The 47,071-nt window shown below is 45.7% G+C and carries 34 protein-coding genes and 2 tRNA genes; 18 read left to right on the forward strand and 18 right to left on the reverse strand.

What is annotated here, in order from left to right; genetic code table 11:
- Positions 1-274: 274 nt before the first annotated feature.
- Positions 275-1,102, forward strand: coding sequence for a DUF1638 domain-containing protein (locus QHH00_06040; protein ID MDH7508943.1), 828 nt, complete (start codon positions 275-277; stop codon positions 1,100-1,102).
- A 557-nt stretch (positions 1,103-1,659) separates the two neighbouring features.
- Here the strand turns inward: QHH00_06040 and QHH00_06045 are convergent.
- Entirely contained in the window at positions 1,660-2,280 is a 621-nt protein-coding gene (locus QHH00_06045) for a LysE family transporter (protein ID MDH7508944.1), read from the reverse strand.
- A gap of 509 nt (positions 2,281-2,789) precedes the next feature.
- Here QHH00_06045 and QHH00_06050 point away from each other — a divergent pair.
- From QHH00_06050 to QHH00_06065, 4 genes are all read left to right on the forward strand, one after another.
- The gene (locus QHH00_06050) at positions 2,790-3,056 is read left to right on the forward strand and encodes a SemiSWEET transporter (protein MDH7508945.1); all 267 of its coding nucleotides are present in this window, start codon (positions 2,790-2,792) and stop codon (positions 3,054-3,056) included.
- Positions 3,057-3,291: 235 nt separating this feature from the next.
- The gene (locus tag QHH00_06055) at positions 3,292-4,038 is read left to right on the forward strand and encodes a DUF72 domain-containing protein (protein MDH7508946.1); all 747 of its coding nucleotides are present in this window, start codon (positions 3,292-3,294) and stop codon (positions 4,036-4,038) included.
- 32 nt (positions 4,039-4,070) lie between these two features.
- Positions 4,071-4,829 carry an ABC transporter ATP-binding protein gene (locus QHH00_06060; GenBank protein MDH7508947.1) on the forward strand — a complete coding sequence of 253 codons (759 nt, stop codon included), beginning with the start codon at positions 4,071-4,073 and terminating at the stop codon, positions 4,827-4,829.
- Positions 4,826-6,127 (forward strand): ABC transporter permease, encoded by a 1,302-nt coding sequence (locus QHH00_06065; GenBank protein MDH7508948.1) that lies wholly within the window; start codon positions 4,826-4,828, stop codon positions 6,125-6,127. Before QHH00_06060 ends, QHH00_06065 begins: the two co-directional genes overlap by 4 nt.
- Positions 6,128-6,144: 17 nt before the next feature.
- On the opposite strand, the gene xth is transcribed toward QHH00_06065, so the two are convergent.
- On the reverse strand, positions 6,145-6,909 hold the full coding sequence (xth, locus tag QHH00_06070; GenBank protein ID MDH7508949.1) for an exodeoxyribonuclease III: 765 nt from the start codon (positions 6,907-6,909) through the stop codon (positions 6,145-6,147).
- A gap of 97 nt (positions 6,910-7,006) precedes the next feature.
- Between xth and QHH00_06075 the strand changes: the two genes are divergently transcribed.
- Both QHH00_06075 and QHH00_06080 read left to right on the forward strand, forming a co-directional pair.
- A complete protein-coding gene (locus QHH00_06075) occupies positions 7,007-7,282 on the forward strand; it encodes a DUF3795 domain-containing protein (GenBank protein MDH7508950.1) in 276 nt (91 codons plus the stop codon).
- 29 nt (positions 7,283-7,311) lie between these two features.
- Positions 7,312-7,800, forward strand: a complete 489-nt coding sequence (locus tag QHH00_06080) for a pyridoxamine 5'-phosphate oxidase family protein (GenBank protein MDH7508951.1) — start codon at positions 7,312-7,314, stop codon at positions 7,798-7,800.
- 103 nt (positions 7,801-7,903) lie between these two features.
- Here QHH00_06080 and QHH00_06085 read toward each other — a convergent pair whose 3' ends face one another.
- Positions 7,904-9,796, reverse strand: coding sequence for an aldehyde ferredoxin oxidoreductase family protein (locus tag QHH00_06085; protein MDH7508952.1), 1,893 nt, complete (start codon positions 9,794-9,796; stop codon positions 7,904-7,906).
- 380 nt (positions 9,797-10,176) lie between these two features.
- Between QHH00_06085 and QHH00_06090 the strand changes: the two genes are divergently transcribed.
- Positions 10,177-10,689, forward strand: coding sequence for a ferritin family protein (locus QHH00_06090; GenBank protein ID MDH7508953.1), 513 nt, complete (start codon positions 10,177-10,179; stop codon positions 10,687-10,689).
- 227 nt (positions 10,690-10,916) lie between these two features.
- Complete coding sequence (locus tag QHH00_06095; GenBank protein MDH7508954.1) at positions 10,917-12,089, forward strand: (Fe-S)-binding protein; 1,173 nt, start codon at positions 10,917-10,919, stop codon at positions 12,087-12,089.
- Between the two features lie 122 nt (positions 12,090-12,211).
- Here the strand turns inward: QHH00_06095 and QHH00_06100 are convergent, their stop codons facing one another.
- Entirely contained in the window at positions 12,212-12,874 is a 663-nt protein-coding gene (locus QHH00_06100) for a hypothetical protein (GenBank protein MDH7508955.1), read from the reverse strand.
- A 151-nt stretch (positions 12,875-13,025) separates the two neighbouring features.
- Between QHH00_06100 and QHH00_06105 the strand changes: the two genes are divergently transcribed.
- Positions 13,026-15,767 carry a DEAD/DEAH box helicase gene (locus tag QHH00_06105; GenBank protein MDH7508956.1) on the forward strand — a complete coding sequence of 914 codons (2,742 nt, stop codon included), beginning with the start codon at positions 13,026-13,028 and terminating at the stop codon, positions 15,765-15,767.
- On the opposite strand, the gene QHH00_06110 is transcribed toward QHH00_06105, so the two are convergent.
- Genes QHH00_06110 through QHH00_06120 form a run of 3 tightly spaced genes read right to left on the reverse strand, consistent with a single transcriptional unit; the run spans position 15,764 to position 17,363 of the window.
- The gene (locus QHH00_06110) at positions 15,764-16,435 is read right to left on the reverse strand and encodes a fumarylacetoacetate hydrolase family protein (GenBank protein ID MDH7508957.1); all 672 of its coding nucleotides are present in this window, start codon (positions 16,433-16,435) and stop codon (positions 15,764-15,766) included. The genes QHH00_06105 and QHH00_06110 overlap by 4 nt on opposite strands.
- The gene (locus QHH00_06115; protein ID MDH7508958.1) at positions 16,425-16,658 is read right to left on the reverse strand and encodes a hypothetical protein; all 234 of its coding nucleotides are present in this window, start codon (positions 16,656-16,658) and stop codon (positions 16,425-16,427) included. Before QHH00_06115 ends, QHH00_06110 begins: the two co-directional genes overlap by 11 nt.
- Before the next feature lie 60 nt (positions 16,659-16,718).
- On the reverse strand, positions 16,719-17,363 hold the full coding sequence (locus QHH00_06120; GenBank protein MDH7508959.1) for an RlmE family RNA methyltransferase: 645 nt from the start codon (positions 17,361-17,363) through the stop codon (positions 16,719-16,721).
- Positions 17,364-17,469: 106 nt separating this feature from the next.
- Here QHH00_06120 and purM point away from each other — a divergent pair, with 106 nt between their 5' ends.
- Positions 17,470-18,507 carry a phosphoribosylformylglycinamidine cyclo-ligase gene (purM, locus tag QHH00_06125; protein ID MDH7508960.1) on the forward strand — a complete coding sequence of 346 codons (1,038 nt, stop codon included), beginning with the start codon at positions 17,470-17,472 and terminating at the stop codon, positions 18,505-18,507.
- Between the two features lie 64 nt (positions 18,508-18,571).
- Here purM and QHH00_06130 read toward each other — a convergent pair whose 3' ends face one another.
- The 3 genes from QHH00_06130 to QHH00_06140 form a co-directional block, all read right to left on the reverse strand.
- Positions 18,572-19,138 carry a DUF531 family protein gene (locus QHH00_06130; GenBank protein ID MDH7508961.1) on the reverse strand — a complete coding sequence of 189 codons (567 nt, stop codon included), beginning with the start codon at positions 19,136-19,138 and terminating at the stop codon, positions 18,572-18,574.
- Positions 19,139-19,206: 68 nt separating this feature from the next.
- A complete protein-coding gene (locus tag QHH00_06135) occupies positions 19,207-20,268 on the reverse strand; it encodes a deoxyhypusine synthase family protein (protein MDH7508962.1) in 1,062 nt (353 codons plus the stop codon).
- A gap of 49 nt (positions 20,269-20,317) precedes the next feature.
- Positions 20,318-20,488: a hypothetical protein gene (locus QHH00_06140; GenBank protein ID MDH7508963.1), complete on the reverse strand. Its 171-nt coding sequence runs from the start codon at positions 20,486-20,488 to the stop codon at positions 20,318-20,320.
- A gap of 419 nt (positions 20,489-20,907) precedes the next feature.
- Between QHH00_06140 and QHH00_06145 the strand changes: the two genes are divergently transcribed.
- Positions 20,908-22,848, forward strand: coding sequence for an ATPase domain-containing protein (locus QHH00_06145; protein ID MDH7508964.1), 1,941 nt, complete (start codon positions 20,908-20,910; stop codon positions 22,846-22,848).
- Positions 22,849-22,880: 32 nt separating this feature from the next.
- On the opposite strand, the gene QHH00_06150 is transcribed toward QHH00_06145, so the two are convergent.
- Together QHH00_06150 and QHH00_06155 are read right to left on the reverse strand one after the other, a co-directional pair.
- A complete protein-coding gene (locus QHH00_06150; GenBank protein ID MDH7508965.1) occupies positions 22,881-23,312 on the reverse strand; it encodes a hypothetical protein in 432 nt (143 codons plus the stop codon).
- A 98-nt stretch (positions 23,313-23,410) separates the two neighbouring features.
- Positions 23,411-23,504: transfer RNA gene (locus QHH00_06155), tRNA-Phe, on the reverse strand.
- Positions 23,505-23,917: 413 nt separating this feature from the next.
- On the opposite strand from QHH00_06155, the gene QHH00_06160 reads away from it, so the two are divergent.
- From QHH00_06160 to QHH00_06180, 5 genes are read left to right on the forward strand one after another with little or no spacing between them, the layout of a single operon-like run.
- Complete coding sequence (locus tag QHH00_06160; GenBank protein MDH7508966.1) at positions 23,918-24,796, forward strand: hypothetical protein; 879 nt, start codon at positions 23,918-23,920, stop codon at positions 24,794-24,796.
- A 14-nt stretch (positions 24,797-24,810) separates the two neighbouring features.
- Positions 24,811-26,598, forward strand: a complete 1,788-nt coding sequence (locus QHH00_06165) for a type II/IV secretion system ATPase subunit (GenBank protein ID MDH7508967.1) — start codon at positions 24,811-24,813, stop codon at positions 26,596-26,598.
- Positions 26,570-27,619 (forward strand): type II secretion system F family protein, encoded by a 1,050-nt coding sequence (locus QHH00_06170; protein ID MDH7508968.1) that lies wholly within the window; start codon positions 26,570-26,572, stop codon positions 27,617-27,619. Before QHH00_06165 ends, QHH00_06170 begins: the two co-directional genes overlap by 29 nt.
- 11 nt (positions 27,620-27,630) lie before the next feature.
- A complete protein-coding gene (locus QHH00_06175; GenBank protein ID MDH7508969.1) occupies positions 27,631-28,545 on the forward strand; it encodes a type II secretion system F family protein in 915 nt (304 codons plus the stop codon).
- An 11-nt stretch (positions 28,546-28,556) separates the two neighbouring features.
- Positions 28,557-30,260, forward strand: coding sequence for a type II/IV secretion system ATPase subunit (locus QHH00_06180; protein MDH7508970.1), 1,704 nt, complete (start codon positions 28,557-28,559; stop codon positions 30,258-30,260).
- A gap of 103 nt (positions 30,261-30,363) precedes the next feature.
- Here QHH00_06180 and QHH00_06185 read toward each other — a convergent pair whose 3' ends face one another.
- The 5 genes from QHH00_06185 to gyrB all read right to left on the reverse strand — a co-directional run bounded on the left by QHH00_06185 (position 30,364) and on the right by gyrB (position 45,127).
- The gene (locus QHH00_06185; GenBank protein ID MDH7508971.1) at positions 30,364-36,618 is read right to left on the reverse strand and encodes a CARDB domain-containing protein; all 6,255 of its coding nucleotides are present in this window, start codon (positions 36,616-36,618) and stop codon (positions 30,364-30,366) included.
- 398 nt (positions 36,619-37,016) lie between these two features.
- Complete coding sequence (locus QHH00_06190) at positions 37,017-38,246, reverse strand: hypothetical protein (protein ID MDH7508972.1); 1,230 nt, start codon at positions 38,244-38,246, stop codon at positions 37,017-37,019.
- Positions 38,247-38,332: 86 nt separating this feature from the next.
- Entirely contained in the window at positions 38,333-39,034 is a 702-nt protein-coding gene (locus QHH00_06195) for an ATPase domain-containing protein (GenBank protein MDH7508973.1), read from the reverse strand.
- A 346-nt stretch (positions 39,035-39,380) separates the two neighbouring features.
- Positions 39,381-43,223 carry a DNA gyrase subunit A gene (gyrA, locus tag QHH00_06200; protein ID MDH7508974.1) on the reverse strand — a complete coding sequence of 1,281 codons (3,843 nt, stop codon included), beginning with the start codon at positions 43,221-43,223 and terminating at the stop codon, positions 39,381-39,383.
- An 8-nt stretch (positions 43,224-43,231) separates the two neighbouring features.
- On the reverse strand, positions 43,232-45,127 hold the full coding sequence (gene gyrB, locus QHH00_06205) for a DNA topoisomerase (ATP-hydrolyzing) subunit B (GenBank protein ID MDH7508975.1): 1,896 nt from the start codon (positions 45,125-45,127) through the stop codon (positions 43,232-43,234).
- Between the two features lie 387 nt (positions 45,128-45,514).
- Between gyrB and thiC the strand changes: the two genes are divergently transcribed.
- On the forward strand, positions 45,515-46,795 hold the full coding sequence (gene thiC, locus QHH00_06210) for a phosphomethylpyrimidine synthase ThiC (protein MDH7508976.1): 1,281 nt from the start codon (positions 45,515-45,517) through the stop codon (positions 46,793-46,795).
- Positions 46,796-46,865: 70 nt separating this feature from the next.
- On the opposite strand, the gene QHH00_06215 is transcribed toward thiC, so the two are convergent.
- Positions 46,866-46,956: transfer RNA gene (locus QHH00_06215), tRNA-Thr, on the reverse strand.
- Between the last annotated feature and the right edge of the window lie 115 nt (positions 46,957-47,071).

The following is a 47,071-nucleotide window of genomic DNA, read 5'->3' on the forward strand; positions in this document are numbered from 1 at the left end:
CTACGGACGAGGGTACTGCGAATTCATGTCTAATTGAGAATTTTACTTATTATCTGAGACTATCTATTATTTGAAGAGAGAGAAGCCCCTACCCTAACGAGCAAACTTCTTATCTGTGCAGGATTTACGGAACCCTCAAACCCAGTTTCATCTATAACATGAACATCGGCTTGCGGAACGGGAGCCTTCCTGATGCTTTGAAACTACAATTTTCGAGTTCGAATCGAATTTCAAACAAAATCATTTTAATACAGGCGCTGTGATTCATATCCCCGTGAATTCCGTATCCGGCTCTCTTGGCATTATCGGTTGCCCCATTCTTGAGGACGAAATCGTTCACGCCATCAAACGCGATAAGGATATCGCACGAGTCTTCGTCATCGAAAACGAGGATTCAAAGAACCTGTTGAGGAAATTGAGAAGAGCGCAAGTCGAGGCAAAGATTTGTTCGATCAAACAAGACGCACTTGATCACTTCCCAGAAGATGGCTTTAACGTTCTGATCCTCATGAAATCCATGGGACTACATGAAGACCCTCAGAGATTACGGAAGGAGGTTTTGGAATCTGTGAATCTCATTGCGCCGAAGTGCAGATCCATCCTTCTCTTTTATGGCCTCTGCGGCAATGCGTTCAAAGATATCTCTGAGATTGAGAAGGAGTGCGGACGAGACCTATTCATGCTCACGGATGATCAGGGTCGACCAGTGGATGATTGCATTGCAGCAGTACTTGGCGGTACGGATGGTTATTATCGTTTGTTAAAACGCTATCCTGGAGTCTTTTATCTCACGCCTGCATGGGCAGAACACTGGCGTGAGCTTATTTATAAAATGGAATTGACAAGAGGAATCGACAAGAACGATCTGAGTATGCTTAAATGGCTTTTCGAAATAGCTGGCTATAAGATGGCGCTGAAGCTGGACACGGGTCTCGGTGATCAAGAGGCTTTTGAGCGGCACGTCGATGATTTCGTGCGCGAGTTCAATTTTCAGAAGGCTTCGCTTGAAAAGGAATTCATAACTCTGGACGCGATCGAGCACTCGTACGATAGGGCGAAGAACAATATAATTAAACGTAATGATCAGACCGGAGATCCCTAAGTAATTGCTAAAAGAGAACTGGCATTAAAAATCCCGGTTTCCACCAATATACCTCAACATTCTATTTGATTCGATTTCCATAGAGTAGACTTTTACTTGTTGATAAGGTGTTATTCACGAATTTGCTAGCTCTATAGCCATTAGTGAGATTCTTATACATCGAAGTTAGAATCTCTATGACACATTGAGGTCTCATTAATTATGATAAGAGTGACGCGAAGATGCATTCTATTGTGAAAAAGTGAACGTACAAATCTGTCTTTTTGATCGAAAAAAAGGACTGTGCTCCGGAATATAAAAGAAATCGAGATACGAAGAATCGGTCTACGAGTATCTATTTGCCTAGACGTAGAAGTGATTAGACGTAGAAGTGATAAGTGATCTCATGATCCCTATCAAATTTGCAGAAACCCCATTGCGAAAAAAATCACTAGAATTTGCTATTAACCATTGATGAGCATCTGTATTCCTTTTTGGAGACTTTTTGTCTTTATGATAACATCTCTCTTTCGATTATTTTGGAATGAATTTGCCAATTGTCAATCAATATTGAAAATTCAACCCAAACCATCAAAACTCACGATTAGAAAATAGATGCCCAGAATTAGGAGAAAGGCACCGAGGATCAATGTCAGCTGTCTCTGACGGGGATTGATGAATTCTTCATGCCGATGAATGATGAAAGAGACGAGTAAGTAATAAGCAAAATCTGATAGCCAGTGTCCGAATGTGACGAGAATGACGCCGGCAATACCCAATACCTCCAATCCTGTTATCAATAAGGCAAGGCCAGCGGTTGCCCACCAGGCTGGTTGTGATGGGTTGAATGCTGTGTAGAAAATCCCGCCGACAAAAGAAGAGTCGACGCGGGAGCTCTTCATCCTGATTTCTCCTCCCTTTCCAAGTATCATTATTGTTCCCATGATCGCAAGAACAACTCCACCAATAAGAAAAACAATCCACTTGTTGTTGATCAGAAGGTAGCCGAAACCGACGAGAATGAGAAGGATGATTCCTAATTCCCAGACAACATGGCCGAAGATGATTATATGCGCCGTTATTTTCTGTTTCTTACTCGTGTCAAGTACAGTAAATGCAAGAAGTGGACCCGGGATTATGGCCCCACTGAGCCCGACAAGAAAACCGAGCGAGAGGAGACCGAGAACCTCAATCAACACGTTTCTTCACCATTCCAGCGATATGGCTCACAGTGCAAATTCTCACGAGATTCGTCATGTAAATAATGATTCGCCCGTTAATAAATTCGGGTTATTGAGTGGACGGTAAAGGAGTTTATTCAATTAATTAGAACTGGTACATGCGATATTGAGACAGTATTGCATTTTCTATGCAAAGGTAACCGAGGAGCGGAATGATGAGAATGGCATTAATTTTTGATTTCAACATCTTTCCTACATATTGAACAATTTTATTCTTAAGCATCTTTTCACGGCGTCGCTTTCTGAAAGTCTTCACGTTGCAAACTCATGAATCTAATTTCAATCAATTGCACAAAGCCTGAATACCGGTTTCTGGCAGAATTATACCTTTTCTGTCTGCAATTGATTGAGCTGACAACGAATTCATCACATCTCCTAGATCATGAGAAAGAGTCTAAAAGGGGTTTTTTTTATCACAAAAGAATTGGGGAGAGAAAGCATAATCTGTGGAATAGATATTCCCGATCATGGATAGTTGGACACTTCTGGGCTTATTAGCTGGTTTCCTCACGACTATGGGATTCGTTCCTCAGATTGTTAAGGGATTTAGAACAAAAAAGATGGAGGATGTCTCGTCAGGCATGCTTTTGCTCCTTGGCATTGGCATGTTTCTTTGGATGGTTTACGGCATCCTGATAGACAGTTTGCCTGTCATTTTCTGGAATGCCATCGCGTTAAGTCTGAACGTCGTGCTGATAGCACTAAAGATGAAATATCAGCGCACTCAATTTTGAACATATTAATTAAGCTGTGAATGGGAATCTCTTCGACGATTTGAATATTCTCGCTCATGAGGAATTCACTTGGATAGCGCTGATGTGATGATTCCGTGTTATCTTGGACATGCACCTCTAACCTTGGGAGCTGAAAGCTTGGGAGCTGAAAGACTGTATTCTTTTCAAAACGATTTTGAATTCTGGCCAATCACAACATTCGAATTTATAAGAACCATAGCGAATGATAATAGCGATGTCCACTAAGAAGTACTACCTCGGCTGTAGCGGTTGGAGCTACAGAGACTGGATCGGCAAGCTCTATTCGCAGAACTGCCCGCCAGAAAAAATGCTTGAGGAATATGCAAAATATTTCGACTCGGTCGAGATCAACATGTCATTTTATAGGCTTCCGTACGAGGGCATGGTCAAGGGCTGGAAGGCTAGAACGCCCGAGCATTTTATTTTTTGTCCTAAGATGAGTCGTAAGATCACCCATATCAAGCGTCTCGAAGGTGTCGAAGAGGACCTATCGGTTTTTATCGAGAGACTGGACTTGTTGGGCGAAAAACTCGGTCCCATTCTAATACAGCTACCACCTGCGATGAAACAGGACTTTGATAAGTTTGAGAGCTTCCTTGCCACACTTCCTAGTAATCATAAATACGCGATCGAGTTCAGAAATCAGAGCTGGATCACTTCGGAAACAAGATCTTTGATGGACAAATATAAGGTCGCAACGTGTCTCGTGGATTCCCCTAAAATGATCATTCAGGATGTGATCACTGCTGGCTTCGCATACGTGAGATGGCATGGTCGCAAGTCATGGTACCGTTATGAATACAGCGAGAACGAGATCAAGGAATGGGCTAAGATTCTGGAATCACTTGATGTTGAAGAGGTTTATGGATACTGGAACAACGATTACAATGCGTACGCCCCCAGAAATTGTCTCACACTGATGAGGAAGCTGGGATTAAGAAGTGATATGATCGATTTTTAGGCAGTCAATTTAATATCTAGATTAATTCGATCATGGAGTCGATCAAGGGATTCGAGGAGGTATACCTATTGAAGGCAATCGAGGTGAGCGACCTCGTCAAGATGTACGGAAAATTCACTGCAGTTAAGGGAATATCATTTTCCGTCGACGTGGGCGAGATCTTCGGCCTGATTGGCCCGAACGGTGCGGGTAAAACAACGACGCTCAGGATCCTCGCAACACTGTTGCAGATTTCTTCGGGCCGTGTGAGGATATTCGATAAGGATCTCGAGCGAGATCAGGATGAAATAAGGAAGATCATCAGCTACCTTCCTGAGGATGCTGGCGCTTACAAGAATCTGACGGGAAGGGAGTATCTGAAATTCATTGCAGCTTTCTTCGATCCGTCGCTCGGAAAACGATATGAATCGATGGTGGAAAGAGGTATTAATATCGCAAATCTCGGTAAAAGAATTGACGATAAAGTGGAGACTTACAGCAAAGGGATGACACGTCGCCTTCTCGTCGGCCGCGCCCTCATGGTTGAGCCGAAAATTGCAATTCTCGATGAGCCTACCTCTGGTCTCGATGTGATCAATGCCAAGGAAATCAGAAACATCGTGAGGAAGGCTTCAGCCGAGGGGATGACAGTTCTCCTCTCATCGCACAACATGCTTGAAGTTGAATTCCTATGCGACCGCATCGCGCTCATCAACGATGGCAAGATCGTCGAAACTGGTTCTCCCAAGGAGCTGAAAGAGAGATACAGCGCTGAGAATATTGAAGATGTATTTGTCAAGGTGGTCTCATGAGAGGATTTCTGAACATCACAAAGAAGGAGATTAGAGAACTTCTAACACCAGCGACGATTGTGCCGATCATCGTTATGGCCGTTATTTTCGGATCGCTAGGAAACATGATAGGCAGCGTTGGTGAAGAAGCTTCAAAACCCCCAATCATCGGCGTCATCGATCTCGACAAGACGCCAGTTTCGGAGATCGCGGTATCATCGCTCACAAAGCTCGCTGAGGTTGTCTATAACGACTCCAATATAAATGAAGGGATTAGGACAGTTGAGGAAAAAGGTGGCACGGCGCTTATCATTTTCCCAGATAATTTCTCAGAGAACATTTTGAATAATAGGTCAGGCGAGATCCAAATCATTTGGATCATGAGGGGAAGTGGCGTTCTCGACAGTATTCCATCAGGCGTCGTTGAAGCGCTCATCCAGCAGATGAATTTTGCGATTGCAGAGCATCTCATTGGTAACGAATCGAAAGTGAACCCGAAAACCATCCTTAACCCCACGGTCAAAAACGAGACGACGATGTTCAAGAACAGGCAATTGACGGGTGTATCCCCAACGACGATCATGGGCATTCTTTCACAACAGAGTTTCGTGATTCCTCTCGTAGTCGTTCTTGTCATTGTCATTTCTGGTGGAACGGTCATTTCTTCTATGGGAAGTGAAAAGGAAAACAAGACGCTTGAAACGCTCCTCACATTGCCTGTGAAAAGGAGTTCGATCGTCTTCGGAAAACTTGTCGGTGCTGCGATTGTTGGACTGATTATGGCGGTCATCTACATGATCGGCTTCGGATATTACATCTCTTCGATCCAGCAACAATCACCGGTAGATTTGGCGACTTATGGCTTCGAATTGGGTCTCTTCGATTACCTGTTAACAGGGATTACGCTCTTTCTCAGTCTTTTTGCGGCACTCGCACTTTGCATGCTGCTGGGCATTTTCGCAAAGAATATGAAATCCGCACAGACACTTACCATGCCCATCACATTCCTGGCAATCATTCCGATGTTCATTCTCATTTTTGGCGACTTCGATACGCTACCTTTTGTTGTTCAGATCATACTGTTTGCAATTCCTTTTTCACATCCCATGTTGGCTATGCAGAATCTGATGCTAGACAACTATACCTTTGTCGCCGCAGGCATCGTTTACCAGGCGTTATTCGGACTGCTCACAGTCTACATTGCTGTCTGGTTGTTTAAAAAAGATATCCTGATCACTGGAAAATCGAAAGGAGAGGGTGAAAAACTGAGTATCAACCTAATATGGCGTTTGGTCCAGTTAAAGCGTTCAAAGGAATAGCAATAGATCGCTTATGATCAGATAAGCTCGATGCCGACAGGGCAGTGATCACTGCCCTGCACTTCTTTCAAGATGAAAGCTGTCTTCAAGCGATCTAACATGTTCCTGCTGATGAAGAAATAATCGATGCGCCATCCAACGTTTCTTTCTCTCGCCTTTGTCTTCATATCCCACCAGGAGTACTGGCCAGGTGATTGGTTAAAGACTCGAAAAGTATCGAGGAAACCACTTTCAATTAAACGGTCGATCCATGCCCTCTCTTCCGGAAGAAATCCTGAAACCTTCTCGTTTTCTTTCGGTCTTGCCAGATCGATTTCCTTGTGCGCGGTGTTAACATCCCCGCAGATGATAATCTTCTCATCTTTTTCCAAAAACTTTTTCACATAATGCAAGAAATGATCATAGAATTCGAGTTTGTACCTTAGACGTTCCATCGATGCCTTCCCATTTGGAAAATAGACATTAAAAAGAAGGAAGTCTTCATATCGAGCAATCTGGATTCTTCCCTCCTTATCAAATTTCTCGATGCCGATGCCATTCTCAATTGAAATTGGTTCCCTCTTAGAAAAAAGTCCTACCCCGCTGTATCCCTTCTTCTCCTGCGATGACGAGAGGTAAATGTGATATCCCCTTACCCTACTCAGTGCCCGCGGCATTTGCCGATCCGAAATCTTCGTCTCCTGAATGCAAATTATATCTGGATTATCAGATCTAAGCCACTCAATGAATCCTTTTTGGAGGACTGCTCTGAGACCGTTGACATTCCAGGATAAAATCCTCAAATCCCTCACCTTCTCGATTTATTTTCGGAGTCTCAGCAGAAATCAAGGAGTCTCATCGGATAAGAATATTCATCTATTATGCAAGAAATCATGAGCCATGGAAGAAAAAATAAAGGGTACGAGAATCGGTGTCTGCGGTATTGCTTGCGAAATTTGCCCATTGATGAAAATGGAAAAATGTCCGAACGGTAAGAAGGGTTGCATACCAAAGGAAAATCGCTTCTGCGGTATAGCAACATGTGCAAATCGAAAAAAAGTAGATTACTGCTTTGTGTGCCAAGAATTTCCGTGTGAGACGACGAAAAGTGGTCCGATTCACTACGATTACTGCATCTTCATTTCTGGAAAGGCAGGATTATTAAATCAACATTGAAACTCCCGTCACTAAAGGTGTGAAATATCATGGTTATGAGAAGGAGCGCTCAAGAGATCAATGATCTTGGATTGATCGAGTCGGTTATCAACGAGGCGAAGGTCTGCAGAATTGCGTTGTGCAATGATGGTGAGCCGTACGTCGTCCCCTTGAGTTTTGGCTATAGCAATGGCCATATTTATCTCCATTCGGCTGAAGGGGGGAAGAAGGTTGAAATGATGCGCAAGAACAACAGGGTCTGTTTTGAAATCGATGTCGATATTGAACTCATTGAAAGCAATAGACCCTGTGGATTTGAGATGAGTTACCTCAGCGTCATCGGTTTTGGGACAGCGTCATTTATTACAGATGTTGAAAAAAAGAAAGAGGCTCTCCAGATCATCATGGAACACTACACAGGTCAAAAGGAATACGAGTTTGATCAGAAAGTTCTCGAAAAGACTCTCATTATTGCCATTAGTATCGAAAGGATGACTGGTAAAAGGTCAGAAAAAGTGACAATGAGACAGGGTTTATGATATCTGGCCGTATCCTCTTACTACAATAACTGCAACCTCAACTTTGTAATTGCATGCATAATCGATATTTTATGAATAAAATTTAAAAAAAAAAGGAAAGGGCTTATGCCCAGATCCACTTCTTGCCATCTGGAACTTTCTTGAGGTCCGGGATTGCGAAGTCCAATCCAAATTTCCTGAGCGTCTCTTCCGTCGGGATTCCGTTAACCCAGCCCCTCACCTCGTAATACTCTTTCAGCATCTTTTCGAGCGGGGGCACTTTGCCAGCGGCGCCGCCTTCTTTGAGAGGTTCGAACATCCTCGGCGGCAGCGTGTCGTTCCTCTTCGGGTCATATCCATGCTTCAAGGCAAACATCCTGCAGAGCTGGTTAATTCTCCCGCCGACCTCCTGGAAGAGTTGCTTTGTCGTGTAGTTCCAGCCAGTAATCGCGTTGAGTATGTCCGCCTTCATCTGATGCGTATAACCAGCGAAGTCATAGAAGAGACAGTAGCTCAATGCATTATCGACCTGGCAGATGTCCTGCCACGCAACAGCAGCTTTCCCTTTCAACTTGTCATCGAACCTGTCCATCGGTGGAAGATCGTACTCAGGCACAGGAATACCAAGCTCTGACCCCTCGGGGAATCCAGTTACATGGCACGGACCTCTCGGCCCCGTCGCGTAGTTAACAGCCATCGAGAAGAACGCTCTCGGGTCGTGCGCTGGGATTACTGCGTTGTCCTTTTCAACGGCGATTTGTGGACAGCCGAGTTTCTTCGCAGCTACCTTCAAACCTTCGCCAAGAAGTTTCGCCATCGGGTTCGACCTCATCGCGATCATCTTGGCAAGCTTGCACATCGCGACTCCGTCACCCCATTTGAGTTCGAATCCCAGATCCTCTTTCTTGATGTACCCCTTCTCGTAGGCTTCCATCGCAAAGCCCACGACACCACCGAATTCAATCGTGTCCATGCTGTACATGTTGCAGAGGTGACCAGCGTAGTTAATCGCCTTCAGGTTGTCCACGAGGCAATTGCTACCCATCATCCCCAGCGTCTCATACTCTGGACCGTAGCCGTCCATATCACAAGGTGTCCCTTCTTTGATCGTGACACGTCTGTGGCAACCCATGACGCAGTTTGAGCATGCATCTGGCCTTGGCTTGAGCACCTGGTTGAATTCACCACCAGCGGATCCAATCTTCCTCGCACCCTCGGGCCACGATCCGAGTGAGAAGTTCTTCATCGGGAGAAGGCTGAGCTGTTCCCTCGGGATAACCGCCATTGCCTGCCCTTCTTCTCGGTTCTGCTTTGCAAATGGGTTGTCTTTGACGGCGGCTGCGACTTCCTTCTTCAGCGCCTTTAATTTCTCGGGATCCTTTGCGGTGTTTTTCTTGCTTCCCTTGAGCACAATCGCTTTCACTTTCTTAGATCCCAAAACAGCGCCTCCACCCATCCGCCCAGCATTTCCATGACCATCGTATGTGACGAGTGCAGCATATCTGACGAGGTTCTCCGCTGCAGGACCGATCGGGATTACGACAGCATTCTTGTCACCGACTTCCTTCCACAGCGCCTCCTGCGTGTCGTGCACATCCTTGCCCCATAGCTTCGAGGCATCGTGAATTTCGACTTTGTCGTCCATTACTGAGATCCACACTGGTTTCTTTGCCGCGCCCTTAATTACCAATGCATCATATCCGCATTTCTTGAGCTCTTCGGCCACATATCCGCCTCCCGTCGACTGACCCCAGAAGCCAGTCAAAGGAGACTTGAACGAGATCGTGAATCTCCCAGAGCCGAGGATCCCGTGACCCTGGATAGGACCTACCGCAAGGACGAAGACATTATCGGGGCCCAAAGGATCGGCGCCGGCTGGAATCTCATCATAACAGATCTTGATTCCGAAGCCAACTCCTCCGAGCCACTTTTTCGCAAATTCCTCGTCGAACTCCTGCGTGGAGACTTTATTGGTGTTCAGGTCTATTCTTAAAATTTTTCCCCAATAGCCATACATAGACTCGTTTCCTCCTCATCTTTGATTTTTTCAGGACGATCACGCAAACCGTCCCATTCTCCTCCTGCCTCCTCATTTCCAGCAAGTCTGGTGAGGAAAGATACACCTTGCTAGGGAGGCTTTCATGCTGCCCATAAAACCCCTTCAAGCGCTATAAGAATTTCGTTATGTCGGAATTTGCATTTCGAATCGCGAAATCCGATTTTGCACTTTCAATGAATCATCTTTTTTGAGATCTCTAAAAAGTTATAAATAATAATGAGCAACGATTGTTTCCTCGTAAGGAAAATTATGACGATTTGTGAGAACCCGGTAAAGATTGGAAAAACCGCAATTACTTTGGTAAATTCTGATTAATCGATACGGAGGGAGAAAAAGGGGTGGACGAAGCAAGAGACAAGATTTCAATACTAGCAGCGGCAATTGAGATCGAGAGATTTGGATATGAGTATTACATGCAATTATCGAGATGTGTTAAAGATGAAAAGGGGTCTGCACTCTTTAGAGGTTTGGCAAGAGATGAAGAGATGCATAGATCGATGATCGAAAGTGAAATCTTTCGCATTCAACCAAGCGCGAAACTCTCAGAATTAAAACCTTCGAAGAGATATGCCAGCCTCATTCCTCGAAAGATTTTCACAGAAAACTTGGAAGAAGATTGCCGTTCAATTGAGGGCGAGATCAAAATCATCGAAGTTGGTGTTTCTATCGAGGATAATTCGATCAGAGTATATACCGATGCGGCCAATATTGCATCTGATTCAAATGTCAAAGCACTCCTCGAACGGCTGGCCAAATGGGAGGAAGGTCACAAAAAACTTCTTGAAGAGAATATCCACATGTTAAAACTCGAAGGCACCTGGTACGGATACGTCCCTATTCTTGAGGGTTGAACACCCTGATGTAAGAAAGATTCTCAAAATCCCCTTCGCATTTTCTGAGCAAAAAGATGCTGACTTTTAAATGAAAATTAATTGAGTAACCGCCACTATTAATCAATTGTTTCGAATCGGTGCGCTGCATTTGGAGAAAAAATAAATATTCAGTAATCATCCATAGCCCGGATTCGCCTTCAACTAAAGGCAGCTCCAGGATCTGACAAATTGATTGAGGTGCGCAAATGGTTAAACTACCAGATATTAAGAGAGATTTGCTTGCTTGCCTGCAATGCGGCTACTGCATCCGCGTTTGTGAAACCTGGAAGCAGACACCGTGGGAATCGATCACGCCTCGAGGTAAGATTTTTTACCTCAATCAATTGATGAAAAGATCACCAGTTGACAAACTTCTCGGCAGAAAAGTCGACATTGACGATGAATTTGTCCAGGCATTATACATGTGTACAGGATGTGCTGCATGCTGGACCGTCTGCCACGTTCAGATCGAATTTGCGGAATTTTGGGAAAAAGTAAGAGAATGGGTTGTGGAGCAGGGCGCTGGCCCGCTACCCGCACACAAGAAATTCCACGAAAGGATAGAGAAAGTGAGAAATCCGTATGGAGAGCCTGTAGAGAAAAGAGACGCCTGGTTTCCAGCAGAAGTGCCGCGAGAGAGAACTCCAGAGGTCATCTTTTTCGCTGGATGCACCGCATCCTATCGAGTTCAGAATATCGCGAGGGCTGGCGTCATCGTCCTCCATCGTGCCGGCGTCAAGCTCGACGTTTTGGGAGCGGATGAATGGTGCTGCACATCACCTGCGCTGAGAACTGGTATGACCGACCTGACGCCGAGATTCGCAGAACATACAATCACGACGACTGAGAGGAGAGGCGCAAAAGCGATGGTAACGACATGCGCCGGTTGTTATAAGACAACGCTGAAGGACTATGGACGATTTTATTCGAATCCGACTTTCGAGGTCTATCATTTCTCGCAATACGTTCAAAAACTCATCAAGGAAAAGAAACTCAAATTCACCAAGGAGATCAAAGCGAAAGTGACGTATCACGATCCCTGTCACCTAGGTAGACATTCTGGTGTTTTCGAACCTCCTCGGGAAGTGCTCAAGGCGATTCCAGGCATCGAACTCGTTGAGATGGCGCACAACAGGATGAGTTCGATGTGTTGCGGGGCCGGTGGCGGATATAAATCGGCGTTCAACGATTATGCAGTCAATATCGCTGCCGAGAGGGTTAAAGAGGCCCTGGATGTTGGAGCTGAGATGATCATTTCCTCATGCCCCTTCTGTGTCTTAAACCTCGAACAGGGCGCGAAGAAAATCAATGCCAATATTCCAGTGAAAGACATATCTGAACTCCTACTTGAAGCAACAGAGCCGACTAAGGCATCGTAGGATTGCGGTGAATTAAAAAATAAGTGCAGACCATCTCGTTGTAGAATAGCCCGAATCAATTAATTCGATAACAGCTAGTAGATTTGAGTAAGCTATAAAACTCGGTTTGATGCGAACTATCATCAACTGTATTTCCCACAACTGTAACAAAACCAGGCATCATATTCCGGCATGTATGTGAGGACGTAACCGCAATTGGGACATCGTTTTACGATATCGATCTTCGATGGGAGATTTCTTGATTCAATTGGACGAGGCTTTTTTGAGGAGATATCGATCCACTGAACGATCACACCAGAGATCGTAGTGATGAAGAAAATGATCGCGACGATGATCCATTGGAATCCAAGAATATCGAGTCCCCAGGCAACCAACGTGGCACCGACGAGCGCCGTAAAGAGAGCGACGAGCCGATCATAGGTTAAGAAAACGATCACGAAAACCGCTGTGGCGATGATGAGGGAGATGATAAGACTAACTCCCAAAGCGTGAGCGAGCAGAAATACTGCAGCACCAGCAATGAGCGACATCGCAGTGGCAACGAGATAATAAAAAACGAGAGCGAGGAAAATTGCTCCAAGCGTTCCGAGTATATACGCGACAATGATCCCACTAAACATCGAGCCAAGAGTGAACCCAATGACAAAGCCGAGGACCACACCGACAACCGCAAGAATGCTTTTGTAAATCCTGTGACCTACAAATGCGAGTACAACACCGAAAACCAAAAGCAGTGCGACAATAACTAATTCGAATTCTCTCGGACTTACGAGCAATGGATTCATCGCGTTCCTTCCTCAAAATCTATTTGCCTTTTGCCAATGAGTGCTATGGGTTAATCTGACTTTTCAATGTTTCTGTAAGCCTCCTCGATTAAAAAATAACGAATCGATATATTGAAATATTACAATCTATTCGTTGCTGGCGCTTTCGGTTATGGTATTCGAACTTCTTGATGAAAGAATTCAAAAGATTCTCGAGAAAAAAAGTATCCGAGAACCGACGGACCCCCAGAAAGATGCAATACCCCATATTCTGGAGGGGAAGCACGTGCTCCTCGTCGCCCCGACTGGAATTGGGAAGACGGAGGCAGCGATGCTTCCGATTTTCCACAAAATCCTTCGAGCGGAGGGCGAGGGGATCATGTGCCTCTACATCACGCCGTTGAGAGCTCTCAACAGAGATATGCTACGCCGCTTTAGCGAGTTCGGAACAGATCTTGGCATCAGCGTTGCTGTAAGACATGGAGACACGGCGCAATCGGAAAGAGAGACGCAGGCAAGAATCGCACCAAAAGTGCTGATCACAACTCCAGAAACTCTCCAAATTCTCTTCACTGGGAAGAAGCTGAGAAGGCATCTTGAGAATGTTCAATGGGTCATCATTGATGAGATCCACGAGCTCGCTTCTGATGAGAGAGGCGCGCAATTAGCAGTCGCGCTTGAACGACTGGTTGATCTTGCTGGCGAATTCCAGAGAATCGGACTTTCTGCGACTGTAGGCACCGCATCAGAGGTTGCGAAGTTTCTCGGAGGCGTAGGTCGGGAGGTTACCATCATCCAAACCGATGTGATCAAGACGCTCGACATTCGCGTACAGGGGCCTGAGATTACCGAAGAGGACAAAGAACTGGCAGGCATCCTGCAAAGTGATCCTCAGCTTGTTGCATGCATGAGGAGGGGACGGGAGCTGATCGAATCCCATCGTTCGACGCTCTTCTTTGTGAATACAAGAGATACAGCCGAAGCGCTTGCGGCAAGATATCACATTTGGGACGAAAACTTTCCGATCGGTGTTCATCATGGATCTCTCTCCAAAGAGATCAGGGAGGAGATGGAAGAGGCGTTCAGAAATGAAAAGATCAAAGCGCTGATCTGCACCTCTTCACTCGAGCTGGGCATCGACATCGGAAGCGCGGACTTTGCAATTCAGTACAATTCGCCGAGACAGGTCACGCGACTCGTCCAAAGAATCGGGAGGTCAGGGCACGGAGTTGGAAAGGTATCAAAGGGTATCATCATCGCCTCGACACCAGATGAAATCGCGGAAAGCCTTGTCATCGCAAGAAGGGCGCTAAACGGCGAATTAGAAGCGTCGATTGTACGGGAAAAGCCTCTGACAGTCCTTGCGAACCAAATCATTTCGATGGCAATGAGCGGAGACATCAAAATCGATGATGCGTACAGGATATTCACAAAAACATATCCCTTCAGAAATTTGACAAGAGACGAATTTATGAATGTGCTCAACCAGCTCGGCCAAATCGGGTTACTTAGGATCAGCATTGATTCTTTTAAACGATCAGGTAGAGGAATGCGGTATTTCTACGAAAACGTCTCCATGATTCCTGACGAAAAGACATATCGTGTGAGGGATATCGGCAGCAGAAAGGTTGTTGGTTCGCTTGATGAGAGTTTCGTCGTTTCATTCGCCGAACCTTACGCCACATTCATCACCCGAGGGAGGACCTGGCGTATCATCGAAATGAGGGAGGATGAGCTGCTTGTGGAACAGGTCAGAGAGATCGGATCAATTCCATCCTGGGTGGGAGAGGAGATACCAGTTCCCTTCGAAGTCGCCCAAGAAGTCGGAGCCCTGAGATCAAAACAGGATTTCGAAAGATACCCAGGTGATGAAGAGGCTTTCAGAAAATTGAAAGAGTATCTCGATAAACAAAATGAGCGATATCCGATGCCTACGGACAATTTTCTGACGCTCGATGTCGGCAAGAGAACCGTTGTTCTCAATGCCTGTTTTGGCTCGAGAGTCAACGAGACAATCGCAATTCTGGTATCACTCCTTCTCAGCGCGCGGCTTGGAGAGAGCGTTTCTGTACGAACCGATCCGTATAGAATCCTCATCGAATTACCGCGAGATATTGCTCCCTCGATGATCTTGGAAACAATCAAATCGATTAAGTCTGAGAATGCACAGGAGCTCATCAAGAAAGCGATCAGGAATTCATCGTTCATGCGCTGGCGATTCATCTACGTTGCAAAGAAATTCGGTGTCATTGAGAAAGGTGCAGATTATAGATCAATCAATCTTTCTCGACTGATAGAGATTTTTGAAAATACCCCGCTGTATCAAGAGGCGATTAACAAGATCCTATGGGAGGATCTTGATCTTGAAAGGACTATTGAGGTCCTCAGAAAAATTGAAAGAGGAGAGATCAGAATCGAGATATGTGGGATTTCCCCAATCGGGATGAGTGGACTTGAACATTCTAGAGATCTCATCATGCCGCAACGCGCCGATCATTCGATTCTTGTAGCGCTTAAGAATAGGCTCGAAGATGAAGTATCTTATCTCACTTGTCTTAACTGTCACAACCAGTGGCGCTCAACCCCTCGCAACCTGCCAAAGCATATCGCTTGCCCAAAATGCCATGGGGTCATGGTTGCAGCTTTACATTCATACAATAAAGATCAGGCAAAATTACTGAAAAAGAAGCATCTGACGGAAGAAGAAAAAAAGGAAATCCATAAGATTTACAAGAATGCAAATCTCGTTAAAGAATACGGAAAAAAAGCAGTTCTTGTGCTTTCTGCACGAGGAGTTGGACCTGATACCGCAGCAAGGATTCTTTCAGGTTTCTATGAAAACGAAGATGAATTTCTGAGAGGGATCCTCAGCGCCGAGATTCAATATGCGAGAACAAAACGATTCTGGGATTAGATTCCGACGACTGGATTGCGAAGGTAAAGACAATTTCCTATTGTGATTTCGACAACATCACCAGGGCTCATCGGTCCCACGCCTCCGGGTGTACCAGTAGCAATGATGTCTCCGGGCTCGAGGGTCATAAACTTCGAAATGAAAGAAATGAGATAATCGATTTTGTGGATCATCATTGATGTATTGCTGCTTTGGCGAATCTGGCCGTTCAGTTTGAGAGTGATCTCCATTTGATCGATGTTACCAGCATCCTTCAACAAAACTGGTTTGGAAATTGGGGCAAATGTATCAAAGCTCTTACTGATCGCCCATGGCAAACCCTTCCTCTTCGCTTCCATCTGTATGTCCCTTGCTGTTACATCGTTGAACGCGGCCACAGCGAGAATATAATTCCTTGACTCATCGAGTGGTATATTCTTCCCCTTTTTCCCGATAATAACAGCGAGTTCTGCTTCGTAATCAACCCGACCGATTGAATCAGGAATGAGAATAGGGCAACCATTTTCAGTAAGTGCGCTCGGTGCTTTCAAGAAGATCACTGGTTCCTCGGGTTCTTCAGCCCTCATTTCCTTGACATGCCCTAGATAATTGCGGGCAACACAGATGATCTTCTGACACCTTACTCGTTCCACTTTTCCTTCAACCTCGAGCGAAAAATCAGAGCTCATCGCTGACCGTCTCTAACTTGAAAAGAACACCCATTCCCTTGAGAGTGGCGTGAACCTTGTCAGCAAGGTAAATCGCATCTTCCACCGTCGCTTTGCTGTCCCATCGATAGACGCAGTCGTAGGCGCCAGTCGTTGTCTCAAATCCAAGATTGTGCAGCGCATTCAGTACTTCGGACGGTCTCGAACCGTTGGAGCTGAAAATTATGGTCATATATGTGATCATTCGATCTACTCTCCGTTCTTTAATGGAACTCGATCATAAAAACTTTGCAGTCAAAACGACCTACTGGTTGATCGAATTGTCCACATCTTCTTCTTTCTTATCATTGCGAACAAAACCACGCGCTATGATATAGATTTCCGAGCTTGTGGGACGCGAGGCTTTCGGACTATGCAACCTTACATCCAAAAAGTTCTCCCTCATCTGCCTCAGATAATCTTTCAACAGATCCCCCTGGAAGATCTTGACAACCATACTTCCGCCATCTTTCAGACTCTTTTTCGCAAACTCGAGGGCATGCTCACAGAGCTCGACAGACCTTGCATGGTCGGTTGAATAGTTTCCACTGATATTCGGCGACATGTCAGAAAGCACAACATCCGCGCGACCTCCGATCACCGAAAGCACCTTCTCCACAGTCTTTTCCGACCTGATATCCCCGCGAATGGTCATGACGCCTTCGATCGGCAAGATTGGTTGCAGATCAACACCGACGACGAGACCCTTAGATCCTACCGATTCCTTTGCAACCTGAAGCCATCCGCCAGGTGCGGCGCCCAAATCAACAACGGTTGCCCCGCGTCTCAAAATTCCAAATCGCTGGTCGATCTGTTTCAGCTTGAAAGCGGCCCTGCTCCTGTAGTTCATTTCCTTCGCTTTCCGGTAATAAAAATCCCTGCGGCGCTCCACGACCCAGCGTCTCGACATCTCGATTCAATTATTTTCGCCGCCCAAATAAATGTTTGGTTTTTACGCATGAGGATGGCACATGAGAAGAATAAAAAAGGTTAATTCAATCGATGGGGATTACTAGATGGCGTGCGCGATGAATCCAGAAGGATGGACTTACAAAATGGCAGGCGTCGACATACATAAAAAATCGATGGCGATCGGTTCGCTTGTTGAAGAACTCAAGTATAAACGAAGGGGATTTGGTATGGCGCTGCCGATCAAAGGTCAATTCACCGGTTTAATCGATTTTGGTGACGTTGCCCTCACTCTTTGCACCGATGGCGTGGGGACAAAACTCCTCGTCGCCAAAAGAATGAACAAATGGGATACTGTCGGGATCGATTGCATCGCGATGAATGTGAACGACACCATCTGCGTTGGCGCGGAGCCGCTCGCGATCGTCGATTACATTGCCATGGATCGACCTGATGAGAAAATCACCAAGGAAATTGGAAAAGGTCTCGAGAGCGGTGCCAAATTGGCTAATGTTGATATTGTGGGAGGAGAGATAGCGATAATGCCTGAAATCGTTAAGGAAATTGATCTCTCAGCGAGCTGCCTTGGATTTGTTGATAAGCGGAAAATCATCAATGGAAGCGAAGTAACGCCGGGCGACTTGATCATCGGATTGCCGAGTTCGGGAATTCATTCAAACGGACTGACATTGGCAAGAAAGGTGTTTGAGGAGAATAGAATTGACTACGACGAGGTCATATCACCGCTCGATAAAACTGTCGGCGAAGAACTTCTCACACCAACTGAGATTTATGTGAAAAAGGTCATGAGATTGATCAAATCATGCAAAGTACACGGCATGGTCAACATTACCGGCGGAGGTCTCCGTAATTTTGTCAGAATTAAAGGTGATGTGAAATTCGAAATTGATGATCCTCTTCCTCCGAACCCAATTTTCGAGATCATCGCTGATCTGGGAAGAATCGATAATCATGAGATGTACCAGACGTTCAACATGGGAATGGGATTCGCCGTGATCTGCCCAGAGGAGGAGGAAAAAAATGCATTGAAAACACTTGGAAAAGGTGCAAAGGTTGTCGGCAGAGTCACGAAAGGAAAAGGCGTCGCCATTCCGTCACTGAAGATTTCTTATAAAAAATACTAAAAAAAATAGTGACGCAGTTGATTAAAGAGTAAAAAGTGCAAGAACAAAGGAGGGTATTATTGGATCAAAGTGACTCTTGCGACTGCTCAGATTTCCTTTTCAATGTATGAGCGATGACCGCGACAACAGCACCAAGTGCCGTACACGTTTCAAGGGAGTGGCCTCCAAAAGTCACATCAAAATGATGATTTGTCGAATCAATGAGCTCCTTTGGTGTTCCTTTTGGCCCTGCCCCGAAAAGTAAACAAACGCTCCTGCCGCTCATAAGCATCGCGCAGATATCGTCAGCAGTTCTCTTTCGCTCTATGTCGGGACTGCTCGTCGTCAATATGATTTCGCCAAGCTGTGGCGGAAATCCTTTTCGAACGTATGGAAACATTTGAAAGCGTCCTCTCGATGCCAGTTCCTTGAGATAACGGCCTTCCTCACCAATCGTTGTCGTTGTCGCAACCCACTCCGCGACTTCAGACGGCTTCGAGAGCTCCGAAGGAAAAGGAAATCCAAAGGTCGCGAGGTTCATATCGAACGCAAATGCCAATGGACCCACGCGGGCGAGGAGGCGACGATGGGCTTCCCTGAAATGATGGGGATCGTAAGAATTCCAAAGACCGATTGTAGGACGTCCAATCATGCTCGCATCTTCGTCGTCTAAATCATAAAAGAATTCAATTAAAAGAGTCAAAAAGGATTCATCGGAAATCATTCGATTGCCAACGGAACCTTTTTGATCTCTTTCAGTGTGTCATTTTCCCAGATAAACTGCAAGCGCTTTCTTCCCTTCCATACGCCTTTTTGCAGGATATAACCGACCATGAGACTCATGCCGATAGACGCCTCGACGTATGCAACGGCCTTTGTCGCATGTTTGCTGATCTTTCCCCAAGACTGAGCTTCTTCGAAAGTGCAACCAGAGAGGCCACCCCAGTATGGGACATCGGTCGTGATTTGTATCGCATAATAATGACCGCCTTTATCATGGCCCAACGCATACGCGATAACCTCTGTTTGTTGTATGAAATTTTTCGGTACTCCGCCCCCAATATAAATGACGCCTGTCCTATCAGAATGAATCATGATCTGCGTCAGTTCATAATCGTCCCGGATCGGATCGATTTTCATGAAGGGTTTGTTCTCCTGTCTTCTTTTCGCATACATTTCAGTCAAACCGATACCGATAGACGAGTCGTTGAGCGCTGGAACGAAAATGGGCACACCGTACTTTCGTGCATTATAAAGAATCGAGTTCTCATCTTTCGAATAATCTCCGAGAATATCGAGGAATTCTCTGCTGGAATACGACCTCGGTTCGAGTCCGCTGGCAATTTCACCGATATATGCATCAGTTTCTTCGAATTTCTTTTCGTCGACAAGGGTATCGTATATCCTGTCAAGGAAAAGTTCTCTCAACTTAACATCATCGATATAAGGGGAACACTTGTAGTGCGCGTACCCTCTTGATTGATAGAAATCCTGATAAGGTATAGCCCCTGTTGATACGATCACGTCGACAATACCATACTTGATCATGTCAGCGATGACTTTTCTTAATCCGGCTGCAATGAGTGGCCCAGCCAGACCTAGTACAATTGTCGGTCTGCTCGGATCTTTCAACGCATTCTCGTACACAGCAGCGCAGTTGGCCAGCGCTCTGCTTTGCACCGAGCTGTCCTTATAAGCTTCTACGAGATCCTTTACCGTTTTGATCTTGTCGAAGTCTATCGCCTTGACTTTCTCCTTCAAGAGGTCTTTGCGGCTCACCATATCCGTTTCCTCCATTCTCGTAATGCTGCCCGATTAGAACTCAGGCAATTTATTGGTCTTTTTCAGCTTTCTTCGGGCGGCTGCAGATGGCGTACTCGTCGCCATCAAAAAAAACATCCAACTCTGGATGTTCAGCCTGGATTTCCTCGATTTTTTTTAGAACTTCACGCAATGTCAAGTTGCTGTTCTTATCGATCCTGACGTGAATCCGCTTTTCCATTTCAAAGCTCCTGGTCGAGGCCCGAATTTATCAAGATATTTCTGTCAGTATATATTTTTTTGTTCAGAAGCAATCAGATTTGGAATATGGATGGAGACCAGAAGTGATTAGCAAAAAAAAATCACCGAGTTTCAATTAAAACATAAGAAACCAGAACTGAATGAAAAATCTTCTAGACACTGAGCTGTTGTGTACAACAGCGCGTCATGAAATCTCAAAGATTTCAATACCATCTGATTTCTACAGACTATCGTTTGTAAACGCAATTCATATTTGCACACTTTTATGTTAAGACAAGATAATAATACAATGATACCTGTTGCCAAATTCATTTTTTGATGATGATGCCAAAATATTAAAATAATAATTAAGCGAGTAAAGTGAAATCAGTTAAGTTCCGAAAGAAAGCAGGTGTATAATTGCAGGAAAAGAAGATGAAAGAAGATCAAAAGCGCGATTATGCACAACTCGAGTTTACCGGTTTTAATGGTATTAACAATAGTACCGATGGTAATGCTTCTATAGAGAAAATTGAGGAAATTAAGAAGTGGCTCACAGATGAATTTGATTTGATTTCTTGGCTCGATGAATCGCCGCAAACATCTGCCGAGACCACTCCCATCTCAGAAAAGGCGGAAGATCGGGGGGAATCGGTTGAAGAGATTATTGCTTCTTATGAAGCCGAGATCGCGAGATTGAAAGACGAGATCTGCGAAGTAAAAGAGGGGCGAGTAACGATAGTTGGCGGGGATAGTGAAGAAATCAAGCGGAAAGTTGAGAAGTTAACCGAAGAGAATGCGAAGCTGACAAAAGAATTGAAAGAAGCTGGGGAACAGCTGACATTCCTCAAAAAGCGACTTGAGGAAACCTTGGCAGGTCTGCCTATCGATCACGCTGAAATTATCAGGAAAGAACTCGAATTGAAAGAGAGGGAAAAGGCGCTCGATGAAAGAGAGAGACACTTAACAGAAAAAGAGGCGATGCTAAAAAGTCAGGAGACCGGGACAGCGGAGGAGGAAGCAAGACTTGAAGATCGTTTTCACGCGGAACTTCAGGAGAAGGAAAATGATTATCGACGAAGAGAGCAGGAATTAAAGACAAGAATAGAACAACTCGAAGAAGAGCTCAAACAAAAATCCATCGAGATCAAGCTGCTGAAAGATGAACTCGAAATTGCGAAGATGAGTACTCCTGAGGCGAAAAAGGAAATCGAAAAAAGCATCAAGGAAATACAGCAAAGAGAGAAGACGCTTTTGTTAAAGGATGATGAAATCAAAAGGTTAAGGGAAGAGCTGCAAGAGAAAGATGAAGAGCTCCAAAAAATCAAGTCAATGATCTCCTATAAGGAAGAAGAGCTGATTAGAAGGGAGGAAGACATCCTCTACAGAGAAAAATTATTAGCGGAAGAAAGGAGAAGATTCGAAGAGGCGAAGAAGAGTGCGACTAGCATCGAAGAACATGAAATGGTTAAACGATTAGAAGATCTGAAAGCAGAAATTCAGAGAAAGGAGGAGGAGCTCAGAGCCAAAGAAAAATACCTCAATGCGAAGATGGAAGAGTTGCGGTTAAGAGAACAAGGCATCATAGAGGATGAAATTGCGGCGAGGGAGGAGCAACGTGCACTTGAGATGCAACAGGCCAAAGTCAAGACCGGAAATCCGCGCCTTGATGATCTTCTCCTCGGTGGCATTCCATTCGGATCGAATGTACTGATTCACGGACCGCCGTTCATTGGAAAAGAAGTGATGGTCAATCAGTTTATCGCGGAGGGATTGAAAAAAGGCATACCGGCGATATGGGTTATCACAGACAAGACGCCAAGCGATATCAGGGAAGAGATGAAGTTTGTTTTGTCTGGCTACGAAGAATACGAACGCCTCGGACTCGTAAAGTATGTTGATTCGTATTCAAGAAGCATGGGTGATACGACCGTAGATCCGTATACGGTCTACATCGAAGAGCCAACGGATCATGATAAGATCATGGATGCAGTCGAAAAGATCACAAAGGAGTATAAGGAAAAACATGAATACTACCGCCTTGCCTTCAGAACAATATCAACCCTCATTGCGTACTCAGACATTAACTCGGCGTTTCGATTTCTCAGCCCCTTCTGCGGTCGCAGGAAGAGAGACAAGGCCGTATCACTCTATGTCGTCGAGAAGGGCATGCACAGTGAGCAGGAAATTCAAATGCTTGGATCGATCATGGACGGGATGATCGACTTCAAAGTCGATCAGCTGAGGACGTATTTCGCCGTTATTGGCATCTGCGAAGTGCAGTCGAGGGCCTATATTCGTTACACAGCGAGCAAGCACGGCCTCACAATTGGTTCATTCGCACTCGAACACATCCGCTAAAGAATGTGCATTGGATGTAAGTTTCCAAGAGATCACGCAACTTCGACACTCTCACCAGGACCGCGAGATCCTTTTCTTTGAATGTTGATCTTTGGGAGTGGAATTGGAGGGGGCAAACGAACATCTCTTGCCACGAGAAGCGCGATGGGGATGCAGTTCGAAACGATGACGTTATGAACAATATTAGCAATCTCATCCGGCATCGAACCAGTTCTCGTCCATTCATCAACAAGATTGCCCGCGTCCCCTGAGAGAAAGACCTGCCCTTCGATCCTGATGTAACCAATACCAGCGTAATTTGTCGTGAAACGGAATTCGACCGATGCAGTATCATCATCGGAAGCCTTCGATATTCGTGTAACGCTGCTGTTTTGATCGATCCTTATATTTACAAATCGTTCCCCCACCTTGGAAAACCTCTTTGCCTCGATACCATTCGCCTCAAAGCCTTTGACTTGCATCATTTTAGTCCTTCCCAAATCTCTTCTAGTCGATTGTCAAACTCGATTAATAGATGTTTCGTCGCTTTATTATTTTAGATTTGCAAATAAAAGCAAAAAAGTGCCGCGGGCCGGATTTGAACCAGCGACTTCAAGATTTCTGATCTCCAGATGGGCAACTTCAGTCTTGCACTCTCCCAGCTGAGTTACCGCGGCGTTGTTTTATCACCAAAAGGAGAAGGCTGTAATAAATTTTGCCCAACCTTTGATTTGATCTATCGATCGGGGATGGACAATAAAATAGACGCAATTTTCAGGCGAGAGCAAAAGTTCCGACAGATAGCTCATCGGCCCGTTCGAATAGTTAATTACTGCGAGAAGGTATTCTTCTAGCCAATCCACGCACGAGACCAAAGAGGATTACATCAGATTCTCTCATACAGCAATTTTAATTTCAGACTCTCGGATCCCACTCGGGTTCGAGGAGCTCATTCTCAAAACAAGCCAGCATTCACGACATGTTTAAATAGTAATATGCAGCTTTTTTCAAATCGAATCTGGCGCTTGGTGAGGATATGTGTAAGTCCCGCAAGGGAGCTGATTGTCTCAAACTTAGGAGATCACGATTTTTGAAGCGCGACAGGGAAGCTGTGGCATCAACTGTCGGCACGATCATGGCGCTGCTCGTTTTCCTAACATTTCTTTCACTTTTCACGAATTCCTACATCCCAGTTTGGATGCAGGCGAATGAAAGGTCTCATATGAACGAGGTTCTGAATCAATTTGGTTACTTGAAAGGACAAATTGACATCATGATAAAAAGTGCGAAAATCACGGGGGAATCAGATATCGTAATGTATTCGCCAATTACTTTAGGAGCTGACGGCATCCCCATATTTGCTTCCCCAACCGCGGGGCAACTCGTTTTCGTTCCGATGGGAAGTTCAAGCAGCAGTTTTTCTTTGAGATTCAATTACACTCTTTCTAACTCCAGGGTTGAAGTCTCGGAAAGCGGAGGCGGAATCATCCAGCTTTGGGCGCCGAATCGATACTACGTGCAACAATGGGTCGCATATGAAAATGGGGCCATTATTGTTAAGCAGCCTGACGGACAGGTTATTAGAGCCGTTCCAGAAATTAGCCTCAAGAAAATCAATGATAAAGTGAACATTGTGATTACTCAGATTAATTTGGTTGGTTCAAATGCGACGATCGGTGGAACCGGTTCAATCGGCCTTAACTTGAACTTAATCGGATCAGATTCTGACAGTTTTAGTGTAGGCTATGGGAACGATTATAATGTCACAATCAAAATAATAACCCGATTCGGAAATGCATGGGAACAATACCTCAGGGATCTTTGCTCAAAATCAAATCTCCTGCCTACAGATTATTCTATAAATAGTAGGGAATCCGGAGATGGGTTGTCTGACATAGTATTTCAAATAAAAAACGCAGGAACGGTAAGATATGATCGATGCTATGTGGAGATTTCGATCCAGACATGATCCTTGGTGGTGAAATGACACAAGATGTCGAAATAGTAAAACCAACCCTGTCGGATTCAACGGTTGAAGAGAAGATCACTAATGATGAGTTCGTTACCGAAATTCAGGGAGAAAGGAAAATAAAAGAGAAAATCAGAGATTCTTATTTGAAGTTTCTCCGAACCATTACTCCAGGTATAGCATCACGAGTAAGACTTCCTGTAACTGAGGTGAAGCAACGGATCGAATGGTCGAAGTCGAGGGGGTCGATTATAACTGAAATCCCTCCCATTGATGATCCAAATATAGAGACTGTAGAGATATATCCCGTCGTTGAACCTTACACTTATGTCCGGGTCACTTTTGACAAGCGAACAAATGAATACTTGCTCGAAGCGATTGAACCAAAACTAAATGAAAAAGAATCGAGATTGCTTGACCTTATAAAAGATACACTTGGACGAACACTCAGTTACGAATGGGACAAATTCACGGAACTTGACAAGGAAGAATACCTCGCAGAGAGCGTTGAATCATACATAAAAACGAGAGGCATCAAAATTGATTCAATTGCAAAAAGGAAGATAAGATATTATATTTCAAGGGACTTTGTTGGCTACGGACCCATTGATCCTTTTATCAGAGATGAAAACGTCGAAGATATCTCTTGTGATGGCGTCGGTATCCCGATCTTCTTATTCCATAGAAAATACGAAAGTATTAAAACGACACTTAAATTTGATAACGAAGAATTCCTAAACTCATATGTCGTTGGGCTGGGCCAGAGATGCGGAAAACAAATATCGGTTTCTACTCCTATACTCGATGGTACGACGCCCGAAGGACACCGTGTCCAGGCAACTTATTCAAATGAAGTTACGACAAGAGGTTCGACCTTTACAATTCGCAGATTTAAGGAAAAGCCCTTCACGCCTGTTGAACTTATCAAATATGGGACTGCGAGTCCTGAAATGGTAGCATATTTCTGGCTTGGCGTTGAAAATGGAGAATCTGCGATTATCGCTGGCGGTACCGCTAGTGGTAAGACATCGACACTCAATGCAATCGCACTTTTCATTCCTCCAGGCGCAAAGATCGTCACGATGGAAGATACGAGAGAGATCAATTTGCCTCATGAAAACTGGGTTCCCGGAACGACAAGAAGTGGTGTTGGGGAGCGGGGACCAGATGGCAAAGCACCTGGCGAGATCGATATGTACGATCTTGTGAGAGCTTCACTCAGACAGCGACCCAATTACATTATTGTTGGTGAGGTGAGAGGCAAGGAGACATACATCATGTTCCAGGCCATGGCAACTGGACACACTACATACTCGACAATGCATGCCGATTCTGTGAAATCAATGGTCAACAGACTTGAAAATCCCCCGATCAACTGCCCAAGAATCCTACTAACAGCGCTCAGGAATGTCATCATTCAAACGCATGCCAGGGTGGGAACGGACCTCGTGAGAAGAATCAAACAGGTCATCGAGATCGTTGGATTCGAGCCAGAAACAAACGAGCTCATCACCAATACCGTCTATGAATGGGATCAGGCAACAGACAAATTCGTTTTCAAAGGACATAGCTTTCTCTTTGATAAAATCATGGAAATGAAGAACCTCACGCATGAAGAGATGGTCGAGGAGTTCAATCGCAGGGTCGATATCATCAAATACATGGTCATGAAAGATATCACAGATCACCGAAAAATCTGGTCGCTGATCAATGCATATTATAAAGATCCAGAAGCAACTATCAAAAGGGTGAGAAGGGAATTGGTCGAGGGAGGTGCGGACGCTGGCGCCCGAAGTCTCTGATATCTTCGCACGACTCGAATCGATAAGGAAGTTCTACTTCAAAACCAAAAGAGCGGAGGAGGAGGAGGAAATTAAAGGGCCCCATATGGTGAAACTACCTAAGGGCGCTATTCCTGAGTACGTCAAGCTTACTAAATACCAGCAATTTTGCTGGCGTACCTTGGGTGCATTTGTCAGGTTGAAAGCAAAACCGAATCCGAAACTCGAGCAGGCTCTTCTCCAGGCGCATATGAAGATGCGACCAGAGGAATACACAGCGTATGTCTGGATGACAACGATCCTTGTAGGCATCGCATCTGCCGTGATATCAATTCTATTTGGTGGATTAATACTCAGTTTCCTACACGTTGATGCTGCGCTTGTTCTCCTCGTGTCCGTCTTAATGATCGTGATTCCTCCACTTCTGACTTATGTGATGCTCATCTCTCAGCCAGCGTCCGTTGCAAAAAGGAGAGCAAGGGACATCGATAAAAGAATCGGGCCAGCTATGAGTTTCATATCTGCAATGGCGTCGGCCGATGTCAATGTCGATGTAATTTTCAAAGAATTATCGAGACAGCCGATATACGGCGAGATCAGGAATGAGGCAGAATGGATCACGAGGGACACCGAACTGCTCGGAATGGATATACTTACAGCAATCAGCAATGCAGCGCAGCGGACACCATCGAGAAAGTTTCAGGAATTTTTGCAGGGCGTTGTCACGACTTCGACTTCTGGTGGTCAGCTGAAGCCATACTTCCTGCAGAAAGCCGAGCAGTTCGAAAAGGAAGCAAAGCTTGAAATGAGATCAATGCTGGAAAATCTCGGCCTAATGGCGGAGTCGTTCGTAACGGTTGTCGTTGCCTTTCCGCTTTTCCTTGTCGTTATCATGGCGATCATGGCAATTGTCCCAGGCGGAGGTGGTGGATCCGAATCAACGCTTATGCTGCTTTACATAGTCGTCGGTCTCATGATTCCGCTTTCCCAGTTTGGATTCATTTTTTACATATGGAATATGACGAAGGAGGCAAGTATTTGAGGAGGGGCCCAATGATTGATAAGAAGAAGGCGAAAGACGTCATCGATATTAAGCAGCTGACCGTGAAAAAGAGGGACCTCTCCAGGACAATCCTCGTCATCGGTGCTGTTTTCATGGTGATTTTCTTCTTCATCGGTTTCCTTGATGCAATCGGTGGACTCAAGACTGGATTAGAATGGATTGATTTCGTAGCAATCGGATTGATGGCGATCACTGGTCCATACGGATTCTATACAACCTACAAACACAAACAGATCAAGGACATCGAATCAAGACTTCCAGACTTTCTCAGAGATGTTGCAGAAGCTGGCCGCTTCGGAATGACACTCGCAGAAGCTGTAAAGGCAGCGTCTGGTGGTCGATATGGAAAGCTCACGCCCGAGATCAAAAGAATGGCAGCACAGATCGAATGGGGAGTGCCTGCAGCAGATGCGATGAGATTGTTTGCTGAAAGGGTCAATACACCACTGGTTAACAGAATGATGTCTATCATCATCAAAGCAAATGACGCCGGTGGGAGCGTTGCTGATGTCCTCACAATGGTTGCTCACGATGCCAGAGAGACTATGTTAAACGAAAACGAACGGAAAATCGCGATGTCGACATACATGGTTGTAACATATATCGCCTTTGCAGTCTTCATCGCAACGATCTTTATCCTCAATTCAACATTTCTTCCGAAAATGGCGGAAGCCGGCCGACAGGTTGCTGAGGGAGCTGAGCAAGCGGGCATTACCAACATGCCAGCAACGATCAAGGCAGATGTGATACCGCAGATCCAGCTCATTTTTGTCATCGCAGTTGTCATCCATGCCTTCGGCGATGGAATTCTCGCGGGAGTGCTACAAGACGGTAGAATTACGAATGGAATGAGGCACAGCTTCATTATGCTGCTGATAGGTCTGATTGGAACAAGGTTGATTTAGGAGGGTAGAAAATGACTGATGTGGCCGATGTGGAGACGCTACCGCCCGAGATGATGACCGCAGAAATTGAGGAGGGTAAAGAAAGAAAGCGAATTGGACGAATTTCGAGTAAATATCTTTCATTTCTTCTCAGGATTAAGGACAGACCTCTCAAGGTTCGAATTCCAGTTAGTGTTTCAAAAGGACCTCTTGACGTCATCACTGAAATTCCGAAGATTACGGACATCAATGTTGACGAAGTTGAATTAACGAAAATCCTCGACCCATATTCTTTTGTGAGAATAAAATATGACAACGCTGCTGGTGAATATCTCTATGAAGTCATCGAACCAAGTCTTTCTGAAGATGAGAAGAATCTCCTTGACGTTCTCAAGAATTCGCTCATATTGACACTCAATCTTACAGATGTGGAGACAGCTAAAGAGAAGGAAGAAATCTTGAGACTTGCAACAGATTCCCTCTTAAAGAATTTCGGAATCTCCCTTCACCCAGTTTCTCGCGAAAGGATCCATTATTATTTGAGAAGGGACTTCATCGGATACGGCGTCATCGATGTCATAATGACAGACCCTAATGTTGAAGACTGTTCGTGCGATGGCGTCGGCATTCCATTGTACATTTTCCACAGGAAATATGGATCAATCAAGTCGAATATCAGATTCGATAATGAGGTGGAACTTGACTCGTTCGTTGTCTGGCTCGCTCAGAAATGTGGAAAGCATATTTCTGTCGCCGATCCTATTCTTGACGCGACAATTCCAGACGGTTCAAGACTCAATGCTACACTGGGAAAACATGTGACGAAACGAGGTTCGTCATTTACGATCAGACGATTCAAGGAAAATCCGTTCACGCCCATCGATCTTCTCAAATTCAAGACGATGAGCACAGACATGATGGCATATCTCTGGATTGCGACAGAATATGGTAGCTCAATGCTCGTCTGCGGCGGTACTGCAAGTGGTAAAACGACAACACTGAACGCGATCCTTCTCTTCATTCCTCCACAGATGAAAATCGTGAGCATCGAGGATACAAGGGAACTCAATTTGCCGCATGAGAACTGGATTCCCGCGCTTACGAGAGAAGGATTCGGGGGGAAGGGAAGCACCAACAAAGCTGGGACAATTGACATGTTTGAGTTACTGACTGCGGCGCTGAGACAGAGACCGCAGTATCTCATGGTGGGCGAAGTGAGAGGAAAGGAAGCTTATGTGGTTTTCCAGGCAATGGCAACTGGTAAGACTGCTTACTCAACTTTCCACGCTGAGGACGTCCAGGCGATGGTTCACAGGATGGAAAATGATCCGATCAATCTACCGCGCGCGCTGCTGACCGCACTCGATATTGTGTTGCTCCAGGCACAGGTGAAAGTCGGTACGAAAATGACAAGGCGTGTTAAATCGCTCACGGAGATCGTCGGTATGGATCCTGAAACGGGCGAACTCATCACCAACACGGTTCACAGTTGGAACCCCGCCGATGATACTTTCAGTTTCAGCGGTCACTCTTACGTGTTCGAAAAAGTGCGAACAATTCGAAACTGGTCTCCACGTGAAATGGAACGAGAGGTCAAGCGCAGAGTTGACATTCTCGAATACATGAAGAAGACGAATGTTGATAACTATAAGACCGTCGCGAAAATCGTCTCAGCGTATTATAGAGATCCTGAACGAGTCATTAAAGAGGTCAGAGAGAAACTTGCAGAAGGATAAAATCAATTTATTCATTGTAAATTTATTCATTGTAGATAGAAATGAATGGTTTACTGAAAATGAACAGCCGAAAATAAAATAGAGAGAGTGGAAAGAACCTAGATCACTGAGATTCTTTCGGCTCTTCCTTTTCTTCAGGTGATTGTGTCTGCTCGCCAGCTGATTCTTCTGGTTTCGCTTCCTCTGGTTTTTCTGCTCCCTCCTTGGGCACTGCTTTCTTCTCGACAGGTCGCCTGACAATCCGACGGAGTGTTCTCGGTTTTTCTTCAGGAGTCGCGGGCGCTTCCTCTTTCACTTCTTTCTTCGCTTCAAAAACTGTACCGCACTTATGGCAAACGGTCGAACCTCTAGCGTTAAGGGTGCCGCAAACGGGACAAGCGAACGCTCCGAGCTTCCGGCGCTCCTCTTCCTGAGAGAGCCACTTCTCGAACGAGATGTAGGTTGGCTGCTTCTTCCACCATTGTTTGAACTTCTCTTCAGAATATTTCTTACCGAGTACACTTCTCGCCTGCTCTCTGTAGATTTCAATTGACTTTTCATACTGTTCCCGCATCTTCTTGATGTATTCGTCCTCTTCCTCGGGAATAGGCTCCGTGACGAACTTTGCGCCGCACTCAGGACATTCAGCCGAATTTGCTGGTATCCATGCTCCGCATTCGCTGCATTTGACCGTCCCAGGTTCAAACTCGACACCGCACTTGGGGCAACGACGTGATGATTCTGGGATTAATGCTCCGCACTCACCGCACTCAACCATCTTTCCGAGTCCATACTTGTACAGATAAGCGGAGAATGCGATGATAATCGCAGCAACGATCGCAACGATCAATGCATAAATCCACCAGTCAACACCAGTCTCAGTAAAGCCTTTTTCAATCGAAACAGCTGTATAATCACTTGTTTGATCACCTGAAATAATCGTTGTTGCTTTTACATTGCAAGAACCGATAACACCGAGTGGGATATAAACAACGGCATCGAAATAGCCCTCAGAATTTGTAGTAACCTCGTATGGACCGCTAACGACAACACCGCCTGCATCAATAAGACTAACCGTAACCGCAACGCCTGCAAGAGCGTTCCCAGTGATTTCATTCGTGACACGTCCACTGACAGGAATGTTGTCTCCCGTCTTATACTTGTAAACATTACCAAGGTCAATTGAGATGATTGGCGATGGTCTGATTATTTCAAGAGACGTGTTCACATCATTATTATTGCGATTGCTTTCATCAATGAGTCCGTCTGGATCGATCTGAACAAAGATCGAATATGTTCCAACCGTCAAGTTGACCGGCCAGGTCAGATTTGCAACAACTGTAGCTCCCGGGGAAACATCTTTCGTGATAGATCCAAGGTATGTTAAGTTCGAGTGTTCGTCGATAGCATAAAAAGCAATCCTTGCCCCGAATGCTGACGTATACCCAATATTACGAATCTTAGCACCTATGACGACGGTCTCACCGACGTATGTCTGATTTACGATATGCCCTTTCAACGTGATCTCGGGGGCTCCCAAGAAACTCAGATCCGATCTGGTGTCGAAGACAACTAGCTGCTCACTTGCAAGATTATTGTCGTAACGGATCTCGGGGAGGATTTCATCCGGGTTCACAATTACGAAAATTGTCCTCGTCTGAATGCTCAACCCTGGATCGATCTCGACATCCCACTCAGCCGAGACGGTACCAGTTTGACCAGGCCCGATGGTGCCTGTCAATTCCTCAGCTATGATTTTTCCCGTTCCAACGGCTCCAAGCCAGAATCGAACAACCGCACCAGAAATGCTACTTTCCCCAGCGTTCATGATGCTCAGATCCATCCGAATGTGTGTTCCAGCGCTAACTGGGCTCGCAGGGGTAAAGACGATCGACGTGGGCGTCAAATCAGCGTAATTCTTCACCGTAACACTCATAGAGGCGGTATTGTCCGTTTTCTTATCTTCCTCAATCTCTCCATTCTCATCGATGATAACAGTGATTGTCCAAGAACCGGGATGATTCGGAATCCAGGAAATCGTCGCAATCCCAGTTCCACCAGGAAGAATCCTCGACACAACGCTATATCCTATCAGTGCCTGACCCGATCCAGATCTTGTCTGATAGAAACTCACATTAACGTCTTCAGCCTCGACGTCCCCTGTGTTAAGAACTCGAACGCTGACAGTCGCTGAACTGTTTGTAACAGGCGAATCGGGAGAGACTAAGAATCCTCCAGCAGCGACTGAAAGTTGCGCAATGCCTCGAACAAAAACAATCGTGTAATTCAAATTGTTCGACTTGTTCATCTCAGGGATCAGACCGTCAGGATCCACGACAACAGAAAGATTATGTTCACCCAGTGGCAAGGTGGCGGTCCAAGTAGCGCCCACACTCACTGTTTCGAAAGGATTTATGATTGGAATGATCGCATTCTTGATAACCGTACGCTTGAGGCGCGACTCGTTATCATAAAAATTATCGTAGAATCTGACTTCAACATTTCTTGCTGGAACGACGCCTATGTTTGTGATGTTGGCAATGAGCGTAACAGCCTGTCCACGGGCAGGCGAAGTATTAGAGACCCAGAAAGGTGGATCAAGATCGGGTAACGCACCTGGGATTTTTACGATAACAGATAGATCATCTCTGGAAAGTGGTGCAGGTGGTGAATATGGCTTTAATGAAGCTCCAATTGACCCGGGTGTGTTGTACGGTACGCCATTAAACCAATATGTCGCATTAATCTTGTAGTTCCCTATGAACCAAATTGAAGTGGAATTAATCTTATCACAAGGAGCTCGGACAACTGTTTTTCCAGATTCTCCTGTCAAAGCGCCCGTGTACAATGTACCATTGAGGTAATAAGCAATGTTAACGAAAGCACCACGGAGAGGTTGATCAACCCCATCCAACACTGTTACAGACAGCCATCGATAATGCCAGGCTTCTGCGTTTTCAATCGGGGAAATCGAAGGTATCGAAATGCTCGTCAAATGCGCTTTCGCATTGCCCCCAAACGAAGACCAACTTCTGTAAAACGTCGTATTGTCAGCAACGATTGTAGCAGACGATGTAGTGGGAGTTATGATATCACAAGCTAGTGTTGAAGATGAAATCAATAATCTACTCTCGTCATCGGCTACGATGGTTATAACTGGTGGAACAGAAGATGCGCTGATGCTGAGAGTTCCGCTATCAAATAGGTAAACCTTCATGTTAAAGTCCGATGTCAATGTTGCCGAAGTAAGTATGATTGAGGCATTGTCACTAACGACGATAACAAATTCATCGGACCTTTGTTGCAGAATTGTTAGGGTACACTGGTCAAGAATCAAAGTACCATTATCCTTGACGATTATGTTTCCTCCTTGATAATATGAGCCAGATAAGAACTCAACGATTCTATTATCGTCGATAACGAGATCTTTTATGTTCGGAGATAATTGAACGCTGACATTCTTGAATGCAAGATTATTGGCATAAGAATACTCGTTAATTCTTCGTTCAGGATTGATGTAAACATAGACTGGATAATTTCCTATTTGAGACGGAATCCAGTTGAAAGTGGTGTCATTCGATCCCCCCGCAGGTACGTTGATTATTGTTGACCCAAGAAGACTTCCGCCACTTAGGGGATTTCCTGCGTAAAACTCAACGGTGGCATTAATTGCATCTGATCTTCCCAGCATATTGTGGATAGTCACGTTAATGTACGATAAAGCACCGGTTGAAATCGGTTCTGGCCCTATTCTGATATCTGCTGATGTAATTGAAAGATCTGGTAGAAGAGGCGCCACATAGACTTGGGTTGAGAGATGGTTATTGTTTTCGTTTGATTCTGGGACGAGGTTAAGCTTGTCTACTTCAACGGTGATAATATGAACACCTGAGGTTGTTCCATTCCAGAGAATCGTTACATCAGTTGCTGATCCTGCAGAAAGGTATGCAATTGTCAGATTGCCAATTGGCCTAGACGACCCGTTGTAAAAATCTGAGAAGTCAATCTTAATATTCGAAGCTGCAGTCAGGCCATCGTTTGAAACCCTCACTGTGAACACGACGAGATCCATTACATAGATTGTCACAGGCATGTAGGTGAAAGAAAGAATCGCCAGATCTGGTTTGTCTACAACTAAATTCGAGAGTACAATTGTTTTCGAAACAACTTGATCCCCTTCCCCAATTGCTGGATATGTCGGAAAGTCGACACCGCACGACCCGTAGAACATGCTCCCCGTCGTGTTTCTATATGTTATATTTACAGAGTATCCGCCTACGATCTGTTGTGCATTCGGCATTGTTGTTTCGTTGATAACCTCCCACAGCAGCGGTATCTTAACTTCTCCAAATTGTCCTGTCTGCTTGAAACTTGTTGCATCCTTTCCGAGATACTCAAGAACTACACTTGGCGGAATTGTATCGACACCGTCAGGAGAGACATAATATGCTGGAATGCCCGACCCTGATACAGTGACGTTTACGATGGCATTGGCGACCGGTAGAGATTGAGAATCTAACAGCGTAAGATTGAGCCATTTATAAATGTAGATATTTGGTCTTAGAGTGATTTCGAGCCAGACTCTTTCGAAATAAACGATCCTCCCGCCACTATTATTGAAAATGATATTAAGTCTTTCCAATTTTTCAAAGGAATCTACACCTGATGAAAATAGGTCATAAATTCCAAGTGTTTCATCGGCGCTATTTACTGGCCGAATTGATGAGTTTCTCGGAGTTTCTCCTGCCAAATACCACGTGATATAATTACTAGTCGTATATCCAGGTTCGGTAAAGTAGATAACTTTCATAACGATTTCTGAGATATTCCCAGACAAGTCACTTACATTAAACCTAAATATGTGCAATTTTTCTCCGTCACCCACCACGTAATATTGGTTATCGTCTGCTGTAAGGTTCGCGAACTGTTCCCCAGTATCATCATCTGCACCTCTAGAAAGGGGTAGCGCGGTTACGACTTTGTCAGCTGGAACGTAAGCCATCGAGCGATCTGGCAATCTGGCGATTCCTTGCTCAGTATCAACATAGACTCCATAGAGGTAAGCTCTCGAGCAGTCGAGAACAACCAATTGGTTATGCTCAGAAGCTTCGCTCGAAAAATCTACGCCGAGATACGAATTGACAGCGGTCAGTTGAGTCGATCCAGCTAAAGTGATGTTCCTGTACGTGCTAAGAGACATTTCGACCGTGACCCAGATCCTGTTAAAGTACACTTTTTTGCCATTAGGATCATTGTTTTCGAAAGTGATGTTCAACTTGCTGAGGTCGGCGGAAGACATATCGGGAAGTATTGAGGCGGCAGTGACTTCATTGTTGATCGAAGGGTCATAAGGAGCTGCCGTGTCGCTAGGTACGATCGTTGACGACGATACACCACCGTTTCGGAAGGACCAGTTCAAAGCATTTGTCCCGGTGTATCCTGCATCGGTCTTGTACTTAGCGTATAGTGTAACCCTAACGCCCTCTCCTTTTTCAAAAACTAATCCCGCAATATCGATGCCCTCGATCGCGAGTTTCTCATGTGGGTCAACGGCGAAAAGCTTTCTATCGTCGATCGTCAAGTTAGAAAATTCTTCACCAGCTGCCGTGTTATCATCACCAGCTGCAAGAACATTCCGTGTGAGATTATAAATGACAGTTACCTTCGATCCGTCGTCAGCGGCGAAACTGTAGCTGTGATCATACGCAGGGGAAGTCGAGTTTCTTTCGAGTAAACCAGTGATGCTCGAATCATAAAGATAAATATTTGATGAGACAAAGGCTAGCACTGCAAAGTCGTCGAAAAAGTCAGCTGGGAATTGCGTCTGATTGCAATACTTTGCGATGTCGGCCGAGGAATGTCCTTTCATCGTCGAATTTCGCATAATAAGTGTTGAGTCGTCAACAACCATGTGCCCCGGGAACTTCAGGACGGAATTGATCGCTTCGAGCACGCCGCCATTCCTAACGATGACGCCGAGGCTCGGATAATCATTAATTTGATTAAGATTAGTCGTGAGGATCGAATTGTTGAGGATGAGCTTCCCGCCGTCCTCAACAATTAAGGTATAAACATGATCGTCATCAGTTCCCGCAATCCCATCAGGACCTGTGTCCTGGTCGAAAACGAGGCCCCCGTTTACGACATTGACAATTCCACCAGATCGTATAATGAGATTACCCCGCATGTGATAGAGCGTATCCGTGATGTTCCAGTAACGTATTGAGTAATCCGCACCAACAATCATATCGTTCGATGGGGAAGCGGCTTCTCCTTTTTCGGGGATCGTAAAGACAAAGAATCCGGCCAGAGAGGAAAAAATCAAGCTCCACACAGTCAGGATACTAACTGATTTGCTCACAAGATCTCGCCGTAACATTATCCCACCAAATACATTTCCGCCAGTTGAAGTAGCTATTAAACATTATAAATACATATCCATTCAGGTAATTTATCATGATAATAAGGAAAAGACCTGATGAGTAGCCATCTTTAAATCAAGATGTGCTTCGTTTCATGAATCGATAATTGTGTTCCGATCCGTTGTGAGCTCATAAGAACTCTGGTGGCTGGTAGCCACAAACTGATTTGACATCCAGAATTTGGCGTCTATTGATTAATTTTGCATACCAGATAGATATGTCCATTCTACTTGCGTCTTGATATTTGCAAGATTGCGAGACTGCTAACCCAACGAGATATCCTTTAAGGTACTTTTGGACGGAATAAAATATTGAAGAGAAAGGGCGATGAAGACTCTGACTCTCAGAAATTGGTTTATTTCTTCCTTATAATCTTTCTGATCGAAATCGAGCGCTTGACACTAGGTTCCTTCTTCTCTTCCGCGGCTTGAGTTTTTTCTTCAGTCTTTTCTTGTATTTCTTCTCCAGCTGGCTTTTCTTCGACCTTCTCTTCACGCTTCCTTTCTGCCTGAATTTCCTCTTTTTGCTTTGGCTCTTCCTTCTTCTCTTCCTTGAGAATCGCTCCACAGGCGTAACATCTCTCCGCATCTGCATCGACAATCGTCCGACAGTTCGGGCAGAATTTCTCCATCGGCCGCTCACTCGCCTTCTCCTCGATCTTTTCTTCCATTCTCGCTTCGGTTCCGCCCACACCTACCTCAGACATAGCTACAGTTTCCTGAGTCGCTGACGCAGAGCCCGCCTCTGCATGAGAAGGTTGACTTATAGCCTCACCTTGCGAGAATCTTTCAGATCCAATTTCTGATCCCGCCTGTACAGCCGAAACTTCGGGAGCTCCAGTTCCGGAGATCGATGGCGCTACCGAAGGCTCAGTTATCGGCGATACCTTAACTTCCTCAGTTTCTTCCGCTTCAGAAATCAGAGCTTCTCTCCTCGCAAGGATCTTTTCGCGCTCGCTGAGCGCCGCCTCTCTATCGTTAAGAATCTTTTCCCATTCAACCAATCTCTTCTGTTCATTCACCAAGATTGCCTTGCTTTCGGCAAGAAGTGTCTGTTGCTCCTCGAAAATCTTTACCTTCGCAAGGATCTCCTCTCTCTTCGCAGAAACTTCTTCGAGAATCTTTTTCAGATCCCTTTCCTCCGTGAGCAATCTTTCTTCGAGTTCTAGAATTCTACCAGCGGCCTGCCTGATCTTTTCCTCGTATCCCTTTACCTGTTCGCCGAGTTCAAGAATTTCACTTTCTTGTTCGGTGATTTCTTTCTGGCGCTTTTCAAGGATAATACGCATCGAGTGGTTCTCCTCTTCACGAAGCTTGAGTTCCCTTTCTAATTCGAGTAATTCCGCTTCCGTCTTCTTGACCGCCTCTTCACGCGGTACTAATTCTGATTCCCTTTTCAGTAACTCCTTTTCTTTTTCATCGAGTTTTCGTGCATATTCGTCAAGCTGCTGCCTCCGCTCCCTCAACTCCGCGTCTTTTCTATCAAGCTCTTCCTTTCGTCTTCTAATTTCGACTTCCTGCGCCTTGATTTTCTCCTTGAATTCCTCAATGACCTGCCAAATTGGGATACTGTCCTCCGATGACACTGACCTTCCTCCTCACATCGCTACTTTCATTCATTAACTCCCTCTCAGGGATTTAATATCATTCCATCTGCGATTAATTAATTGTGCTACGCCAACGTAGGGCCAAGAACCATGAGACCGTTGCTTCCAATCTCAATCGTATGCTTTTCCATACTGTGCTCACAGGCCCTCATTTTCTCAACTCGGATAAATCGGACAAGTTTGCCGCGTGTCCGATCGAGACCTAACTCAATGATTCCATCCGCAAGGAAAACCTCGTTGCCAACGAAATCAACCGATCCTCCTTGGGAACGTTCCATAATGATGAAAGAGATGAGATTAAAATCGCGCAGCGTCTTGAAGAAATAGAACATCTTCTTTCGCATTCCTCTCATATCATCCATAAGCGAGTAGAGAGCACCCAGCGAATCGAGGGCGAAGACCGTGAACTTGTCCTGATGTTTTTTCTTGAAGTATCCGATGACTTGCTCAACAAAGTGAAGATAATCTGTCGGCGCTTCGGATTCAATGATTTCATCGAGTTCTCTGAGGTCTGTAAAGTCGGATATCTCAAGATTTGACGCTATCTTAATTCCCAGACTTCTCATATTCTTAACGTGACTTTCCGCCGATTCCTCAAGCGTTACATACAATCCATATTCGCCTGTCTTTTCGAGATATGTGGAAATCAGGGAATATGTGAAACTCGTCTTAAGAGAGCCCGGCGGTCCTGTGACGAGTACGACCTTCGGCGACTCGATATCTGTCCGGAAGACCTTTTCGAGCCCCTGTATCGAATTCTTGAACATCTTTACGCACCAGTACCTGGGGGGAATTCATTGATATTGCCACTAATAAACCTTTGTGAATGAATTATCGATTTTGATAATTTAATCAATGGTATCTGAAAACGATTGAAATCGACACAGATCTCGTGTACTTATCGAAAAGCAATGTTTTGTTTATAGATTGGCATTACGATTTTGTGCGTATGATTGCAGGTAAGATTGCAAGCCAGCAACAGAAGGGGCCTCTTTCATCGATGCTCAATCCAATAGTCCCTATTTGATTTTCATCCTTCATTTGTTCGAAAAAGCTTCAAAAAAGGTAAAAAAAATAAGGTAATGAAATTGAATGTTGGATTATACACGATCCTCAGAACTCATCGATAGAATCGAAATCCTCGTCAGAGACCTCTTCCTCTGGTTCCCGCGGGATCATATCTTTGTCCTCGGTCACTTCCGCCATGTCGACCATTTTCTCTTCCTTCTCACCGATCAGGCGCGCGATGGCTGTAACCTTGTCGCCCTCGCGGAGCCGCATGATTTTCACGCCCATTGTCGCCCTTCCCATGACCCTGATGTCAGCAACGGGAATCCTGATCACCATGCCTTGCGTGCTGGTCACAATGATTTCGTCGTTTTGAGCGACATCGAGAACTGAAACGACTTTGCCATTTCTTTCTCCAGTTTTAATCGTAATGACGCCTTTACCCCCTCTCTTCGTCTTCCTGTATACAGACACTGGCGACAACTTGCCATAACCGTTTTCGGTGATCGAAAGAAGCATCGAGTCTGGCCTCACTGCCGCCATGCTGACGACCTCGTCGCCAGGGTAGAGTCTGATCCCGATGACACCTTTTGCAGGTCTTCCCATCGGCCTGACTTCTGTTTCGTTGAATCTGACTGCTTGGCCTCCCTTCGTTGCGATGACGATTTCCTTCGTGCCATCCGTCAGTCTCGTGTCGACGAGCTCGTCGCCAGGTTCGAGGCCTAGAGCGATGATACCAGACGATCGCACATGGGAATAAGCGGTGAGAGGTGTTTTCTTGATGATACCTTTTTTCGTCGAAAAAACAAGGTAATGATTTTCGTCAAATTCCTTGATGGGGATCGTGTCCAAAATCTTCTCCCCCTCCGAAAGCGCTGGTAAGAGGTTAACGATCGGTTTCCCTTTCGAGTGTCGACTGCCGACCGGCACTTGGTAAGCCTTCAGCCAGTAAGCTTTTCCCAAATTCGTGAAAAACATCAGGTAGTTGTGCGTAGATGTGACGAAGAGATTTGTCACGTAGTCCTCCTCCTTCGTCTCCATCCCGATCAGGCCGACCCCGCCCCTCCTCTGCTGCTTGTACATATCAAGGGGCACCCTCTTGATGTAGCCGTCATGCGTGATCATGATGACCATTTCTTCATCCGGAATGAGATCTTCGAGATCCATTTCCAGCACGTCGTGAACGATTTCTGTTTTCCTTTCATCACCGTGTTTTTCTCTGATCTCGAGCATCTCTTTCTTGATAATATCCATGATCTTTCTTTCATCCGCCAGAATACTTTCTAGTTCCCGCACTTTCTTCTCGATCTCGATGAACTCGCTGCGCAGATTTTCGATTTCCAGACCTGTCAGGCGTTGTAATCTGATGTCAAGAATCGCCTTAGCCTGTTCTTCCGTGATTGCCAGACGCTGCATGAGTGCGATCCTCGCCTCCTCAGGCGTCTTCGCCGCCCTGATCATCGCGATTGTATCATCGAGCGCGTCGACCGCTTTGATGAGACCTTGCAGAATGTGATCGCGCTTCTTCGCCTCTTCAAGCTCAAACCGCGTTCTCCTGATCACGACGCTCTTCCGGTAGTCGATGAAATGCTGGAGCGCTTCTTTTAACGTAAGAACTTTCGGCTCGTTGTTGACAAGTGCGAGGTTGATAACGCCAAAGGTCACTTCCATCTGGGTATGTGAAAAGAGTTGGTTGAGGACGATGTCCTCCATCACATCTTTGCGAAGCTCAATGACAATCCGCATGCCCTCGCGATCAGATTCATCTCGCAGATCGACAATGCCATCGATTCTCTTATCTTTGGCGAGTTCGGCGATCGATTCGATGAGATTGGACTTATTGACCTGATAGGGAATCTCGGTGATCACGATTCTCTTCTTATTCTCTAACTCTTCAACCTTCGTCCGCGCTCTCACCTTTAGCTTTCCTTTACCCGTTGAATACGCTTCGAGGATGCCACTAATCCCGTAGATGATACCACCGGTCGGGAAATCGGGTCCCTTGATGTACTCCATCAGATCCTGCGTTTCCATTGATGGGTTATCAATCAGATGGACGATCGCATCGACGACTTCCCTGAGATTGTGAGGCGGGATATTCGTCGCCATGCCAACGGCGATCCCCGATGAGCCGTTGACGATGAGGTTCGGAAACTTGCCAGGGAGCACTGCCGGCTCCTTCAAACTCCCGTCAAAATTATCGACGAAATCGACCGTATCTTTCTCGATATCGGCCAACATTTCTTCCGCAATCGGCGAGAGACGGCACTCGGTGTACCTCATCGCCGCCGCTGAATCGCCGTCGACGCTACCAAAGTTACCCTGACCATCGATCAATGGATACCGCATTGAGAAATCCTGCGCCATTCTCACAAGGGCGTCGTAAACTGCCATGTCGCCATGGGGATGATATTTACCGAGGCAGTTGTGCGAGACGATACCGTTTGCAACAAATTCATGCGGTCCTGCGACCTCGAGGTCATATGTCTTCTGAGGCTCAGCACTCTCTACGCAGTTTACGCGAATGAAGAAGAGGTTGTACTGAAGAGCGTCCCCCAGCAATGGCAATTCTTCGCCGACCACATCGCCGATCAAATTGCAATCTGTTTCCTCATCAACCAACGACAAGACCGATACTGGGAATTGCGATATTTGATCTGCGAGTTTGCAAGAAAGAGATTGATCAAGTTTACACCTTTCTCTTTGATCGATGAATTTGGCAATCTGAGAGCTAGACCACGCTACCTTATCGACGCTGGTCCTCGGAACCTTTTTCTTGATATATGCAAGAGGCGATTGTTCCGTGTCATTCCTGCCTTGACGTCGATGCCCAGTCAGTTTTAAAAGTCTTTCAGCGAACAGACCATTTACTTCGATTGCATATGCGGAATTGGCGTGAGTCTGATCACGCTCAACTGGCCTTTCGCTGGATTGTTTGTTAATTGGGGTTAGGGAAGCGATTACGCCCAGATGATGTAAAATCAGCTGGACATCGGCCGCCATTTTTCGCGATACAAAAGGTAAACGGATTGATTCACTTTTAATAAGGGGATTGAGACCAGCATCAAGCATTCCTTTTAAAAGAGAAAGCAAGACATCACGAGGCGAGTGGAAAAGGGGCTCGGGAATGCCATCTTTTTCATGAATCAATTGAACGATCTGTTGAAGAAGTGAAGATGAGTCATCGGGAGAAATATGGGAAAGCGATCCATGACATAAGATAGAGGAGGTCGTGCCATCGGTACCTTTTCCGTTACAAGAAATCTGGTTCAGTGCTTTAGAGAGTTGTTCTTGAGTTGCATCATCACAAATGGTTAAAAACAGATGATCTTTTTCCCTGGTCATCGAGTTCCGCATCAGGAGATAACCTAAAAGGTAGGCAATTTTCTCGTTGATTTCGATCTGCTTCCCGTCTTTCAATCGCATGCTCGCATAACCAAGATTTTCTGGATAGATGCACCGTGCAACGACAAGATCTCCTTCCGTAAGATCTTTTGCAACCTTCCATTCGTAAGATAATGAAGAGTTGAGAATTTTAATCGGCTGCTCTGGTGTACAAACAATTTCTGCACCAGTTTCCAATCTTATTCTGACAAGCGGTTTCGGAGGCATCTCGTATAACTCGATCACCGGTGCTCGTCCGCGGTGCGTGTAAACAATGTCACCGTGTTCAATCTCTTCAATCGGGATGAGACCACGATCAGTCAGCACCCGCGTTCCGGCAACAAAACATTCACCAACAACACGCGCGCTCTTCTTGTGTGGTCTGTTCGAAAGGAGCCCCATATCGTACATCGCGTAAAGGATCCTTCTTTGAACTGGCTTGAGTCCGTCCCTGACATCCGGAAGAGCTCTGCCCACGATCACGCTCATCGCGTAATCGATGTAGGATTTCTTCATCTCGATCTCAATGGGGCGCTGGATAATTCGCGTCGCTTTGTCTTCCATGAAAACACCTATACGTCGAGATTCTCCACTTCTTTGGCATGGGCACTGATGAATTCCCTTCTTGGGAGAACCGCGTCACCCATGAGGATATTAAAGAGCAAGTCTGCCCTTCTCGCATCCTCGATTGTCACCATTTTCATCACACGTGTCTCCGGGTTCATCGTCGTTTCCCAGAGCTGTTTCGGGTTCATTTCACCGAGACCTTTATATCTCTGAATCGATACACCTTTCCCGAGGCGCTCGACTGCGTTGATTCTTTCTCTTTCTGTGTACGCGTATATCTCCGCATTTCCTTTCGAAATCCGATAGAGTGGTGGCTGCGCGATGTAAATATAACCGTTTTCGATCAGTGGCCTCATATATCTAAAGAAGAGCGTCAAGAGGAGAGTCCGAATATGTGCACCGTCCACATCGGCATCTGTCATGATGATGATTTTGTGATACCGCGCCTTGCTAATATCGAAATCTTCCTTGATACCAGTGCCGAGCGCCGTGATGAGATTCCTCACCTCAACGTTCTTCAGAATCTTGTCCATCCGCGCCTTCTCCACGTTGAGGATCTTTCCTCTCAGCGGAAGAACAGCCTGGAACTCCCTGTTTCGGCCCTGTTTTGCGCTACCACCAGCCGAATCGCCCTCAACGATGAACAACTCTGATTTAGCTGGATCCTTTTCCGTACAATCCGCTAATTTGCCGGGAAGACTCGTCGATTCAAAAAATCCCTTTCTTCTCGTCAGCTCTCTTGCCTTCCTCGCGGCTTCCCTTGCCTGAGCCGCAAGAATTGCCCTCTTGATGCAGGCCTCCGCGACCTTCGGATTCTCTTCAAGGAATTGATATAATTTCTCGTAAATCATCGAATCGACGAGACCTCTGATCTCGCTGTTTCCGAGTTTTGTCTTCGTTTGCCCCTCAAATTGTGGCTCGGGCATCTTGATGCTGAGAATCGCCGTCAATCCCTCCCGGACATCATCGCCACTGAGACTTTCGTCTCCTTCTTTCAAAAAATTGTATTTTCTCGCGTAGTCGTTCATCGTCCTAGTCAGCGCTGATCTGAACCCGATAAGATGTGTCCCGCCTTCTATGGTATTAATGTTATTAACGAACGTGTGGATGTTTTCAGAGTAAGAATCAGTGTACTGGAGAGCTGCTTCAATCAGAACATCTTCACGTTGACCAGTGATGTAAATGGGTTTCTCGTGGAGGACATTTTTTGTCTTGTTGATGTATTGAACAAATTCCACGATGCCCCCTTCATAATGAAATTTCTCTTCCCGCCCCGTTCTCTTATCTCTGAACGTGATCATGACATTTTTATTCAAGAACGCAAGATCCATCAACCTGCTTGCCAGTATGTCAGCATTGAAGTTAACATCCTCAAATATCTCTGGATCTGGTTTGAATGTAATTGTGGTGCCAGTGGTATTCGCATCCCCTATAACACGCAGTCTTTCAACAACGACACCCCTTTCAAACCGCGCGAAATGTTCTTTCCCCTCTCTTCTGACCTTAACTTCGAGCCATTCTGAGAGGCTATTGACGACGGAGAGTCCGACCCCATGCAGTCCACCGGAGACCTTGTAACTCTTCCTGTCAAATTTCCCGCCTGCGTGAAGAGTTGTCATCACGATTTCCACGGCCGGACGATCGTATTTTGGCAAAATGCCTGTCGGAATCCCCCGGCCATCATCTTCAACAGTGACGCTCCCGTCCTGGTTGACCGTCACATCGATCCGGGTACAAAAACCAGCCATCGCCTCGTCGATACTGTTATCGACGACTTCGAAGACGAGATGATGGAGTCCCCTACTATCTGTGCTGCCGATGTACATGCCTGGTCTCTTTCGAACCGCTTGCAGGCCTTCGAGGACCTGGATCCTGTCTTCGTTATAACTTGAGTCTTCCATCCGATCCCAACCTCATGCCCTCAGGTTGAACTCTAGCGTGTCAAATAGACGTGTTTACAGTCTAAAGGGATGATGTGCTCTCCCATCCCTTTTCTGACGTTCTTACTAATGTACTCATAGTATTAATAATCTTCTAAATGTCTGGCTATTTAAATAAATGAACGAGATCACGAGGACAAAAAACCCCGCTTTTTTGGAAGCATAAGGTGCGGTTTCACTCCTTCCGATTTAACAACAAAAAACATCCTGAGGGCCGAAACGTAGAGATGGAAATGATTTTTCACTTCACCGAAAGAAGTTGGAGCCCGCAAATTTGATATTGTAGCAGCGAAAACTAGATGTGATTGGGCACAAACACTAAAAACCGAGAATCTGTTGAACCCGGCAATGGTAACAATTAAAGATGCAAGAAGAGGACTCACGGACGAAATCGTTAGCGTCGCACACCGTGAGGGTGTTGATCCAGAATTCGTAAGGAGGGGCATTGTTAACGGTCGAATCGTGATCCCCTCAAATCCCATACATTCACCAGAACCTTGCGGTATAGGTGAGGGTCTCACTGTCAAGGTCAACGTCAATGTCGGTACCTCGAGGGATATGCCTCGTATGGAAGATGAGTTGGAAAAAGTGAGGGTCGCTCTCAGATATGGGACGGACACGATCATGGATCTGAGCACTGGTGGGGATATCGACCTCATCCGAAGGACAATCATCAAAGAAGTAAGAGTCCCTGTTGGCACCGTCCCGATTTATCAAACAGGCTTGAAGGCCGCGAGGGAGAGCGCCGTCGTGGACATGGACGAGGACGACATGTTCAATGGCATCATTAAGCATGCGAAGGACGGCGTTGACTTCATGACGATTCACTGCGGCGTTACAAAAGAAAGTGTCGAGTACCTAAGACGGTCAAAGAGGGTCACTGATGTCGTTTCGAGGGGGGGATCATTTCTCGTTGCATGGATCTTGCACAACGGAAAGGAAAACCCCCTCTATGAGAACTTTGACTATTTGCTAGAACTTGCGTCAGAATACGAATTCACAATCAGCTTGGGCGATGGGCTTCGCCCTGGCTGCATCCATGACGCGAGTGACGTCCCGCAGATTCAGGAGCTCATCATCCTCGGAGACCTCGTCAGGAGGGCGAGAGAGAAGGATGTCCAGGTCATTGTCGAGGGCCCTGGACATGTACCGATCGACCAGATCGAGGCAAACGTGAGAATTGAAAAAACGATTTGTGATGGTGCACCGTTTTATGTCCTCGGCCCTCTTGTTACCGATATCGCGCCTGGTTATGACCATATTTCAGGTGCTATCGGCGGAGCACTCGCAGCTTACTACGGTGCAGATTTCCTTTGCTATGTCACACCAGCTGAGCACCTCTCCCTTCCTAGCGTTGAAGATGTAAAAGAGGGGCTGATCGCGGCGAAGCTCGCAGCACACGCTGCAGATGTCGCGAGGGGTAGGGGTCTGGACAGAGATCTCAGGATGTCAAGAGCGAGGAAGGCACTTGACTGGGAAGGGATGTTCAGAGAGGCGCTCGACCCGGAAAAGGGTAGGGTGTATAGGGCGAGGGGGATTACCGAGGCGAGCGAAGGTTGCTCGATGTGCGGCGATGTGTGTGCGATCAAGATTCTGAGGGAGTACCTGAAAAAAGATGGTGTCTGCTGAGACCTCCCTCAGAATCTCTGATGGCTTAGCGCGAGCGCAAAACCCATAGGTTTCGATTGAGAGAAAAGGATGGAGCCACTGGAGGGTTTCGAACCCCCGACCTACGGTTTACGAAACCGTCGCTCTATAGCGATCACAGATTACCGCTAAGCTACAGTGGCAGCGATCAGGCACATCAAATCGTCACGTCGATTTAAAATTTTCTTATTTCTTTGAAAAGCCGGGAATACAGGCACCCAAGAAAAGGAATGAATCATTTCTTAAAATGTGTTAATT

Source organism: Methanomassiliicoccales archaeon (assembly GCA_029907465.1).
Lineage (GTDB): Archaea > Thermoplasmatota > Thermoplasmata > Methanomassiliicoccales > JACIVX01 > JACIVX01.

Bases quoted from the DNA above. Each gene is read 5' to 3' on its own strand.
- QHH00_06050 (MDH7508945.1), top strand. From the start codon at position 2,790: ATGGATAGTTGGACACTTCTGGGCTTATTAGCTGGTTTCCTCACGACT.
- QHH00_06055 (MDH7508946.1), top strand. From the start codon at position 3,292: ATGTCCACTAAGAAGTACTACCTCGGCTGTAGCGGTTGGAGCTACAGA.
- QHH00_06060 (MDH7508947.1), top strand. From the start codon at position 4,071: ATGGAGTCGATCAAGGGATTCGAGGAGGTATACCTATTGAAGGCAATC.
- QHH00_06065 (MDH7508948.1), top strand. From the start codon at position 4,826: ATGAGAGGATTTCTGAACATCACAAAGAAGGAGATTAGAGAACTTCTA.
- QHH00_06075 (MDH7508950.1), top strand. From the start codon at position 7,007: ATGGAAGAAAAAATAAAGGGTACGAGAATCGGTGTCTGCGGTATTGCT.
- QHH00_06080 (MDH7508951.1), top strand. From the start codon at position 7,312: ATGGTTATGAGAAGGAGCGCTCAAGAGATCAATGATCTTGGATTGATC.
- QHH00_06085 (MDH7508952.1), bottom strand. From the start codon at position 9,796: ATGTATGGCTATTGGGGAAAAATTTTAAGAATAGACCTGAACACCAAT.
- QHH00_06095 (MDH7508954.1), top strand. From the start codon at position 10,917: ATGGTTAAACTACCAGATATTAAGAGAGATTTGCTTGCTTGCCTGCAA.
- QHH00_06100 (MDH7508955.1), bottom strand. From the start codon at position 12,874: ATGAATCCATTGCTCGTAAGTCCGAGAGAATTCGAATTAGTTATTGTC.
- QHH00_06105 (MDH7508956.1), top strand. From the start codon at position 13,026: ATGGTATTCGAACTTCTTGATGAAAGAATTCAAAAGATTCTCGAGAAA.
- QHH00_06110 (MDH7508957.1), bottom strand. From the start codon at position 16,435: ATGAGCTCTGATTTTTCGCTCGAGGTTGAAGGAAAAGTGGAACGAGTA.
- QHH00_06115 (MDH7508958.1), bottom strand. From the start codon at position 16,658: ATGATCACATATATGACCATAATTTTCAGCTCCAACGGTTCGAGACCG.
- QHH00_06120 (MDH7508959.1), bottom strand. From the start codon at position 17,363: ATGTCGAGACGCTGGGTCGTGGAGCGCCGCAGGGATTTTTATTACCGG.
- purM (MDH7508960.1), top strand. From the start codon at position 17,470: ATGGCGTGCGCGATGAATCCAGAAGGATGGACTTACAAAATGGCAGGC.
- QHH00_06130 (MDH7508961.1), bottom strand. From the start codon at position 19,138: ATGATTGGACGTCCTACAATCGGTCTTTGGAATTCTTACGATCCCCAT.
- QHH00_06135 (MDH7508962.1), bottom strand. From the start codon at position 20,268: ATGGTGAGCCGCAAAGACCTCTTGAAGGAGAAAGTCAAGGCGATAGAC.
- QHH00_06140 (MDH7508963.1), bottom strand. From the start codon at position 20,488: ATGGAAAAGCGGATTCACGTCAGGATCGATAAGAACAGCAACTTGACA.
- QHH00_06150 (MDH7508965.1), bottom strand. From the start codon at position 23,312: ATGATGCAAGTCAAAGGCTTTGAGGCGAATGGTATCGAGGCAAAGAGG.
- QHH00_06165 (MDH7508967.1), top strand. From the start codon at position 24,811: ATGACACAAGATGTCGAAATAGTAAAACCAACCCTGTCGGATTCAACG.
- QHH00_06175 (MDH7508969.1), top strand. From the start codon at position 27,631: ATGATTGATAAGAAGAAGGCGAAAGACGTCATCGATATTAAGCAGCTG.
- QHH00_06180 (MDH7508970.1), top strand. From the start codon at position 28,557: ATGACTGATGTGGCCGATGTGGAGACGCTACCGCCCGAGATGATGACC.
- QHH00_06185 (MDH7508971.1), bottom strand. From the start codon at position 36,618: ATGTTACGGCGAGATCTTGTGAGCAAATCAGTTAGTATCCTGACTGTG.
- QHH00_06195 (MDH7508973.1), bottom strand. From the start codon at position 39,034: ATGTTCAAGAATTCGATACAGGGGCTCGAAAAGGTCTTCCGGACAGAT.
- gyrA (MDH7508974.1), bottom strand. From the start codon at position 43,223: ATGGAAGACAAAGCGACGCGAATTATCCAGCGCCCCATTGAGATCGAG.
- gyrB (MDH7508975.1), bottom strand. From the start codon at position 45,127: ATGGAAGACTCAAGTTATAACGAAGACAGGATCCAGGTCCTCGAAGGC.
- thiC (MDH7508976.1), top strand. From the start codon at position 45,515: ATGGTAACAATTAAAGATGCAAGAAGAGGACTCACGGACGAAATCGTT.